The 57671-nt window shown below is 53.3% G+C and carries 52 protein-coding genes and 1 pseudogene (1 of these 53 running past the window's edge); 3 read left to right on the forward strand and 50 right to left on the reverse strand.

Going from position 1 to position 57671, the window contains the following annotated elements; translation table 11 throughout:
• Window positions 1-97: 97 nt before the first annotated feature.
• The 3 genes from GJ688_RS20670 to GJ688_RS10450 form a co-directional block, all read right to left on the reverse strand.
• Window positions 98-220, reverse strand: coding sequence for a helix-turn-helix domain-containing protein (locus tag GJ688_RS20670; RefSeq protein WP_235910920.1), 123 nt, complete (start codon window positions 218-220; stop codon window positions 98-100).
• 523 nt (window positions 221-743) lie between these two features.
• Window positions 744-875, reverse strand: coding sequence for an MrcB family domain-containing protein (locus tag GJ688_RS21555; protein WP_155476506.1), 132 nt, complete (start codon window positions 873-875; stop codon window positions 744-746).
• Between the two features lie 152 nt (window positions 876-1027).
• A complete protein-coding gene (locus GJ688_RS10450) occupies window positions 1028-2497 on the reverse strand; it encodes a hypothetical protein (protein WP_170291865.1) in 1470 nt (489 codons plus the stop codon).
• 88 nt (window positions 2498-2585) lie between these two features.
• On the opposite strand from GJ688_RS10450, the pseudogene GJ688_RS10455 reads away from it, so the two are divergent.
• Window positions 2586-2723, forward strand: a pseudogene (locus GJ688_RS10455) (DUF4277 domain-containing protein); the annotation flags it as partial.
• 523 nt (window positions 2724-3246) lie between these two features.
• Complete coding sequence (locus GJ688_RS10460) at window positions 3247-3549, forward strand: hypothetical protein (protein ID WP_155476509.1); 303 nt, start codon at window positions 3247-3249, stop codon at window positions 3547-3549.
• A gap of 395 nt (window positions 3550-3944) precedes the next feature.
• On the opposite strand, the gene GJ688_RS10465 is transcribed toward GJ688_RS10460, so the two are convergent.
• From GJ688_RS10465 to groES, 18 genes are all read right to left on the reverse strand, one after another.
• On the reverse strand, window positions 3945-4370 hold the full coding sequence (locus GJ688_RS10465) for a hypothetical protein (RefSeq protein WP_155476510.1): 426 nt from the start codon (window positions 4368-4370) through the stop codon (window positions 3945-3947).
• A 108-nt stretch (window positions 4371-4478) separates the two neighbouring features.
• Complete coding sequence (locus GJ688_RS10470) at window positions 4479-4844, reverse strand: hypothetical protein (RefSeq protein WP_155476511.1); 366 nt, start codon at window positions 4842-4844, stop codon at window positions 4479-4481.
• A gap of 249 nt (window positions 4845-5093) precedes the next feature.
• The gene (locus GJ688_RS10475; RefSeq protein ID WP_207708798.1) at window positions 5094-5510 is read right to left on the reverse strand and encodes a DUF4277 domain-containing protein; all 417 of its coding nucleotides are present in this window, start codon (window positions 5508-5510) and stop codon (window positions 5094-5096) included.
• 228 nt (window positions 5511-5738) lie between these two features.
• A complete protein-coding gene (locus GJ688_RS10480) occupies window positions 5739-6947 on the reverse strand; it encodes an argininosuccinate synthase (protein WP_155476512.1) in 1209 nt (402 codons plus the stop codon).
• 361 nt (window positions 6948-7308) lie between these two features.
• The gene (gene argF, locus GJ688_RS10485; protein WP_155476513.1) at window positions 7309-8268 is read right to left on the reverse strand and encodes an ornithine carbamoyltransferase; all 960 of its coding nucleotides are present in this window, start codon (window positions 8266-8268) and stop codon (window positions 7309-7311) included.
• Between the two features lie 147 nt (window positions 8269-8415).
• Window positions 8416-11667, reverse strand: a complete 3252-nt coding sequence (gene carB, locus GJ688_RS10490; protein ID WP_155476514.1) for a carbamoyl-phosphate synthase (glutamine-hydrolyzing) large subunit — start codon at window positions 11665-11667, stop codon at window positions 8416-8418.
• 20 nt (window positions 11668-11687) lie between these two features.
• Window positions 11688-12923, reverse strand: a complete 1236-nt coding sequence (gene carA, locus GJ688_RS10495; RefSeq protein ID WP_155476515.1) for a glutamine-hydrolyzing carbamoyl-phosphate synthase small subunit — start codon at window positions 12921-12923, stop codon at window positions 11688-11690.
• Window positions 12920-14146, reverse strand: coding sequence for an acetylornithine transaminase (locus GJ688_RS10500; protein ID WP_155476516.1), 1227 nt, complete (start codon window positions 14144-14146; stop codon window positions 12920-12922). Before GJ688_RS10500 ends, carA begins: the two co-directional genes overlap by 4 nt.
• Before the next feature lie 113 nt (window positions 14147-14259).
• Window positions 14260-15147 (reverse strand): acetylglutamate kinase, encoded by an 888-nt coding sequence (gene argB / locus GJ688_RS10505; RefSeq protein WP_155476517.1) that lies wholly within the window; start codon window positions 15145-15147, stop codon window positions 14260-14262.
• Between the two features lie 22 nt (window positions 15148-15169).
• Complete coding sequence (argJ, locus tag GJ688_RS10510; RefSeq protein ID WP_155476518.1) at window positions 15170-16381, reverse strand: bifunctional glutamate N-acetyltransferase/amino-acid acetyltransferase ArgJ; 1212 nt, start codon at window positions 16379-16381, stop codon at window positions 15170-15172.
• Between the two features lie 130 nt (window positions 16382-16511).
• Entirely contained in the window at window positions 16512-17567 is a 1056-nt protein-coding gene (gene argC, locus GJ688_RS10515; RefSeq protein ID WP_155476519.1) for an N-acetyl-gamma-glutamyl-phosphate reductase, read from the reverse strand.
• A 98-nt stretch (window positions 17568-17665) separates the two neighbouring features.
• Window positions 17666-18601, reverse strand: a complete 936-nt coding sequence (locus GJ688_RS10520) for a DMT family transporter (RefSeq protein WP_155476520.1) — start codon at window positions 18599-18601, stop codon at window positions 17666-17668.
• 213 nt (window positions 18602-18814) lie between these two features.
• Window positions 18815-19702, reverse strand: a complete 888-nt coding sequence (amrS, locus tag GJ688_RS10525; RefSeq protein WP_207708799.1) for an AmmeMemoRadiSam system radical SAM enzyme — start codon at window positions 19700-19702, stop codon at window positions 18815-18817.
• Between the two features lie 161 nt (window positions 19703-19863).
• A complete protein-coding gene (gene amrA, locus GJ688_RS10530; RefSeq protein WP_155476521.1) occupies window positions 19864-21267 on the reverse strand; it encodes an AmmeMemoRadiSam system protein A in 1404 nt (467 codons plus the stop codon).
• A gap of 490 nt (window positions 21268-21757) precedes the next feature.
• A complete protein-coding gene (locus tag GJ688_RS10535) occupies window positions 21758-22747 on the reverse strand; it encodes an S-layer homology domain-containing protein (RefSeq protein WP_170291866.1) in 990 nt (329 codons plus the stop codon).
• Between the two features lie 370 nt (window positions 22748-23117).
• Window positions 23118-23957, reverse strand: a complete 840-nt coding sequence (locus tag GJ688_RS10540; protein ID WP_155476523.1) for an N-acetylmuramoyl-L-alanine amidase — start codon at window positions 23955-23957, stop codon at window positions 23118-23120.
• Between the two features lie 119 nt (window positions 23958-24076).
• Window positions 24077-25714, reverse strand: a complete 1638-nt coding sequence (groL, locus tag GJ688_RS10545) for a chaperonin GroEL (RefSeq protein ID WP_155476524.1) — start codon at window positions 25712-25714, stop codon at window positions 24077-24079.
• Between the two features lie 166 nt (window positions 25715-25880).
• Window positions 25881-26165, reverse strand: a complete 285-nt coding sequence (gene groES, locus GJ688_RS10550) for a co-chaperone GroES (protein ID WP_155476525.1) — start codon at window positions 26163-26165, stop codon at window positions 25881-25883.
• Window positions 26166-26576: 411 nt separating this feature from the next.
• Here groES and GJ688_RS10555 point away from each other — a divergent pair, with 411 nt between their 5' ends.
• Window positions 26577-28112: an adenylate/guanylate cyclase domain-containing protein gene (locus GJ688_RS10555; protein ID WP_155476526.1), complete on the forward strand. Its 1536-nt coding sequence runs from the start codon at window positions 26577-26579 to the stop codon at window positions 28110-28112.
• Between the two features lie 29 nt (window positions 28113-28141).
• On the opposite strand, the gene GJ688_RS10560 is transcribed toward GJ688_RS10555, so the two are convergent.
• The 29 genes from GJ688_RS10560 to GJ688_RS10700 all read right to left on the reverse strand — a co-directional run.
• On the reverse strand, window positions 28142-28549 hold the full coding sequence (locus tag GJ688_RS10560) for a DUF192 domain-containing protein (RefSeq protein WP_170291867.1): 408 nt from the start codon (window positions 28547-28549) through the stop codon (window positions 28142-28144).
• A gap of 147 nt (window positions 28550-28696) precedes the next feature.
• Window positions 28697-30295, reverse strand: coding sequence for a methyl-accepting chemotaxis protein (locus tag GJ688_RS10565; protein ID WP_155476528.1), 1599 nt, complete (start codon window positions 30293-30295; stop codon window positions 28697-28699).
• A 32-nt stretch (window positions 30296-30327) separates the two neighbouring features.
• On the reverse strand, window positions 30328-30669 hold the full coding sequence (locus tag GJ688_RS10570) for an STAS domain-containing protein (protein WP_155476529.1): 342 nt from the start codon (window positions 30667-30669) through the stop codon (window positions 30328-30330).
• A 61-nt stretch (window positions 30670-30730) separates the two neighbouring features.
• Window positions 30731-32776 (reverse strand): chemotaxis protein CheA, encoded by a 2046-nt coding sequence (locus tag GJ688_RS10575; protein ID WP_155476530.1) that lies wholly within the window; start codon window positions 32774-32776, stop codon window positions 30731-30733.
• 28 nt (window positions 32777-32804) lie between these two features.
• Entirely contained in the window at window positions 32805-33236 is a 432-nt protein-coding gene (locus GJ688_RS10580) for a chemotaxis protein CheW (RefSeq protein ID WP_170291868.1), read from the reverse strand.
• Between the two features lie 28 nt (window positions 33237-33264).
• The gene (locus GJ688_RS10585; RefSeq protein ID WP_155476532.1) at window positions 33265-33627 is read right to left on the reverse strand and encodes a response regulator; all 363 of its coding nucleotides are present in this window, start codon (window positions 33625-33627) and stop codon (window positions 33265-33267) included.
• An 88-nt stretch (window positions 33628-33715) separates the two neighbouring features.
• Entirely contained in the window at window positions 33716-34171 is a 456-nt protein-coding gene (locus GJ688_RS10590; RefSeq protein WP_155476533.1) for a chemotaxis protein CheX, read from the reverse strand.
• Window positions 34168-34647: a chemotaxis protein CheX gene (locus tag GJ688_RS10595; RefSeq protein WP_155476534.1), complete on the reverse strand. Its 480-nt coding sequence runs from the start codon at window positions 34645-34647 to the stop codon at window positions 34168-34170. Before GJ688_RS10595 ends, GJ688_RS10590 begins: the two co-directional genes overlap by 4 nt.
• 42 nt (window positions 34648-34689) lie before the next feature.
• Window positions 34690-35070, reverse strand: a complete 381-nt coding sequence (locus tag GJ688_RS10600; RefSeq protein ID WP_155476535.1) for a response regulator — start codon at window positions 35068-35070, stop codon at window positions 34690-34692.
• Entirely contained in the window at window positions 35063-37744 is a 2682-nt protein-coding gene (locus tag GJ688_RS10605; protein WP_155476536.1) for a chemotaxis protein CheA, read from the reverse strand. The genes GJ688_RS10600 and GJ688_RS10605 overlap by 8 nt, the downstream gene beginning before the upstream one ends.
• A gap of 3 nt (window positions 37745-37747) precedes the next feature.
• On the reverse strand, window positions 37748-38131 hold the full coding sequence (locus GJ688_RS10610; RefSeq protein WP_155476537.1) for a response regulator: 384 nt from the start codon (window positions 38129-38131) through the stop codon (window positions 37748-37750).
• Between the two features lie 11 nt (window positions 38132-38142).
• Entirely contained in the window at window positions 38143-38970 is an 828-nt protein-coding gene (locus GJ688_RS10615) for a CheR family methyltransferase (protein ID WP_155476538.1), read from the reverse strand.
• The gene (locus GJ688_RS10620) at window positions 38954-40885 is read right to left on the reverse strand and encodes a HEAT repeat domain-containing protein (RefSeq protein WP_170291869.1); all 1932 of its coding nucleotides are present in this window, start codon (window positions 40883-40885) and stop codon (window positions 38954-38956) included. The genes GJ688_RS10615 and GJ688_RS10620 overlap by 17 nt, the downstream gene beginning before the upstream one ends.
• Window positions 40886-40901: 16 nt before the next feature.
• Window positions 40902-41312 (reverse strand): response regulator, encoded by a 411-nt coding sequence (locus GJ688_RS10625; RefSeq protein ID WP_155476540.1) that lies wholly within the window; start codon window positions 41310-41312, stop codon window positions 40902-40904.
• A 20-nt stretch (window positions 41313-41332) separates the two neighbouring features.
• Window positions 41333-42751, reverse strand: coding sequence for an Hpt domain-containing protein (locus tag GJ688_RS10630; RefSeq protein WP_155476541.1), 1419 nt, complete (start codon window positions 42749-42751; stop codon window positions 41333-41335).
• Window positions 42748-44082, reverse strand: coding sequence for a sensor histidine kinase (locus tag GJ688_RS10635; RefSeq protein ID WP_170291870.1), 1335 nt, complete (start codon window positions 44080-44082; stop codon window positions 42748-42750). The genes GJ688_RS10630 and GJ688_RS10635 overlap by 4 nt, the downstream gene beginning before the upstream one ends.
• Window positions 44082-45062, reverse strand: coding sequence for an ATP-binding protein (locus GJ688_RS10640; protein ID WP_155476543.1), 981 nt, complete (start codon window positions 45060-45062; stop codon window positions 44082-44084). Before GJ688_RS10640 ends, GJ688_RS10635 begins: the two co-directional genes overlap by 1 nt.
• 25 nt (window positions 45063-45087) lie before the next feature.
• Window positions 45088-45483: an ATP-binding protein gene (locus GJ688_RS10645; protein WP_155476544.1), complete on the reverse strand. Its 396-nt coding sequence runs from the start codon at window positions 45481-45483 to the stop codon at window positions 45088-45090.
• A complete protein-coding gene (locus tag GJ688_RS10650; protein ID WP_207708800.1) occupies window positions 45483-45866 on the reverse strand; it encodes an STAS domain-containing protein in 384 nt (127 codons plus the stop codon). The genes GJ688_RS10645 and GJ688_RS10650 overlap by 1 nt, the downstream gene beginning before the upstream one ends.
• A gap of 17 nt (window positions 45867-45883) precedes the next feature.
• Entirely contained in the window at window positions 45884-46672 is a 789-nt protein-coding gene (locus tag GJ688_RS10655; protein ID WP_155476545.1) for an STAS domain-containing protein, read from the reverse strand.
• 11 nt (window positions 46673-46683) lie between these two features.
• Window positions 46684-47760 (reverse strand): protein-glutamate methylesterase/protein-glutamine glutaminase, encoded by a 1077-nt coding sequence (locus GJ688_RS10660; protein ID WP_170291872.1) that lies wholly within the window; start codon window positions 47758-47760, stop codon window positions 46684-46686.
• 19 nt (window positions 47761-47779) lie between these two features.
• Window positions 47780-49258 (reverse strand): chemotaxis protein CheW, encoded by a 1479-nt coding sequence (locus GJ688_RS10665; protein WP_155476546.1) that lies wholly within the window; start codon window positions 49256-49258, stop codon window positions 47780-47782.
• Window positions 49259-49281: 23 nt separating this feature from the next.
• On the reverse strand, window positions 49282-51240 hold the full coding sequence (locus GJ688_RS10670) for a methyl-accepting chemotaxis protein (protein ID WP_207708801.1): 1959 nt from the start codon (window positions 51238-51240) through the stop codon (window positions 49282-49284).
• Window positions 51241-51691: 451 nt separating this feature from the next.
• A complete protein-coding gene (locus tag GJ688_RS10675; protein ID WP_235910921.1) occupies window positions 51692-53323 on the reverse strand; it encodes a sigma-54-dependent transcriptional regulator in 1632 nt (543 codons plus the stop codon).
• Window positions 53320-55215, reverse strand: a complete 1896-nt coding sequence (locus GJ688_RS10680; RefSeq protein WP_235910924.1) for a PAS domain-containing sensor histidine kinase — start codon at window positions 55213-55215, stop codon at window positions 53320-53322. Before GJ688_RS10680 ends, GJ688_RS10675 begins: the two co-directional genes overlap by 4 nt.
• Before the next feature lie 252 nt (window positions 55216-55467).
• Window positions 55468-55860: a 30S ribosomal protein S9 gene (gene rpsI, locus GJ688_RS10685; RefSeq protein ID WP_155476548.1), complete on the reverse strand. Its 393-nt coding sequence runs from the start codon at window positions 55858-55860 to the stop codon at window positions 55468-55470.
• Between the two features lie 18 nt (window positions 55861-55878).
• Window positions 55879-56313 (reverse strand): 50S ribosomal protein L13, encoded by a 435-nt coding sequence (gene rplM / locus GJ688_RS10690; protein ID WP_155476549.1) that lies wholly within the window; start codon window positions 56311-56313, stop codon window positions 55879-55881.
• Between the two features lie 227 nt (window positions 56314-56540).
• Window positions 56541-57326 carry a tRNA pseudouridine(38-40) synthase TruA gene (gene truA / locus GJ688_RS10695; RefSeq protein WP_155476550.1) on the reverse strand — a complete coding sequence of 262 codons (786 nt, stop codon included), beginning with the start codon at window positions 57324-57326 and terminating at the stop codon, window positions 56541-56543.
• Between the two features lie 5 nt (window positions 57327-57331).
• A protein-coding gene (locus tag GJ688_RS10700; RefSeq protein WP_155476615.1) for an energy-coupling factor transporter transmembrane component T family protein crosses the window boundary here: on the reverse strand, window positions 57332-57671 show its 3' portion. It continues 452 nt past the right edge of the window; 340 of the gene's 792 nt are visible here — the last part of the coding sequence; its start codon lies beyond the right edge, outside the window — the gene reads right to left on this strand; its stop codon occupies window positions 57332-57334.

The raw sequence follows: 57671 nt of genomic DNA on the forward strand, positions 1-57671 counted from the left end.
GCAACTTGTAAACATTCAACATTAAACCTAAATTCATTTGGGTTTATCTTGAAAATATGGTTAACCGATCACGAATGCTTGAACTTATATTGCGTGCTTACTCTACGGCAGGGAATACCATCATTCTTTTCTTAATCCAGATGTGTATTGTGTCCTTGCTAACACCAAGATTCTCAGCAATCTCCTCAAGATTTGACCATCTTTCTGGTTCGTTCGTCATTTATTGTTCCTCCTGAGCCTGTCGACGAATGTTTTTTGAAGCCAAAAATAGTCCGCATTTAGATGATTGGTTGCTAATGCATTTATATAGGGTTCGGCAAAGCAGAGGTTTGAGTTAATCGTCAGGTTCTACAACGGATCACTTGGTAAAGTTCTGTAAAATGAGCCGTTCTCCTGCTTCAACTGTGATATGTCTCCTCGGCTCAGCACTTTTTATAATTTTGATACGATAGCTTCTTGTTCTTCCTACCTTTATGTTCAGCGATTTACTTTACCCGACACAATAATCCTTGGCTATTCCATCCTTTATATTTTAGCCAGCAAAAGAAAAGCCGTCTCATGCTACTGAATGTAGATAGGAGACGGCTTTTTCCGAGTCTAGCGGTCTAGGGGGAGGGGGCGTACCCGCGAACATTAAATCGCCTGGAACACCTCGTATCCGCTCGCCGCGATCTCCCCATTTGTTTATCATGGGTTCCCTCTCGATGTAAAGGAGATTCCGGAGAGGGTTCTGGAGAAATGCTTTACGTTTCCAGCATGTATTTTGCGTACGCTTGCAAAATGACCTCCATGTCTTTGATAATCTGCTCATCTTTAGGAACGTTCCCATTGCCATATAACTTGTAGGCAATGGTCAAGTCTTCATAATGGAACAATTATCGGAAGTGAGGGAATACGTAGAACAGTGATTCTGCGTATTCGGGTAATTAAAAATAACTGAAATCTTATTGATCTGGTCAATAAAAAAGACCTGGTCGGGGATGAGTCCAGAACCAGGTCAAATATATTTTTTGGAACTTATCCTGCCTTACGAATTTAGCCTTTTTTGAAATAATTGCCTTGCAATTTCCTGAAAAGCTTGAGTATCATTTGTAGCTTGAACGTATCCGATTCGGGTAGCACTTCGCCGGAGGACGCTGATTGATTTTTCATACATCTTATGGCATAAGTACCTTACATTGAAGAAAACAGCATCAGCATGCTCTAAAATGGACACATCGAAATTTGATTGGTCAACGCCGATAAATCGCCAGTGGGAAAGGTGGGTTTTCAATCGTTGTTGCCAGCGGTCATGCCCACCGATGACAATACCGCGAACGGAAGATAAATCGGGACGTTCGTTGCTTTCAGGTTCATCTGCACCTTGCTCCAATCGGAATACAAATTCCCGAAGGGCACGCAGTTCTTTTTGGTTTTTCTCCACAAGTTCTTTCAGTTCATCCCGTTCTTTCTGGAGTTTTTGTAACTCCGAACGGTATTCGCTAACCGCACGATTGTATTCGTTCTTGACCTCTGCCTCCAGTTTCCTCACTGTGATTCGCAGTTTTTCATTTGTTTGGGTTTGCTCGGTAAGCCTTACCTCCAGTTCCTTTACCTTTGTTTGTAGTGTATCCATCTCCAAATACAAGGTTTCTTTATTGTTTTGGAAAAAAGATTCCTTTACCGAGCGATAGGCTTTTAATAGACCCTTGAGCATGATCGCTGAATAGAAAAACTTTGCCGCATCGTCCCTGTTCTGGTTTTTGAATTTTCTTATGTATACTGCAAAAATATCCTCAAAATCATCGACTGTAATTTCTTCTTCAATAATCGACCACGATAATCCTTCGATATTGAACAACTCAACAAAACAAAGAAATATTCCCTTTAAGAACTCATCGTTAGTTCCTACCAATGAGAAGACCGGAAAACCGGTTAGTTTGTATTTGAGAAAAACCCGTTGTTTCAAATCGCAAGCTTTTCGTTGTACATCCTCTGCTTTAAACGAAAAACGTCTTGCAGAGTCGAATTCACATATCGGTGAAAGCATGGCGGTAAAAATCTCTTTATAAAATTCGTTTTCTTCAATTGGTTTTTTTAGTAAATCGGCCGTGAACATGATGATAAAGCACAATCCGAGAAATTCATCGTCCGTCATCTCGGCAGTATCTTTGATATATCTTATGTGCGCCTTGACGATAGCTTCCATATCAATTAATTGCGATGCCGTAGAAACTTTAGAATAAATCAGCGGCCAACCCTGTTTAACCAAACTCGTTATTTCATCATTTTTTCCAGCAATTATAATTCCTAACATTCTTTTTGCGTAGATTTCCTTTTCGAGTTTCTGCCGAACTAACAATGGATGTGTATACGCCTTGTGCTGTGAGGCTTTCTGATAATAAAGGAGTTTGTTTTTTTCATATAATTTATCAATATATGGGTACAGCGATGGATCAGACGCAAAAGCTTCACAGTAAAGCGCAAGAAAAGCATCCCGATATGTATCTCCTATCATTACCCCCACCTTTGCATCTTTTTATAAATTTTACACATTTTACCTTAATTTTGTCTACCCATAATAACTCAAGTTTCATACACCGCTTTATAAAGTGGAAGAGTATTTTGAGAAAATGGACACAGAAGCATTATTTGGTCCCGGTGTCGGTTCTGAAGAGTTTAACGACGATACCCTTGGACGAATGTTGGATTTACCGTATGAGGCGAATCTCGATCATCTGTAAGTGCTGTTATGCTTGCAGCTTGGAAAGTACATTGATTTGATCGAACGGCATTTCATGCCGACACGACGCGCATTCTGTGGCGGGTGATATGCGGAAACTTCCGCAAATTCCTTAGAGATTACGCACGGATATAACGCACAAGGAATTCGAGATGCCAAACAATTTTCCGTCGGTGCCGTCGTGTACCGTGAAGGAGTTCCCGTTATGGGGAGTATCCATGACGGGAATCAAAGTGATACACATGGAACACGAATTTGCTCCACCACTATCTTCAAATGGTTCACGCGCTCGGACAATCAGATGCCATCTATATTGCAGACAGCAAGCTGGTAACGCCAACAAACCTTCACCTCATACGAAAAAGTGCGATTCGTTTTATCAGTCGACTTTCGAATACGTATCAATTCACCAAACGGTTAAAACCGTGGGCCGATGAACGGAATACTTGGGGGGAGCCTGTCGCATTCAGTTCCTGTAACGGGGCATCCGTCTATCGCACACAGGAAATGACGGCACACGTTTTATGGATCATCGGTACCGGTTTAGTATCGTATTCCCGTCCAAAATGTATGAACGTCAGGTCAAAGCATTGGAAAAAGAAGCCCAAGTAGAGAAAAGAGCGATTGAGCAAGCTTGTCATGCCTTGGCAAAGAGAACCTTTGCCTGCGAAGCCGATGCGCAAGCAGAATGCCTCCTCTTTTCCCAGAAGCATCGCGGTCATTCTATCCCATTGACCTTACCATTGTTTCTCAAACAAAAGTGCTTCGAAAGCCTGGTCGCCGAAAACAGGAATGGTCTGTCCCCAAGGAAACAGTCTACCGTGTAGAAACCACGGTCGGTGCCGAGATGTACAGGCTTGGGAAAAAGCCTTTCAAGAAGCATCTTCCTTTGTCTTAACTTCTTCCCTCAAACAAACTGTGGCTCATGAGGCTGCGGATGTACTGCGACTGTATAAGGAGCAAAAAACGGTAGAAATGCGCTTTCGTTTTCTAAAGAATCCCGCTGTACTCGATGGCGTGTTTCTGAAGAAACCAGAGCGTATTAAAGCCCTAGGGTATTTGTTATCCCTTGTTCCGCAAGTTCCCTCATAGCATCCATGAATTAAAAGCACAGTTAACTTAAAGGGAATTAATTACAAATCCCCTTGGTGTAAATATTCTTATCAAAACCAGCCCACCGAATCATTTTAATGGCTTCCTTATCGACGTTATCGGGAATAACTCATTCTCCATTCACAGATACCACAACGATCATTTTCAGATATTCTAAAATGGTGGCGATGGAAGGAACTTGCGTTTTCTTATTTCCGGGAAGAGTCAACGATTCTTGATTCTCGTTTAAGCTTTTACGAACCCTATACTCGAGATAAGACGAGACCATAAGCGCGAGGATAAACACATGACCAAGCGCATGGATTCGCTTTTTGCTCTTTAGAAATACAGGTCCTAGAATCAGTGGGCTTTTCAAGAAGCGAAACCTGTTTTCAATGGAGTATTGTTGCTTATATTCCACCAATATTTCTTCTGCTGTCATGGTTTTGCTGACCTTATGAATGAGTACAAACGTCGATTCCAGGTAATGCAGATAGTATCGGACTTCAGAACGAAAGTCACCCATCGTATGGTACGTTTTTGTTTCAATGGACACATCGCCTTCTTTGGGGCGACCACGGCGAGTCCGTTTTGTTTCCGTTTTTTCTAGAACGGTTCCAGTGGCGATAAAGCCGAGTTTTCCTGTGTTCGCTAAAAACTCATTTCAGGCTTTTTCGGCATCGGCCGCGCAGACAAAGGCTTTTTGGGCCAGTTCTTTCGCATCTTTCGTTAACTTTTTTTCTTGGGTGAAAATGCGTTTATCTACGGTTTTTTCTTTTTTGGCGTCTAACGCAGAGGAATGGACAACCACGAAATCATAGAATCGGCCTTCGATCTCTCCCTGGGTGGCGTAGGTTTTATATATCGTCTTTTCCTTCTTGTCCGAACAAGCCAGTTCACCGTGATGACTCCATTGGTTCGCCTCTAAGGCTTCTTTTTTCAGCGTTTCGGCAAGGTTGAATGTCTCGGGAAGACGGGAAATAAACTGGATCTCTTGTTTGGCCAGTTTTTCTAATCCTTCTGTAGACACAAGCGCACAGTCGGCGACATAGATGACATCTTTTTAGCCTTCGCGGGCAAAAAAATCATGCATTTTTACCGCTGCATCGGGATTCCAGGCTACGTCCAATTTGTTTCCTGAGAGCACTTCCCCGGGAATCAATACGCCGTTTTCTTGTACGGCAGCGCCAATTTTAAATTGCTTCAGATCCGGTCGAAGGTCTTTGCTGAAGCCTCTGTTGATATCAAACCCTTCCGGCCCTTCTCCTTCATAAACGCCTTACACCGCCTTTGACGTTGTGTCAAAGTGAATCGTGCAAATGTCAATGGCATGGGCGCGAAGCAGGGTAAGGCTTACGATGTTTACGATTTGTTCCATTTTAACTTCGGCGAGCTTATCCAGCACATGACCGAACGCATCATCATTCAACGGCTCAAGGGTGACTTCTTCCTCGAAAAGCAATCTCAAATCTTGCTGAGCCCAGAATTGATGGACTTTCCAAAGGGGTCTGCGGCCACAAAGAATCGAGATCACTAACATTTCGATCAAAAGACCTGGTGATATCTTGGCGATGTTTTCTTTCCACGAGACGATATGATTAACGGTTTCTTTTATGGCAGCAATCTGGCAAAGCTTTGTGATGATTGGGACGGCACCGGTTTGGGTAACTTTTAAGTTAAACGACGGTTGAGTCATCGTTTTCATCCTCCAAAAATGGTTTGGAGGCAGAATCCTTTAAATGGATCTCGTTTCCATTTGTATTTTGTTTATTATGCAATTGCATAATTCTTTTGATTTTTTGTCCGACTCGCGGAATGCGGGAAAAAACAACGTGCAGTTAGAATCTCTTACCGACTACACAAACAAAAAATCCCACTGTATCAGCATACTTCTGCACAGTGGGATTTTTTCTGTAAAAAACGATTACTTTAACCCAGACTTCTGCTCCATCAACGCCCGCACCTTCATCGGCAGACCGAACAGGTTGATGAACCCTTCCGCATCCTTCTGATTGTACACTTCATCCCGACCGAAGGTCGAGAACTCTTCATTGTACAAGGAGTAAGGCGACTTCGCACCTGCTGGGGTGACGCTGCCTTTGAACAGCTTCATACGCACCAGGCCGGTGACCGTTTCTTGCGTCACATCCACAAAGGCGTCAATCGCTTTGCGCAGCGGATGGTACCAGACGCCATCGTAAACCAGTTCCGCGTAGCGAAGAGCGACCATCTCTTTATAATGCATGGTGGCCCGATCAAGGCAGAGGTACTCAAGTTCACGGTGAGCCGCGTAGAGGACTGTTCCTGCCGGCGTCTCATAAACACCACGGGACTTCATGCCGACAAGGCGGTTTTCCACCATATCACAGATGCCCACGCCATGAGCAGCGGCGATCGCGTTTAGTTTCTCGATCATTTCGACCGGACCGAGGGCTTCTCCGTTCAGTTTTACGGGGATGCCCTTTTCAAATTCAATCTCCACATACTCCGGCTTATCCGGTGCTTGTTCCGGCGGCGTGCAAATCATAAACAGATCATTTTGCGGCTCATTCCAGGGGCTTTCCAGGTCGGCTCCTTCGTGGCTTAAGTGCCAGAGGTTCCGGTCCATCGAGTATGGACGGTCTTTCTTAACCGGCACAGGAATGTTCCGAGCTTGAGCGTAGTCGATCGCATCTTCCCGGGAGCGGATGTCCCATTCCCGCCAGGGAGCGACGATTTTGAGATCCGGAGCCAGGGCTTTGACAGTCAGTTCAAAGCGAACCTGGTCGTTACCTTTACCGGTGGCACCGTGAGCGATCGCTTCGGCCCCTTCTTTGCGGGCGATTTCGACGAGGCGCTTCGCGATAAGGGGACGAGCGAAGGAAGTACCGAGCAGGTATTTACCTTCATAGACGGCACCCGCTTTCAGCGTCGGCCAGATGAATTCGGTGACGAACTCTTCTTTCACATCTTCAATGTAGATCTTGGTCGCACCCGTGTTAATGGCTTTCTCGTTCAGGGGCTCTAATTCTTCCCCTTGGCCCAAGTCGGCGGCCATCGCGATAACTTCATAGCCGTAGTTTTCTTTCAGCCAGGGAATGATGATGGACGTGTCCAATCCGCCAGAGTAAGCCAGAACAACTTTCTTAGACATTCCAAGTGCTCCTTTCAATTCTGAAACGATACCATCGATTATCTTATTAAAGCCGATTTGCCATTATGGAATCAGCAGATGGACCAATAAAAACGGTCTTAAAATAACGTTATTAAAGAGTCCATTAAGGTTCAAAAAACGTCACGTGCTACACCAAGCTGGGGTGCATTGGCGCAGCGAGCGTTTTGGGCGTAGCGGCGTCGTGAGCGACGGTTGCTAAGCGGAAAAGCGCGCCACGGTTCACATGCAGAAAAGCCCAGAGGTTTGGCGCGCCCGCGAAGCAACCAAGCGAACAGCCGCGGAGCCCTTAGCGAACAGAGCCAATGCACCCCCGCTTTCAGCACAATGTAATGGACAACCGCTACATCACAACCGCCATAATCGCCTTCTGCGCATGGAGCCGGTTCTCCGCTTCGTCAAAGACAACCGAGTTCGGCCCTTCGATCACTTCATCGGTAATCTCCTCGCCCCGGTGCGCCGGCAGGCAATGCAGGACGATCGTATCGGGCTTGGCTACCTTCATGATTGTACCATTGATCTGAAAACCTTGGAAGGCATTGGCCCGTACATTGGCCTCCCCTTCTTGACCCATGGAAGCCCAAACGTCCGTATAGAGCACGTCGGCGTCTTTCGATGCTTCCACAGGGTCGTTCATCAGCGTGATCGAGCCGCCGTTCGCTTTCGCATCTTCCGTCGCCAGGCGAACCACTTCGGCGTCCGGCTCGTAGCCTTCCGGTGTGCAGATGACCACATGCATGCCGGCTTTGGCGCCGCCGTACATGAGCTCATGGGCCATGTTGTTGCCATCACCGATGTAGGTCATCTTCAGGCCGTCCGTCTTGCCTTTATGTTCTACGATCGTCAATAGATCGGCCAGCACCTGGCAGGGGTGCAGCAGGTCCGTCAGGCCGTTGATGACAGGGATATCGGCGTACTTGGCCAGTTCAACCACATCTTCATGGGCAAAGGTACGGATCATAATGCCGTCCACATAGCGCGAGAGCACCCGGGCCGTATCCTTGATCGGTTCACCCCGGCCCAACTGGATGTCAGCGGAGCTCAAAAAGAGCGCCGAGCCTCCGAGCTGGTACATACCCACTTCAAAGGAGACGCGGGTCCGGGTGGAGCTTTTCGTAAAGATCATACCGAGCGTCTTACCTTCGAGCAGGCGGTGCGGCTTACCCGCTTTTTGCAGGGCTTTCAATTCCTTCGCCACGTCGAGCAGGTAAAAGATCTCGTCACGGGTGAAATCGTGGAGGGAAAGAAAATCCCGCCCCCGCATCCGTTCATCCAGTTCAACCAGGTTGGTTTCCGTTGTCATTGGTAAAAAACCCTCTTTCTTTTTTGCAGTGTCGATATGTTCGATGGCAAGGGTTCTAAAAACAGCCGGGGCAATATTGGGGGTATCCCCTGCCCCGGCGATTATGCGGAATCGACGATGATTTTCCCGGTTGGAATACTTCGCCTCTTACCCAGCCAGTTCCTTTAGCTTATCCCACCAGGCCGCTGAATTTCCGTCCTGGTAGCTTCCCATTGCCTGGTAGCTCGGTGGGTTGCCGTCACGAATCATACGGATGGCCTCTAAGAGCGCCCCAGCTGTGTCGAGGGAAGTCAAGCAGGGCACGCGGTATTCCGAAGCGGCCCGGCGGATGCGGAAGCCGGGACGTCCAGCCACCTTGCCCCGGGTCGGCGTGTTGATGACCAGTTGAATGGCGCCGTCTTTGATCTGATCCAGGAGCAGTTGCAGCGAGTGGTCTGCCGTATTGACAGTGGTGACGGTGATGCCCGCCCGTTTCAAGGCTGATGCGGTCTGCTTCGTGGCGACGATCTTGAAGCCGAGATCCGCATAGTCCCGGATGAGGCCGGCCACTTCTTCCTTATCGCGTTCGGCGACGGAGACGAGCAGCGTGCCGCTCGTGGGGATCTTCATGCCGGCACCGGTCATGGCTTTGTACAGGGCCGACGACAGTTCGAAGTCGACGCCCATCACCTCACCGGTGGACTTCATTTCCGGTCCTAAGGAGATATCTACGTCGGTCAGCTTTTCAAAGGAGAAGACCGGTGCTTTGACGATCGTGTAGGCTGTTTCGGGCCAGAGGCCGGTGCTGTAGCCTAGTTCGGCCAGGCTCTTGCCGAGCATGATCTGCACGGCCACTTTGATCATCGGTACGCCGGTGACCTTCGAAAGGATGGGCACCGTCCGGGAAGCCCGGGGGTTTACTTCCAGCACGTACACTTTACCCTGGTTGTCCACGACGTACTGGATGTTTAAGAGGCCCACCACCTGCAAGGCCTTGGCGATGCGCAAGGTGTAGTCGACGATGGTCTCCCGCTCGGCCGTCGTGAGCGTCTGCGGCGGGTAAACAGCCATGGAGTCACCCGAGTGGACGCCGGCCCGCTCGATGTGTTCGAAGATGCCGGGGATGAGGGTGTCCGTGCCGTCGCTGATGGCGTCCACTTCCACCTCTTTGCCCCGGATGTACTTGTCGACTAAGATGGGGTGTTTCGGGCTGATGCGGACAGCCGTCTCCATGTAGGACTCTAAGTCTTTGACGTTTTCCACGACTTCCATGGCCCGGCCGCCGATGACATAGCTCGGGCGGACGAGGACCGGGAAGCCCAGTTCTTCGGCGATGGCTTTCGCTTCAGCGGCGCTCGTCGCCGTTTTTCCTTCCGACTGGGGAATGCCTAGGCTTTTTAAGAGCGCTTCAAACTTCTTGCGGTCTTCGGCCGCGTCGATGCCTTCTAAGGACGTGCCTAGGATCTTCACGCCGTGCTCGCTAAGGCCTGCCGCCAGGTTGATGGCCGTCTGACCGCCGAACTGAACGACAACGCCTTCGGGTTTTTCCTTCTCGACGATGTTCAAGACGTCTTCCAATGCCAGCGGCTCGAAGAAGAGCTTGTCGGCCGTATCGAAGTCGGTCGAGACCGTCTCGGGGTTGTTGTTGATGATGATCGATTCGACACCGCAGTCGCGCAGGGCCCAGGCGGCGTGAACGGAGCAGTAGTCAAACTCGATGCCCTGGCCGATACGGATCGGGCCGGAGCCAAGGACGATGACTTTTTGGCCCTCCGTTTGGCGAACCTCGTCTTCTTCCTCGTAGGTGGAATAGTAATAAGGGGTAGCCGCTTCAAACTCGGCGGCGCAGGTGTCGACCATCTTGTAGGTCGGCAGGATGTCATAGCTCTTCCGGGCTTCCCGGACGACTTGCGTGGAGATGTTGGCGATTTTGGCGATCTGGTAGTCGGAGAAGCCGAGCACCTTCGCCTCGTGGAGCACCTCTTCGTCGACAGGCCACTGTTCGAGCTGCGCTTCGAAGTCGACGAGGCCTTTTATCTTGACCAAGAACCAGGGGTCGATCTGGGAGATCTGGTGAATCTCCCGGACGGACCAGTCCCGGCGGAACGCTTGGGCGACAGCAAAGAGGCGCTCGTCGTCGGCTTTTTTCAGCTTGTTTTCGATCTCGATATCGGTCCAGGTAGCGGCACCGGGCAGGCGCAGGCCGTAGACGCCCGTCTCTAGGGAGCGGACCGCTTTTTGCAGCGCCCCTTCGAAGGTGCGGTCGATAGCCATGACCTCGCCCGTCGCTTTCATCTGGGTCGTCAGCGTCCGGTCGGCCGTGACGAACTTGTCAAAGGGCCAGCGGGGGATTTTGACGACACAGTAGTCCAAGGTGGGCTCAAAGCAGGCCGTCGTCTTGCCGGTGACGGGGTTGGTGATCTCATCGAGGGTGAGGCCGATGGCGATCTTGGCGGCCATCTTGGCGATGGGGTAGCCTGTCGCCTTGGAGGCCAGCGCCGATGAGCGGCTTACCCGGGGGTTGACCTCGATGACGATGTATTCACATTTGAAGGGATGGAGGGCGAACTGGACGTTGCAGCCCCCTTCCACTTTCAGTTCCCGGATGATCTTTAAAGCGGCTGTCCGCAGCATCTGGTACTCTTTGTCGGTGAGTGTCTGTGACGGTGCCACGACGATGGAGTCGCCTGTATGGATGCCGACAGGGTCGAAGTTTTCCATGTTACAGATGGTGATGCAGTTGTTATTAGCGTCACGCATCACTTCGTATTCGATCTCTTTCCAGCCGGCGACGCTCTGCTCTAAGAGAACCTGGCCGATCATGGACTTCTTGAGGCCCATGTCGCAGATGGTGAGCAGTTCTGTTTCGTTGTGGGCGATGCCGCCGCCGGTGCCGCCTAAGGTGTAGGCAGGGCGGATGATCAAGGGATAGCCGGTCTTGTTAGCGAAGGCGACCGCCTGGTCTAAGCTGGAGACGATGTCCGAGAGCGGGATCGGCTCGTTGAGGTCCTGCATCGTCTGCTTGAACAGTTCCCGGTCTTCGGCCTTCTTGATGGCTTCGATGGAGGTGCCCAAGAGGCGCACCTGGTATTTTTCCAAAACGCCCGCTTGGCTTAAGGCCACCGCCAGGTTCAGGCCGGTCTGGCCGCCGAGGGTGGGCAGCAGGCCGTCGGGACGCTCTTGGTCGATGATGCGGGTCAGCGAGGGCACGTTGAGCGGTTCAATATAGACATGATCGGCGATGTTCGCATCGGTCATGATGGTCGCCGGGTTGGAGTTGACGAGAACGACTTCCAGGCCTTCTTCTTTCAAGGCTTTGCAAGCCTGGGTGCCGGCATAGTCGAATTCCGCCGCCTGCCCGATGATGATGGGTCCCGACCCGATGACGAGGACTTTTTTCAGTGTAGGGTCTTTCGGCAAGGGGTGTTCCTCCTCTTTCGTTACGCCAGGGCCTTCTGGGTGCGCTGGGCCATGTTGGCGATAAATTCGTCAAACAAGTAGGCCGAGTCTTCCGGGCCCGGGGCCGCTTCGGGGTGGTACTGCACCGAGTAGACAGGCAGATGGATGTGGCGCAAGCCTTCGACGGTGCCGTCGTTGGCGTTGCGGTGGCTGACGACGAGTTCTTTCGGTAAGGATGCCTCGTCGATGGCATAGCCGTGGTTCTGGGACGTGATGAAGACCCGGCCCGTGCGCAGGTCCTTGACAGGGTGGTTGGCACCCCGGTGGCCGAACTTGAGCTTGTAGGCGTCAGCACCAGCGGCGAGGGCGGTGAGCTGGTGGCCGAGGCAGATGCCGAAGATGGGCAGCGGCGCGGTCGTACCGTTTAAGAAAGCCCGGACAGTTTTGATCGCATCGGGCACGTCTTTCGGGTCTCCCGGGCCGTTGCTTAAAAAGAGGCCCTCCGGAGCGGCGCTGGCGATCTCTTCAGCCGGTGTGTCGGCCGGGAAGACCATCAGGTGGCAGTCGAGCGCTTTGAGCATGCGCAAGATGTTTTCTTTGATGCCGAAGTCGAGGACGGCGACGCGGTAGCCGTCGCCGGGGATGACGTAGGCTTGCGGCGTCGTAACAGAGCGGACCAGGTGGGGACCGGCGACGAGGAGCTTTTGGACCGATTTTAGTTGTTCCATCCAGTACTCCTGGGCAGGCGCTTCCATCTGTTCCTGCAGTTCCAAAAGATTCACCCGGCCGCCGCGGCGGAGCGTTTGCAGGGCTTCCCCTTCCCAGCCTTCCTCGTGGGCGGCTTGGTTGATGATGGCTCCCCGCAAAGTGCCGTACTCACGGATGCGGCGGGTCAAGGACCGGGTATCGATGCCGGCGATGCCGGGGATCCCATACTGGGCTAAGTAATGGTCCAGCGTTTTTTCGGACCGGTAGTTCGACGGGCGGGCGCAAGCTTCCCGGACGATAAAGCCTCGTACTTGCGGGCGGACCGATTCGGCATCGCCCGAGTTGATGCCGTAGTTGCCGATGAGGGGATAGGTCATGGTGACGATCTGTCCGGCGTAGGAGGGGTCCGTGAGGACCTCCTGGTAGCCGGTCATGCCTGTATTGAAGACGACTTCGCCGGAGTTGCTGCCGCCCCGGTAGCCAAAGGGAAGTCCTTTGTACAAGGTGCCGTCTTCGAGCAGTAGGTAGGCGGCGGGACCTTTGCCTTTCGTTCCGACGCCATGGGTCATGCCGGGGTCCCTCCTGCATTGGCCTCAACGGAAGCGAGGACTTCTTCTAAGATGGCCACCGCATGGTCGATATCCTCTTTGGTGATGATCAGCGGTGGCAGGAAGCGCAGCACGTTGACAGCGGTGCAGTTGATGATCAAGCCTTTTTCCAGGCAGGCGGCGACAATGTCGGCACCGGGACGGTCGAGCTCACAGGCTAGGATAAGGCCGAGGCCGCGCACTTCCTGGATGAAGGTGTATTTTTCAGCGAGGCGGTTTAAGTGCCCTCTGAAGTAGGCGCCCATTTCGAGGCAGTGTGCCAGGAGGCCGCCCTGGACGAGCACATCCATCGTGGCTACACCGGCTGCGGTGACGAGGGGGTTGCCGCCAAAGGTGGAGGCGTGGTCTCCCGGCTCGAAGGCGCTGGCTACTTCGTCCGTAGCCAGCAAGGCACCGATGGGGGTGCCGCCGCCGAGGGCTTTGGCCAAGGTCATGATGTGGGGCGTGATGCCGTAGTGTTCGTGGGCGAAGAGTTTGCCCGTCCGGCCGAGGCCTGACTGGACTTCGTCAAAGATGAGGAGCAGGTTCTGCTCTTTCGCTAGTTTGGCGAGTCCTTCCCAGAAGGCTGGTTCGGCTAGGTTAACGCCGCCTTCGCCCTGCACCGGTTCGACCATGATGGCGCAGGTGTGCGGGCCGATCGCTTTTTCCAAGGCTTTCAAATCGCCGAAGGGGACATAGCGGAAGCCTTCCGGCAGGGGGGTAAAGGCTTTTTGGTATTTCGGCTGGGCCGTAGCGGTCACCGTCGCCAAGGTGCGGCCATGGAAGGATTTTTCCATGGTGATGATCTCGTATTTATCGGGGCCCATGTGCAGTTTGGCGTACTTGCGGGCCAGTTTGATGGCGCCTTCGTTCGCTTCGGCGCCGGAGTTGCAGAAGAAGACTTTGTCGGCAAAGCTGTTTTCGACGAGGCTCTGGGCCAATTCGATCTGGGGCTCGATCCAGTAGAGGTTGGACACGTGGATCAGTTGATCGACTTGGGCTTTGACGGCTTCCGTCACTTTGGGATGGCAGTGTCCCAGGGAGTTGACGGCCAGACCAGCCAGGAAGTCCAGGTATTCCCGTCCGTCGGCGTCCCAGACTTTGGCCCCTTCCCCTTTGACCAGGGCGATTGGGAGCCGGCCGTAGGTGTTCATTACATATTTCTTGCCCAGTTTGACCAGTTGGGCGTTGCTTTTTTTGGTCATGGCTCGTTCCTCCCATATGGATTATTTTATCTCTTTCGCAAAAAGGGAATCTGAATTTAGATCGAAATCTAGGGTGGAATAACAGAATGATCGATTTGGGCGAAGTGGCGGAACTACTTAACGACCATAGTCCCAACGCCCTTGTCCGTGAAGACTTCCAAGAGCAGCGAGTGGGGGATGCGCCCGTCGATGATGTGGGTCTGTCCCACACCGCCTTGGAGGGCGTCGACACAGCACTGCACTTTGGGGATCATGCCGCCGGCGATGACGCCCGATTCGACGAGGTTGGGCACTTCGTCGATCTGCAGCGATGAGATGATGCTCGATTTATCGTGAAAATCTTTGAGAATGCCTTCCACATCAGTGAGCAGGACCAGTTTGTCGGCTTCTAAAGCTTGAGCCAGTTCGCCGGCAGCCGTATCGGCGTTGATGTTGTAGGCTTCGCCTTTTTCTCCGGCGCCGATAGGGGCGATGACGGGGATGTAGCCTTGGTCGGACAGCTCCCGCACCAGTTCCGGGTTGATCTTGACGACGTCGCCCACAAAGCCGATGTCGGTGGGAACCCGTTCGCCGGCCTCGTTTTTGACGAGCTCAAAGCGCTTTTTCGCTTGCATAAGGCCGCCGTCTTTGCCGCAGAGGCCGACGGCGCGGCCGCCGAAGCGCTGGATCAGGGCGACGATCTCTTTATTGAGTTTACCGGCGAGAACCATTTCGACGATCTCCATGGTCGCTTCGTCGGTGACACGCAAGCCCTGGATGAAGTGGGACTGGATGCCGAGGCGCTTGAGCATGTTGTTGATCTCCGGTCCGCCGCCGTGAACCAGGACGGGATGGATGCCGACGAATTTCATCAAGATGACATCCATGATGACTGCTTCTTTGAGCTGGTCGTTGACCATGGCGGCGCCGCCGTATTTGATGACAACGGTCTTGCCGTTGAATTTTTTGATGTAGGGCAGGGCTTCGACGAGGATGCCCGCTTTTTCCAGGGCCTTTAGCAAGTGGCTCTCTCCTTTGATTTCTCTAACTCCGGTAGTCGGCGTTGATCTTTACATAATCATAGGTCAGGTCGCAGCCCCAGGCGGCGGCGGAGAAGTCGCCATCGTGCAGTTGGACTGTGACGACCACTTCTTTTTGCTTCAGCGCTTCCGTCGCTTCCGCTTCGGAGAAGTTCAGGGCCATGCCCTGCTTCGCCGTCTGTACGGAACCGAGGTAGACGTCCACTTTGTTCGGGTCGAAATTGGCCCCCGAATAGCCGATGGCGCACATGACCCGGCCCCAGTTGGCATCGTTGCCGAAGACGGCCGACTTAAAGAGGCTCGATTTGACGACAGCCATAGCCGCTTTTTTCGCATCCGCTTCGGTGGCGGCACCTTCGACGCGCACTTCGATGAGCTTCGTCGCCCCTTCGCCGTCCCGGGCGATGGCTTTCGCCAGCTCGATGGAGAGAGCCGTTAAGGCGGCCGTGAAGGCTTCATAGTCGGCGCCTTCGCTGTCGATGGACGGTGCGCCGGCGCAGCCGTTGGCCAGGATGAGGGCCATGTCGTTGGTGGAGGTGTCGCCGTCGACAGAGATCATGTTATAAGAAACCTGGACCGAGCGGGTCAAGGCTTTTTGCAGCAGTTCCGGAGCGATGGCGGCGTCGGTCGTGTAGAAGGCCAGCATGGTGGCCATGTTGGGATGGATCATGCCGGAGCCTTTGGCCATGCCGCCGATGGTGACGGTTTTGCCGCCGATGACCACTTCCACCTTCCCTGTCTTCGGAACGAGGTCTGTCGTCATGATGGCCCGGGAGGCCACTTCGCCGCCGTCCGGCGACAGGGCGCAGCCGAGGCTGTCGATGCCGGCCAGAATCTTTTCCATAGGCATGGGCTGGCCGATGACACCGGTCGAGGCGACGGCGACGGCTTGAGCATCGATGCCGAGGACTTCGGCCGTCTTGACGGTCATCTGGCGGGCGTCGACGAGGCCCCGCTCGCCGTTACAGGCGTTGGCGTTGCCAGCGTTGACGACGACCGCTTTTAATGGGCCGGCGGCGATATGTTCTTTCGTCACTTGCAGCGGCGCCGCCTGGACTTTGTTCGTCGTATAGACGGCCGCGGCGGCGGCAGGCACTTCGCTGACGATGAGGGCCATATCGAGGATGCCGGGCTTTTTGATGCCGGCGGCGATGCCGGCCCCTTGAAATCCCGCAGGGGATGTGACGTTGCCTTGCACTACAGGCGGAAGTTGCATCGGGGTTCGCTCCTATCTATCGGTTCAATGAAGTTGGTTGCATGGCTGAATGGGTAACGGAGTGACTCGGTTTCTTGTTTTCTGACTGCCTTTTCGGGAAGGGAAGTTCCCTGTCGCGGAACTTCCCGCCTTAGGGGAACATCCCGGGAGCTTCAATGGCCGTCTTTTCAGGCAGTCCGAAGAGGATGTTCATATTCTGAATGGCCTGGCCGGAGGCGCCTTTAACCAGGTTGTCGATGGCGGTGGAGACGATGATGCGGCCCGTGCGCTCTTCGACGGTGACGCCGATAAAGGCGTGGTTCGAGCCGTAGCTCCATTTGGTGTGGGGCCAGACGCCTTCCTTCATCACGTGGACGAAGAATTCGCCGGCGTAAAATTCCTGGTACATTTGCCGCAGTTCGTCGGTGGTGATCTTGACCCCTGCTTGGATATCGGCATAGACCGTGGCCAAGATGCCCCGGGTCATGGGGGTCAGGTGCGGTGTGAAGGAGATAGCCATTTGGTCGGCCTGCAGGCCGGCCCGCTCAGCGATCTCTTGCTCGATCTCGGGGATGTGGCGGTGTTTGCCCACGTTGTAGGCGTTGATATTTTCATTCGCTTCAGCGTAAAGGGAAGGCGTGTTCAATTTCCGTCCCGCCCCCGATACGCCCGATTTGGCGTCGATGATGAGGCGGCGTTCGTTGATGATGCCTTTGCCAAGGATCGGCGCTACACTCAGGACGGACGCCGTCGGGTAACACCCGGGGTTGGCGACGACGCGGGCTTTCGCCACGGCTTCCCGTTTCAGCTCCGGTAAGCCGTAGACGGCTTCGACCAACAGTTCCGGTGCGTCATGGTGCGTGCTGTACCACTTTTCATAGACATCGGCCCGGCGGAAGCGGAAGTCGGCACCTAAATCGATCACCTTTTTGCCTTGGCGCAGGCTTTCGACGACCCAGGGAACAGACAAGCCGTGCGGGACGGCTAAAAAGAGCACATCGGCGTCAGCGACGATTTCCTCGATATGTTGAGGGCTGCAATGTAAATCGACCTGATCGGCAAAGTGATGAAAGACGCTTTCATAGGGTTGACCGGCATATTGCTGGGAGGTCAAGCCGACAAGCTTTACTTCCGGATGCCGGGAGAGCAGGCGGACCAGTTCGGCCCCTGTATACCCGGTCGCGCCAACGATGGCTGCACGTATCATATCTGCTAGACCTCCTCATACTTCTGTATAACGATAGAATAATTATACGTTATACTGTATATTCATTCAATCATTTTTTAGTTCCATTCCGCTTTTTCCTAAAGCCCCTGTTCTCCTTCGAAAAGGGCTTCTCTTTCGGCTGGCTCCGCCTTTTCCTCCTGGCTTCCGACGAGTTCGGCCGTGACGATACCGGCCAGCACGAGGAAGCAGCCGATGCCGCCGCGAATCGTCAGCATTTCACCAGCCAAGATGATGGCAAAGATGAGTGAAAAGACGGGCTCGGTGGCAAAAATCAGGGCTGTTCGCGTCGCCGTCGTGTACTTTTGCAGATGCATCTGCGCTAAGAAGGCCAGCGACGTAGCCGGGATGGCCGTCAGCGCCAGGGCCAGCCAGACATCATATTGGAAGTTTCCCGCCGCCAGGGGTGGCTCCCAGACGGAGGAAAAGACAGAACAGGCGATGGCGACGACGACGAGCTGGCTTACAGTGAGCAAGATCGGATCATGGCGGCGGGTCACTTGGCCTGCCAGGTAAATATGTAGTCCAAAACAGACGGAACAGCCCAGGACGAGCAAGTCGCCGGGGTTGATCTGCAGGGTATCGGTGAGGGTGAGAAAACCGAGTCCGGCGATGGATAGGGCCACCCCGGCGAGCACCCCGCTCCGCGGTCTTTCTTTTAAGATCACCCAGGTGATGAGCGGGACCATGACCACAGACAAGCCGGTGATAAAACCGGCGTTAGAAGAGGTCGTGTACTGTAAGCCGATCGTCTGCAGGGCATAGCCGCCAAAGAGGCAACCGCCTAAGAGAAATCCGTCCCGGCCGGTAGCCCGGGTCATCCGGGACCACCGGCCAGCCGTAAAGACTGCGAGAAAGAGGGCGGCGATGAAAAAGCGAATGGCTAAAAAAGCGTAGGGCGGGATGACGGCGATAGCATTTTTCACAGCCACGAAAGTTCCGCCCCAGATCGCCGCCACGGAGAGTAATACAACGTCAGCGGCAAGGGGAGAGATTCGCCAAGATTTCTGGTGCATTTAGATTTTCTGTCCTTTCAACGGGTCCTGGTTCAGTTACTGGTTCGATTCATGATTTACTGTTCTATTTCGAGTTCGTGTTTACATTTGCTTGGTTCGAGTTCATGGCTGCTGTCCGTCCTGGTATCTATGGATTAGTCAGCCCTAGATAATATTCCTAGTCTACGGTAAAGGGCAATTGAAGTTCAAGGGAAAAGCTCAAGTGTATGCTCTTTAGATATTGCCCAAGTAGACATGGTCCAGCCGTTCCCGTGCCAGCTCCCCGGCCCGCAGCATCGTCTCGCGCGGTGTCGGCTGTTCCTTGAATTTGTACTGTGGGAAATAGCGGCTCAGGTGAATCGGTGTGTCCCTACCCAGTTCCCGGGCAACCCAGTCGAAGAGTTCCACCAGTTCTTCTTCCCGGTCGTTGTGTCCGGGTACGACGAGGGTCGTCACTTCCAGGTGGCAAGCTGACTTGTATAGCTTGGCCGCCGTCAGCACTGGTTCTAGGCGGCCTTTGCACACGCCATGGTAGTAGTCCTCGGTGAAGCCTTTAATATCCAAGTTGACAGCATCGATATAGGGAAGCATGTCCTTGATCGGTTCGGCCTCCAGGTAACCGTTCGTCACGAGGACGTTCTTCATCCCCGCCTCGTGAATGAGGGGAGCCGTATCGATGATGTATTCATACCATACACTCGGTTCCGAATAGGTGTAGGCGATACCGATATTCCCGTAGACTTTCGTCTCCTCGGCGAGCCGAAGGGCTTCCTCCGGTGGAATTAGCCGAAACTCGGCGTCATCGCGGTGGGCGATATGATAGTTCTGGCAGAATCCGCAGTCGAAGTTACAGCCGAGGCTGCCGAAAGAGAGGATCTGGCTGCCTGGATGAAAACGCCGGAGCGGTTTTTTCTCGATCGGATCGATACTGAGGCCGGTCACTTTGCCGTAGTTCAGGCTGAAGAGGGTCCCCTTCTCGTTCATCCGTACCCGGCAGACGCCCACCTTCCCTTCCGGGATATGGCAGTGCCAGGGACAGAGACGACAGTGCACCTTCGGCGGATCGGGGTCATAGAACAGGGCTTCCCGTAAGGGACCCGCTTCCTCCATGACCAAACTCATTCCCCCTTTGGACGTATTTCGACAGTTCTGTGTCGACGGCATTCGACACCTCTATCCTATTGATACCTTTTCCATCTAAAATATGCAACCTTTTTGGCAAAAAAAGAACCCGGTTTTGACCGGGCACTATGGAATGTCTGTTGAACTTATGAGCAAGGGCCTTAGTGATGGCGAATCACTTCAAAGCGAGACAGTTTAATCGGAGCACCCTCGGCGATACCGGCCTTCTGCCGGGCGATGTCCACCTGCTCTTCCACCGTGTCGACGCCATCGAGCATAGGGAGTAGCAATCCTTGGCGTCCCTGGAACCGGACGATGACCCCATAGCGCTGCGGATCGAGGGCATCCATGCTGTCGATCGGTTCTTCCGGCGAGAGCACATCGACCGAGTAGACCAGATCGTCGAGCTCTTCCGCCTCGACCGGGAAGAAACGGGGATCGTTGGCACCGGCGCTGATGGCGTTGTGGCGGATCTCTTCGCCTACATTATCCTGCGTCGGAGCGATCGTACCGATGCAGCCCCGCAGTTGGCCTTTTTTCTTGATGGAGACAAAGGCGCCGGCCGGGGCCGATGCGCTCAGTTCAGCCGGGATGGGCGGCAGCTCTTCCTCTCGGACGTAGGCTTCTAAAGTCTGCCGAGCGAACCGGACATAGATCGATTCGTTCTGACGGACTTGTTCGAGCTGACTCTGCAACTGGCGGCGGTATTTGGTCAACCGGTCTTCCGACGGGGGCTGTTTCTCCCCCTCGCCGGTGATGGAGGCGACCATGTACCCGACACCGAAGGGGCCTTCATAGCTGTATACACGGCTTTTTACACCAGCGTTGTCAAAGGCACCGGCGAGCATGAGCAGCGGCCGAAAGCCGCATTCTCCTGCCGTTTCACAGAGGTTCTCATCCATGTTCAACATGGCTTCGATATCCCACTGGGCAAAGGCCTGCTCCACAGCCGCGTCAAATTCCCGTCCTAAAGGATTGTATCCTGCCGGCGCATCGGGGCTCAGCCGGTGAGACAAATCTCCCGACGCCACCAGCGCGACAGCCTGTTCCACTTTCGCCATGGCATCGCGAAGAGCCATGCCAAAGGCGTAGAGCTGTTCGCGAGGGAGGAGACCCATGGCGATGGGCAGCACTTTTCCTTGAAAGCCAGCTTCGCTGAGAAAGTACAGCGGTACCATGGTGCCGTGATCGAGGGTCAGGGGAATATCGAACTCTTTCGCCAGTTCCTTGTCGAGAACGCCGATGCTGATGTCCCGCCGCCGGGCCTCGTCGGCGATCGCCTGGACGAGGGACAGGTCGTTTTCCCTATCGATACGGACATCGGGTGCGCCGAAACTGCTCAAGCTTCCCGAAATGCGCGGAAAAGCGGTGATCATGATGGCATCCTGAAAGACTGGTCCGTGCGGACTGATGATGACGATGGTATCGGGCTTATTGGCCAGGCACTCCTGGGCCCAGGCCCGCATCCCTTCTACGGTGTTCTTCGCTTTAGCCAGGTTGTTTTTGCCGACAGCCGGCACGATAATCGGGGGATGGGGAACGAATCCACCAAATACGACGCCCATAGACGACCTCCAACCATTCGAAACTATATTCCATCGAGTTCCTTTATATTTTCAGCCGTGATCATAGAGTTCGATGCACTTCGCTAACGGGAGTTATTTCCGCTTTCCCCTTGTCTCCATTTTAAAGGCAGCGAATGGTCCAAACAACTGGATTTAGTGCGGAAAACCAGGGGTACTGGGAAAAATACCACTACATACCGTTCAAGATGAATTACACTAAAAAAAATCGCTAGTTGCTTTCATTTATCTTATCACCTATCCCCGTGATTTAAGTACTACCTGGCAAATAAAGACCTTAACTATCCCTCATTTAAAGCAAAAATCTGGATGTAATGACCTGGTGAGCCCTTCGCGAGCGGAGTCATTACATCCAGATTTGAGACCAAGATACCTATCAAGTTATGCTACATCCTATTACGTCCTATATTTCTAGCCGCGGCTTAATCACTCGGCTCCATCACCCGGCTCCGTCAGGAGGTACTACTGCAGACTACTGCGGACTCTCCGACTCGATCTTATAGATCTTCCACTCCCCTCCCTGCATCCGAAGAGAGTATAGGAGGGTGCCGTCGACAAGGTTCTTTTTCTCCACGTTCGGGGCCGTCACTGTGATTTCATAGGTGAAGGTATAGCGCACTTGAGCCGTTCGCTGTCGTTTTTGTAACGCAAGGGCCTTCTGTGTTTTCGGAACGATGTTCAATCGGGCGCCGCTCGCTCCATAGGCCGCCAGATCGTCGGCTTGGCTGATGGTCATCGCCCGGGCTTGACCGATCGTGTACTGCAACGATTTCGTCATGCTGTAGTCTTGATGGTTCATCTCGTCGATCCCGGCCCCTTCCGAGGCGATCACTTGGCCGGTCAACTGTTGATCATCGGGCTGCTTTTCGGGAACCTGCATGGCATCTAAGGCGCGCAGCATGACGACAGCCGCTTCCGCCCGGTTTGCCTGTTTATCCGGATAAAAACGCCCGTCGGCATATCCACCGACGATGCCGGACTGAAGGGCCAGTCGTACCGGTTCGGTCATCCATCCGTCAGGCACATCAGGGAAAGTGGAGCCCGCCTGTAGTGGAGACAAATCCTGCCGGGCCGCTCGAACGACCATGGCTACCATTTCGGCCCGGCTGACACCCTTAGTAGGGCGAAAGGTGCCATCGGGATATCCTCCGGCAATCCCCGCCTTTTGCGCCGCCTCTAGTTCCGGCAAGAACCAGTCTCCCTTTTTCACGTCGGGAAAGGTCACTTCCTCTGTCCCCGCTGGGATGTCAAACGCACGGACCACCAGTGCCAGGAATTCGGCGCGGCTGATGGTCGCATTTGGCCGGTAGGTGCCGTCGGGATTTCCCCGGACGATAGCCATATCGACACACTCCTGAATGGACGGTTCGGCCCAGTGACCTTGGATGTCGGTCATCGGTACATACGGTGTCTCTGCGGCCATGACTTGTCCGGCAAAGAGGAAGAAAGAAATCAAACACAAGGCAGGCAGGAACCTCAGCCATAGAGGGCTCTTTTTCTTTCGGAGTCCAGTTGGGACTTTCCTCTTTGTGAAGTTAGCTTGAGGTTCCCAGTCTTTCCGTGGGGCGTTATTTTTATGCGGGTCATTATTTATACGTGAATGACTATTTTTACGTGAGTCGTTATCTTTACTCGGAAAATTCTCTTCCTGTGGAAACTGATTATGTCGAAAAGAACTATATTCCTCTATAGTCAATGACGGCTGTGAAAGACGTCCTTGCAAAGGGTTGCTGCGAAAAAAGCTGCGTTTTAGTGGCATGTCGATAGGACACTCCCCCGCGTTTTCTTTCTATCGTACCAGAAAGTGCAAAAGAGCGTCTATCGACAATATTTTACTCGACCCTCTGCGGAGCATCCGCCTTCTCCTCTGTCGTTTCAGCAGGGTTCATGCCGGGAACTTTTCCATTTTGTTGCGGCGCTGCTTCCGGCTTTGTTTTCCCCTTGTCACCGGGTGCCGGTTCTCCGGCCATGTAACGGACGAGCCCGACGTAGATCCCATCGGCCACTTTCTCCTGATAGTCTTCCGTCTTCAGCAGCGCTTCTTCGGCGGCGTTAGAGAGAAATCCGACTTCCACCATCACTGCCGGACAGGCTGTCGTGCGCATGACAAAATAATCTTCCGCCTTCGCCTGCCGCCCGTCTCGATTCCCAAGCCGCGTGTCCAACTCATGCTGAATATGGAGGGCCATCCGCTTTCCTTCCTCAGAACTGTACTGGTAAAAGGTTTGATGCCCTACTGACGGTGCGTAGGGGAAACTGTTGGCGTGAATCGATACGTAAGCCTGGGCCTTCGCCTCTTTCGCCAGTTCAACCCGTTTCGACAGTTCCGCTCGCTGGCTCCATTCGCCTTCATAGATGTTTTGGTCTGTCTCCCGGGTGAGCACCACTTTGGCACCCACTCTTCGCAGGCGTTCCGTCACTTTTTTGGCGATCTGCAGGTTGATCTCTTTCTCTAGGGTCCCCCGGACACCGACAGCGCCGCCGTCTTCTCCGCCATGGCCCGGATCGATGGCGATCACTTTTTCATGCATCGTCGATGCGGCCATGGATAAGACAGCTCTTTCCTCCAAAAGGTCTTGTACACCGGTGTAGATCAATCCCAACGTGGCCAGGACGAACATACTCATCCAGATCCGATGCTGTTTGCCGAAGACAAAAACAAATGAACGCAAACCCTATCCCCCCTCCTGCCAAATCCTATGCAGGAAGGGTGAAAAAAAGAGGCTGCTGACGTCGATATGTCAGCAGCCTCTTTTCACTTTTTGCTTGAAGCGTTCTAGGGGCAGTGGGCTTACATGCCCATGTCCATGCCGCCCATGCCAGGCATTCCGCCGGGCATTCCGGGAGCTTCTTTTTTCTCGGGCTTGTCGGCCACGATCGCTTCGGTCGTCAACAGCATCGCTGCGATGGAAGCCGCGTTTTGCAGCGCCGAACGAGTCACTTTCGCAGGGTCGACGATACCGGCAGCTATCATGTCTTCGTAGACTTCGGTGGCAGCGTTGAAGCCTTGGCCTTTCGGCAGGTTCTTCACTTTTTCTACGACGACAGAGCCTTCGTAGCCGGCGTTGTTGGCGATTTGACGTAGCGGCTCTTCCAGGGACCGTTTGATGATAGCCACACCGGTGGCTTCGTCACCAGCAGGAACTTCCACTTCGTCGAGGGCTTTCTGAATGCTGACGAGAGCGGTGCCGCCGCCAGGAACGATACCTTCTTCCACAGCAGCGCGGGTAGCGTTCAGAGCGTCTTCGATGCGCAGTTTCTTCTCTTTGAGTTCGGTTTCGGTGGCAGCACCGACTTGAATAACGGCTACACCGCCAGCCAGTTTGGCCAGGCGCTCTTGCAGTTTTTCTTTGTCGAACTCAGAGGTGGATTCTTCGTATTGACGACGGATTTGAGCGATCCGTGCTTTGATGTCATCTTGGGAACCAGCACCGTCGACGATGATGGTTTCTTCTTTGCTGATGCGGACTTGACGGGCACGGCCCAGCATATCCATGGTGGCGTTTTCGAGCTTGAGGCCCACTTCTTCGGAGACGACACGGCCGCCGGTGAGGATGGCGATGTCTTCCAGCATGGCTTTGCGACGGTCGCCGAAGCCAGGAGCTTTTACGCCGACGCAAGTGAAGGTGCCGCGCAGCTTGTTGACAACGAGGGTCGCCAGAGCTTCGCCTTCGATGTCTTCGGAGATGATCATCAGCTGCTTGCCGCTTTGCACGATGCGCTCGAGGACAGGCAGGATGTCTTTGATGGCGGAGATTTTCTTATCGGTGATCAAGATGTAAGGATCGTTGAGGACGGCTTCCATCTTGTCAGGGTCGGTGATCATGTAGGGGGAGATGTAACCACGGTCGAAGTTCATACCTTCGACAACTTCCAGGTCGGTGGAGAAGCCTTTGGACTCTTCGACGGTGATGACGCCGTCTTTGCCGACTTTCTCCATTGCTTCGGCAATCAGGCTGCCGATGGTGGCATCAGCGGCAGAGATGGAAGCGACTTGAGCGATCGCTTCTTTGCTTTCGACAGGCTTGGAGAGGTTTTTGATTTCCTCAACGCAAGTGGCGACAGCTTTTTCGATACCGCGCTTGATCACCATGGGGTTGGCGCCGGCAGCGACGTTTTTCATGCCTTCGCGGATGATCGCTTGAGCCAGGATGGTGGCGGTGGTGGTACCGTCGCCAGCGACATCGTTGGTCTTGGTCGCGACTTCTTTGACGAGTTGGGCGCCCATGTTTTCAATGGGGTTTTCCAGCTCGATTTCTTTGGCGATGGTGACACCGTCGTTGGTGATCAGGGGAGAACCGAATTTCTTTTCCAGAACAACGTTACGGCCTTTGGGGCCTAAGGTCACACGAACGGCTTCCGCCAGGGTGTTAACGCCTTTTTCCAGGGCACGGCGGGCTTCTTCGTTAAACACGGTCATTTTAGCCATAAGGTATGGAATACCTCCTTACATCTTCCTAAGGTCAACTTCCTAAGGTTCCTTCCCTCTCGAAACCGTTATGTTTGAAGCCGAAAGGATTCACATCACAGTCCGGGAAGGATTGATATATAAGTAGGGATGCTATCTAGGGATAAATCTTGCCGACGGGTTCGGCTTAGAGTTTCGCCAGGATGTCCCGTTCGTTCAGGATCAGGTATTCGCTTCCATCCAGTTTGATCTCGGTGCCGGAGTATTTGCTGTAGATGATTTTGTCACCGACAGCGACTTCCATGGCAGCGCGCTCGCCGTTGTCGAGCAGGCGGCCAATGCCGACAGCAACGACTTCACCTTGTTGGGGTTTTTCTTTGGCGGTATCCGGTACGATGATACCGCTAGCGGTTTTGGCTTCCGCTTCGATGGGCTTCACGACGATCCGATCAGCTAGAGGTTTGATGTTCATACGAAACGGTACCCTCCTTAAAGTATTTTGTTTTTTACTTATATTCGCTTGGATGTTTGTTAGCACTCACTATGATTGAGTGCTAACACCCAAGTAATATAATAGGGAGCGGCCCAATAGGATGCAACCGCCTTCTCGGTCGTTCTCGGCCGATTATCTCCCGAAAATAAATATTTCCCGTATTTCTTGCCAATATACACCTTTAAACATTTTTTTTGGGCGCAATTCCATCCTTGTCACCCGAGAAATTTGAAATTGCCTCCGTCGATGAGTATACGAATTCAAGAACTGCTTTTTACTATCCAGGAACTGTTTTTAACTTGCTCTTCTATTTCTGAAGGATTCGACGTACAAGGGAAGAAATTAGAAGATAAAGTACAGAGGATCCTTTGACCAATCGGAGGGAACGGGATGGAGACAGAACTTTTTCCACAGTTTGATTCGGTAAAAAACTGCCAGCCTTACTGCAACGTGTTCTTTGATCTCGTCGACTCGGCACTGCTGAAAAAACAGCTAGGGGCGATGGAAGGTGTGTCAGTCGCCTTACGTCACAATGAACTCTGTGCACGTGTCGTTCAGAAATACGGCGGCCAGGTGGTAAAGCATATCGGCGATGCCATCTACGCGGTCTTTCCCAACCCGCTTCCTGGAGCCTTAGCTGCGTTGGAAGTCAAGCACATGATCCACAAACAAAAATTGTCCTACCGGACAAAAATCGGCATCTGTTTTGGCCTCGTCATTCCGGTCTGGACGCCGGCGGCAGACTATTTAGGTGCGTCGGTGGACTTGGCGGCACGGCTTTGCGGTTATGCCGGCCCCTCCCAGATCGTGCTGGATGAAGCCACCTTTTCGATCCTAAAACCCCTGTTTAAAAGCTTTGATAATATCATCTACCAGTTTCTCGGACTCCGAGAACTAAAAGGCTTTTCGACGATGGCTCTTTACGAGCTTTCTCTCAGCGCTCTCGGTTTCGCTGACGAGTTGCCTTCTGAATCGCCGCAGAAATCGCCGTCCCCTTCGCTCCCTTCGATCTCTCCCATCGCCCTGTCACCGTTGGTCAAGACTTATCTCGAACCGATGCAGTCGTCAGATGAACTCTTTGAGCGCTTTCTCCGCCGTATCGCCTTAAAGTCCGAAGAAGTAGAGAAAAACTACGCCACGCTGCAGAACGTCTCCAATGCGTTGCAAGATACCTATGATTTCCCCTTTAAACGGGTTACCTTTAGCGGTTCTTTCGCCCGTGGGACCATGATCCGCCCACAAAAGGCCATCGATATTCTGCTCTTCATCCCAGGAGAAGAGCCCAAAGTCCCTCCGGTGACCGATTTGCTGTTAAAGGTGCAAAACGCGCTGGCGGAAACGGGCTTTAAGGAACTGCAGATGCACCGTTTGTACCTCTCCATCGGTGCGGAAGAAGAGTACCGGATCCACCCTGTGTTGATATCGACAGTCGACGATCGCGACAGCTATTACGTTCCCATTGGACCGGATATGTGGGTGCCGCGAGATCCGACCGCCCCCGATAAGTGGATGGAAGGGGCGTTGCAGCGGAACGGCAGCAGCTTTTTGGCCCTGATCCGGCTCTTAAAGTCTTGGCAGCGAACGAACTGCCGGATCCTTCACGCCCCCCACCTGGAAATGCTGACCGATCTGCTGCTGCGAAAAGTCCAGTTGGAGCCGACCCCGGAAGGGGTGTATACCTGGTTTCGGTATGTCCATCAGATCTTCAGTCAGCATAAAAAACCTTTTATTCCCGATCCGGGCGATCCCGTCTCCTACTTAGACGGCTACCTCTGGACGAATCCGACCTCCTTCAATCAGTTCGGACGGTTGCTCACATCATCGCTGCAAACAGCCACCGAGGCGGTGACGCTAGCCCAGCAAAGCCAGCCCTTTCAGGCTAAAGCTAAATGGCGGGCTCTGCTCGGTACGAGTTTTGGCAACTAGTTTTCTTCTGTCTATCTATCCTGAAAGCGTCATTTTATTGCCCTGTGCCGTTTTAGCGGCATGGGAGTCCGTATCGGTGAAAATCCTAATCTCATTCCCGGTAAAAGCCCCAGTCTTCTCGCTCGGCCCGCCGACAGTTCAAGACAGTGCTCGCAACCATCCCGTGGGAGGCCCCATTTACCCGGTTCCACGGGGGTGTCCATGTCGAGAATGTAGCCTTCCGAGCTAAGATAGATGACATCGATGGGAAAGGCCATACCAACGGTGTGGATCTGACTGCAGGGGGTAAGCAACAGTCCCCGTTCCGGAGGAAGAACAGAATCTCCCAACAGCCCCTTTTGCCGCTCCCCTAATGAAGTGGCGTGAGTGACCCACAGATCGAGTTCTCCGTAGCCGTTGTTCCCGAGTAGGACGGCGGCACGGTAGGTTAGTCCCATAAGGATTCCCCCCAATTTATTAGTGAAGGTTGTTTTGAGGACCATAGCAATGTTAAGAACACATGCGTAACTGCATCCAATCTACGTTTTCAATCGCTCAATTGTATAAGAAAAAAGCATGCCCCTCGGCATGCTTTTTTCTTATGCTTAGACCCTGTATTTTGCTGCTGCAGACTGCAAATCGGTAGCCAACTGGGCCATCGACTGAATCGCGCTGGCCGTCTCCTGGGCACCGGCCGAGGACTGCTCGGCGATGGCGGCCACATTTTGGACAGCCCGGGAGGCCTGGTCTGTCGTCGCCGCTTGTTCTTCGGAGGCGGCAGCGATTTCGCCGACTTCCACGGCCGTCCGTTTGACCTGATCCTCAATTCGCTGGAACGCCTCTCCGGCGGCACCGGTCAATTCCCGGCCGCTGTTGGCCGCATCGACGGCTTTCGTGGTGACAGCCTGGATCGTCTTGATCAACGCGGCAATCTCTTTGGTCGCCGTGCCGGATCGTTCGGCCAATTTGCGCACTTCATCGGCGACGACGGCGAACCCTTTGCCGGCGTCACCGGCCCGGGCCGCTTCGATCGCTGCGTTGAGGGCTAAGAGATTCGTCTGGGCGGCGATATCATCGATCATCTCAACGATTTCGCCGATCTTTTCGGAGTTTTGACCGAGCAGCAAGACGTTATCAGAGATCTGATCCATTCCTTTTACGGTCTGTTCGATGATCTTACCACCGTCTAAGGTGGCCTGGGCAGCTCCTTCCGACGACTGGGCCGCTTTTTGCGCCGAATTAGCCACCTGTGTGGCCGCTCCAGACATGTCGTTCATCATGGCGGTCAGAGACTGGGCTTCCTGGGCTTGGGCCTGAGCGCCGCTGGCCACTTCCTGAGACGATGCGGAGATCTGCTGGCTGGAAGCGGCGACCGTTTCGGCACCCTGTTGTACATGGCGGACGAAAGCCCGCAGGTTTTCAGCCATCTGTTGGATCGACCGGGACAGGGAGGAGATCTCGTCGGAACCGTCTCGTTTTGCTACCTCGTTCGTCAGATCGCCTTTGGCAATTTGACTGGCCACATGCTCCAATTCACCGAGGGGACGCGATAAGCTGCGAGACAGAAGGACTCCGATTCCCAGGGAGAGGGCGAAGGCGGCCAGAATGACTACAATCGTTGTCGTTCGTGCCGACGCATATTGTTCTTCCGTTGCTTTTTTTGTCTTGTCAGCGAGTTTTATTTGAAAGTCGACGAGTTGTTCCACTTTTTCATCTAAGGCGAGTGCTTTCATTCGTCCTTCGTTACGGGCTAAGGAGAGCGCCTGAGCGTTAGCTTCAGATGTACCGACAAAACTGATCTGAAATATGCGTTCTGTAACTTCTATGTAGGACGCCCAAGTGCTGTTCACCTCATTGAGCATCCGCTTTTCGTCATCAGTCAAATCGGTCTTACCGTAAGCAGCCAGGTTAGTTTCCACGTTTTTGGAGTACTGTTTCGAGCGGGCATACCAATCGTCCATGTCCCGCTTGTCAGTGGAGATGATGTGGTTGTAGACGGATACACGGAACTGCTGGATGCTGGATTTCGCTTCCCCTAAATATCGAACCGGCAACAGGGAGTTGGCATACATATCATTGAGTTCATCGTTGATTTTCCCGAGATTTGAAAGTCCATAGGCGCCGACAGCCATCGTAATGAAACAGACAAAAACGATGACACTGAGAATCCGCGTTCCTACCTTCATGCGTGAAAGGGCGTTCATACGCTTACCCCCCCTGATGATTTGTTCCGGTACTATGCTTTTTCGACTAACCTCGCCGTTGCCTCTTCCTCCGAATCGACGAGGGGAAGCAATTTATCGAGTCGGGTGATCTCCAACACTTGGCGTACCGATTGGGAAAGGTTGCAGAGTACCATCTTCCCCCCTTTTTCTCGATAGCGCTTATAGATGTATATGAGATGACCAATCGCCTCACTGGTGATAAAGCTGACACCCAGATTGATCACCAATTGTGTATTTCCCACCGGAAGCTGAAAGAGCGCTTCTTTAATCCGGTGAGCATCACCGACACCGATACTGCCAAAAAACCGGATAACCTGCACAGAACCGCGTTCTTTGATCTCATACTCTAACATTCATCAATCACCCCGATCATTTCGTACGTCCTGACTATATTCAACTCGTACTGCTGATCTTTCAACGAAATAGGCTGCCGATATTCAAAATCAGACTCACCCGTCCATCTCCAAGAATCGTCGCTCCGGCGAACTTATCGAGATTGAGCCAAGGGGCATGAATGGCCTTGATGACGATTTCTTTTTTCCCTAGCAATGCGTCCACTTCTAGCCCGAGGCGCCGTTCCGCCAAGCCGACCATGACGACCGACCGGTATTTTCGCCGCATTTTCTCACTATCGCGCGGTATCTGCATAGCCGACTGGAGGCGAAGGAGCGGCACTACGCGGCCTCGAACCGTAAAGACCTCCTTACCGCCGATCGACTCCACTTCGCCTTCACGCAATTGAAAGCTTTCCAGCACATTGTCGAGAGGGATAATCATCGTCTCCCCTTCCACTTTCACCAGTAAGCCTTGGATGATGGCTAAGGTGATTGGAAGTTGCAGGGAGAAGGTCGTCCCTTGCCCTATTTCCGATTGGGTCTCAATGATGCCGTTCAGCCCCGATATGGCCCGCTTGACCACATCCATGCCGACACCGCGGCCCGATACATCGGTCACTTTTTCGGCCGTGCTAAAACCGGGTGCGAAGAGCAGATCGAAGATCTCTTGGCGGGAAAGCGATTGGTCCTCCCGGACCAGTCCCAGCTTGCGCGCTTTGGCCAGAACTTTTTGTTCATCAATCCCTTTGCCGTCGTCGGCGACTTGGATCACGATGCGGCTTCCTTCATGGGTGGCTCGCAGCCGGACGGTACCTTCCTCCGGCTTTCCGACCTGAATGCGCTCCTCCGGTGTTTCAATCCCATGATCGACAGCGTTGCGGATGAGGTGCATCAGGGGATCACCGATCAGGTCGAGGACCGACTTGTCCATCTCCGTATCTTGACCTTCCATGACCAGGGTGATCTTTTTGTTCTCCTTTTTCGCCAGATCTCGAACGATGCGCGGATAGCGGCTGAAGACGCCGCCGATGGGCATCATGCGGGCTTTCATCAAGCCGTCCTGAAGCTGTGTCGTCACCCGGCTAAGTTGGTGCGTCTCTTCGGCCATTTCAATCGCAAAAGGCGTGTGCCCATGCTCCTCAACATAAGTCTCCTGCAGGCGAGAAAAGCGGGCCTGGCTGATGAGCAGTTCTCCGATGAGGTTCATCAGAAGGTCTAATCGCTTGGCCTCGATCTTTATGTACTCAGCGCCCTTCGCTTCGGCCGTCTCTGGGTGATGTGCCTGAACCGGAGTAGACTCCGGGCGATGGGCCTGCTGTCGTTCTGTCTGAGGCTGTCGTTCTTGGGCATGGTCCTGTTCTTGGGCGGGTTGCCCTTCTGAATGGGACTCTTCGGGAACTGACTGTGATACTGCTTTTTGAATGGTCACCGTTTGGATATCGGTGATGTTGAGGGCTCGTTCCAGTTCGTCCCGGCTGCCCCGCTGCCATTCGAAAAAGATGATGACCTCGCCGTAGGCGGCTTCATTCTGTTCAAGCTCTTGCCACGTCGGCACCGTTTCAAGAACTTCCCCAAATTCTTTGAGGTTGTTCGTAACGAGAAAAGCCCGCACTGATTTCATAAAGCAGTCCGGCGTAAAAACCGCTCGGATTTCTGTCACGTTTTGTGAAAGCGAGCTTATCCGTTGACGAGCTTCCTTGATCCGCTCCGTCGTATCGGGAACGACCGGTTGTTCTGCGGGCTGCTTCATCGCTGTTTCCAGCGCTGCCGACAGCTCCGCCATTTTGGCCGGATCAATTCCGTCGGGCTCGAAGATGGATGTTTGAATGAAATCGAGGGCGCTAAAAATCGTATCGATGTCTTTTGCGCCGAGAACTCGCTCCCCTTCTCGGACTTTCCCCAGCAGATCCTCTACTTTGTGGGTGATCTCCGTGACGTTGTTCAAACCCACCATCGCGCTGGCACCTTTTAAGGTATGGGCGGCTCGAAACATCTCGTGGATCATTTCCTGGTTCGATGATCCCGATTCGATCGACAAGAGATCTCTCGATAGAATATCCAATTGTTCCTTAGCTTCGGTATAGAACAAGTCCATGTACTCGTTCATAAAGTTATCGCCGCTCAACAGATCCTCCCCCCCAACAACGGTCAACTTATCCGGCTTTTGGATAGACCATGGCCTGTAGATTGAGAAGCACAGTCAAGCGCTGATCCGTTTTTATGACCCTATTGATAAATCCATCATCGGTTTCACAGAGCATATCGGGAGTGTCTGTCAACATATCCTCCTGGACCGTCATCACAGAGGAGACCGAATCAACCATCATGCCGACGACTACCCCCTCGATCTCGACGACGATGATCCGGTTGTTTTTCGCCTCTCCTTCCGGCGTGATATGGAGTCGAAGACGAAGGTCGATAACCGGTATGACATTGCCCCGCAAGTTTAGCAGGCCTAGCACATATGGGGGAGTATGTGGGATGAGCGTGATCGGCGTAGGGCGAATGATTTCGCGAACTCGTTCGATCGGTATGCCGTAGGATTCCCTACCGAGAGAAAAAGTGACGATTTGAAAGGGATCCAATGGGTTTCCTCCTTCCAACAGGCGTTTTTTATCCGACCAGTCGCTGGAGTACGGCTTTGACTCTTTCTTCTTCAAATGGTTTGATCACATAATCTTTCGCTCCAGCTCGGATCGCATCCATCACATAGGCCTCTTGCCCCATGGCCGTAACCATCACCACGGAAGCGGTCGAATCGGAGGTGCGTATGGTTTTTAATGCCGCGATACCATCCATGTCCGGCATAGTAATGTCCATTAGGACGAGGTCGGGGCGGAGGTTCAGATACTGCTCCACCGCATCCCGACCGTTGGCTGCCTCTCCAACGACCTGGTATCCTAATCCTTCTACAATCCTTTTTAGCTTCATTCGCATGAATAAGGCATCATCGGCAATGAGCACACGCTTAGCCAAAGTGTACTCCCCCTATGTCAAAGATATCGTTAATTCCAAGAAACAACAAGATCTAACTGTTCAGCTTTTTTCTTGTACTTTTTTCTATCTACTCTTCTAAACCGAGGCGAACTTCAACTGTTCCAAAAGAGGTCGCAATTTCCGTCATAAGCACGTTGTCCGATCCGGCCATGATGGCCAGCTTGCTGCCCGTGATCAGCGTCGGCGGTGTAATGTCGGCGGTGAGTCCGGGCAGGTTGCAGACGGAGGAACCGGCACACATGTTACCCAATTCACAGACAGCGCTTTTCACCATCTCGTCGAGACCGGGAAGGGACATTCCTCCCATCATCTGACCGGCTAGGGCCAGCGCCGTCTCGGTATCCATGCTGTAGACGACAGATCCGCGCAGATCCCGCGCCAACCCGACGATGATCGCCAGGTCATAGCGGCTAAAAAAGGAATCGGGCGGCGCTAAGGGAGCCTGATGGACCGCCTGCACGCCTAAACTCGCGAAGACATCGCTCGATGCTTTGGCAAACACTTGCAGGTGTTCTCGGATCATAGAGCGGCGCCTCCTTCCAGGCTCAGGTGTATGTAGATAAGGCCGCCTTCCCAGAAGACAGAGGCCGTCTCCAGATGGGCTCGTTCCCCGAATATCTCCAAGCCTTCGCCGACGAGAATGTTGGGCGGTGTGAGTCGGAGACCGGGACGACGAGGGCCGTTGTTGATCTGCGTGATCGCAGCACCGCAGAAGATATTGCTCAACTCCGATAGCGCATAAAAAATCATCTTGTCGAAGGGCCCTAGCTCCTCTTGGTTTAAGGCCTCCCCAATTTTTTGCGCTGTTTCAATATCCATCTCCATGACGACGCGACCCTTCTCTGCACCGGTGAAACCGAGCAGAGATACGACGGTGACCCCTTCGGTGATCGCCGGCAGTTGAGGCGCCTTTTCACTCCATTCACAGGTCAAACCGGCCATTTTATCCATCACGGTCACCAAGCTGTCCGCCAGATTGGCTAGGTATTCCCCTCCCATGATTCCGTTCCCCCTTGTGATATTGTTGTTTTACGTTGTGGTTTACTTGGTTAAATAATCGCTCACCGCAGCTAAGAGCTCATCGTTGGCAAAAGGTTTTGTCATGAAGCCGAGGGCCCCTGCTTCTTTCGCCTCTGCAAGGATGTCTTCATCGCCCATGGCGCTCAACATGGCGATTTTCGCGCCGGGGTAGCGCGCCGTGATTTCCCGGGCCGCTTGGACTCCGTCCATGACCGGCATGGTGATATCCATGATCAACAGATCGGGAAGCAGATTTCCGTACGCCTCTACCGCCTGCAGGCCGTTGCGGAAGGTCCCACAGATTTCGTATCCCGCCGGAACTAAGGCCTTGGAGAGCGCTTTATGGATGAATGGGGAATCGTCCACCAGCATGATCCGTTTTTGTGTTTGATTTTCAGCCATCATTTTCGTCACCTTTCAGTATGTTTTTATGGATGGTTCCGGTCGCCATCTTGATCAGCTCGATGGGATTCATGACCAAAGCGACTCGGCCGTCACCCATGATGGTGCCACCGCCCATGCCGGGGAGCGACGACAGGTAATCGGGGAGAGGCTTGACCAGCACATCTTGTTCGCCGATCAACCGGTTCACGATCAATCCCACTTTCATATGTCCGTCGGTCACGATGACAACGGGCGTCCGTTCGGTCAACTCTTCCTGCCCCATCCCGATAACCTCGGCTAAAGAAACGACGCCAAGGACTTCTCCCCGGTGATGAAGCAATTTACGACCTCGATACATCAGTAGGCGTTCGCCGGGCACTTTTAAGGTTTCCAGTACATTGTCTAAAGGCAAAATGAGCATTTGACTGGCGACTTCCACCATGAGGCCTCGCGATACGACCAATGTCAAAGGAAGCTGCATGACCAATTTCGTCCCTTTTCCCAGTTGGCTCGATATGGAGATGGTTCCCCGTAGTGCGGTGATGTTGTTGCGGACGACATCCATACCGACGCCGCGGCCCGAAATCTCTGAAACGGCCTTGGCAGTGCTGAACCCGGGAAGGAAAATGAGCTGATAGGCTTGGGTCTCGTTCATGTCCTCAGCTTGTGCTGCCGTGATGAATCCCTTTTCGACGGCTTTTTCTTTTAAGGCCTGCGGATTCAGTCCTTTGCCGTCGTCTTCGATCTCAATAAAGACGTATTTTCCACGGCTGTAGGCTCGCAACCAGACCCGCCCTTGCGGGTCTTTGCCCTTGGCGATGCGCTCTGCCTCGGGCTCAATGCCATGGTCGGCAGCGTTCCGGACCAGATGCATGAGAGGGTCGCCGATCTGATCGATGATGGTCTTATCGAGCTCCGTGTCTTCCCCTTCCATCATCAGGCTGATGCGCTTGCCTGTCTGTAAGGCGATATCCCTGATCACGCGGGGGAACTTCTGAAAGACGGTGCGAACTTCTGTCATCCGCATCGCCATGATCGCGTCTTCCAGTTCGGCCGATATGCGGCTCACCCATTGACCAGCGTCTTTGACTTCCCGGGAAATGACGGGCAGGTTATGCTCCATCATCAGCTTGCGCGCGATCTGGCTGAAGGCGTTCTTGGTGACGGCCAGTTCGGCGATGGCGTTCATGAGGCGATTGATTTTTTCTTCACTCACCCGGATGGAATGACCGGTCGTGCCGTGGATGCTATCGGAACCAGTCCGTTTTGAAGGACAGCTCAAAGAACCGCCCTTGGCATTGTTTCTGTCGCTGCTGTCCCCTTGCGTTTTTTCTGCAGCACGATTGCTCTTATCTCCACCGAAATTGCTGTTTAGGTCCTTATCACGATGCTTTTGTGCGGATGCTTCTTCCGATGTGGATTCGTCCTTTTTCGGCTCCCTTATGTTCGTCCTTGCCAGCGATGGGTCTTCCTGACCCTTCTGACTCGAGGTGATAGGCTCTCCCGCTGTCGCCGACACGGACGAATTCGGCAACGGGACTGTCGACGTTTCTGCGTCAAGACGATCTCGGGCAGCCACCAGTTCTTTTAGCAAGGGCGGGTTAGCCGGGTCTTTTTCCATCTGACCGCTTCGCATCATCGTCATCAACCGTTGTAACGCATCCATACAGGCAAAGCAGATGTCGGTGACCCAAACCGGGACAGGGAGACGGAGGGTGCGAATCTTCTCTAGCAATTCTTCCATGCGTTGGAACACTTCCATTGTTTCTTTTGCTGCCGCCCGCAAGGGAGCATCGGGCCCTTGAAAACTGAGCAATAAGCCTAAGTTTCCCTTGAGGGTATGTACTCGTCGGAATAGATCGGCCAGGGCCGCCATGTCACCAGGGTTACCGTCTAAGTCGATCAGCAGCTTGCCGCAAATGATCTCCGAATGTTCGTCGGCATCGGTGAGAAAGTTCTCTGCTGCCGCTGCGCTCGCCTGGCCCTTCACCAGCGCCATGAGTTCCCGATCTATATGGGTGTCTTGGTTCACGGTCACGTGGTTCCTATCGGAAGCGACTGGAAGATCTGATCCTTCTTGTACCACCGCTACATTCGGAGCATTGGGAGCATTGGGAGCATTAAATGCTTGTCCCACTGACGCTTCCGTTTCCGTCCCTTTATCTTCGCTCTCACAATCAGAGGGCGTTCCCCCCACAGGTTCTAGGGAATCCTGAACCGTTGTGGAGGCCATTGTTCCACCGGAGGCGGAAGGTTTCGGCGGTATGATCGACTCTAAATCTTGGATCAGCTTCTCCACGTCTTGACTGCAGGTCAATTCGATCTCCAAGACGGTGCCGGCATTCCATTTTTCGCAGGATTCCTGCAGCAAGCGGATCATTTCTCCTAAAGCATCGCCGGCGTTCAGCAGTAGTTCCACGATGGAACTGTTCAGTTGAATCCGGTCTGACCGCAATGCGTCGAGTACATATTCGGCCTGGTGGCTGAGTCGAGTGATCTCGGCAAAACCAAAAAAGGATGCCAGCCCTTTGAGCGTATGAATCTGGCGGAATATATCGTTAAGTACCCCCGGTGTCCCATCGGACACTTCCAATTTCAGCAGTTCTTCTTCCACACGCTGCAGGTATTCGCCCGCTTCTTCGATAAAGGCTTGCAGCATTTCTACGTCATCCGCGCTAAAGCGATACTGCATCGTCTAGGCCTCCTTTCCGGACTTCCCATCCAGCAGGCGTCGAACCGAATCGACCAACTTTTCCGGTTCTGTCGGTTTGATGAAATAGACGTTTGCTCCCACTTTTACCCCACGATCGGCATCTTCTTGATGGTCTTGGGTGGTCACAATGATGACGGGTGTTTCCCGGTAAGCGGGCATGCTCCGGATCTCTGCGATAAACTGAAACCCGTCCATACGGGGCATGTTGATGTCTGTGATGATCAGGTCTAAGGACTCTTTCAACATCGTTTCCAGAGCCAAACAGCCGTCTTCCGACTGGAAAACCTCGAATCCTAAAGAAGTGAGGACAAAAGCATGGTATTTTCTGACCATCGCTGAATCGTCCACCACAAGTATTCGCGCCACATCGTCACCCCCTACGGTTTGTAGTAAACGATGTTCCCATCGATACGCCGCATCTTAAAGGCTTCTGTGATTCGACCAACAGACTCCGAATGTCCTAAGTAGACATATCCCCCGCTGCGAAGGGAGCGGTAATAACTCTCCAGCACTTTCAGCCGTGATTCATTGCTGAAGTAGATGAGGACATTGCGGCAAAATATAAAATCAAACCCCACCTGGTCCTTCATCTCCTTTTGGTCCATGAGATTCAGGTATTTGAAGTTCACCATGCTCCGCACATTGAGGTTGAGCAGATACATGTCCAGGCGACGGGTGAAATATCGTTCCAGGTATTCCGGTGGCACATCTTTGACAGAACGGGAATTGTAGTAGCCTCGCCTTGCTGCCGCGAGGACCCGCGTATTGATATCGGTCGCTTGGATCTCAATCTTCCATTCATTCGGTTCTGGCAGCATCTCCAGCAAAATGATGGCCAGTGTGTACGGTTCTTCTCCGGTGGAGCAACCGGCGCTCCAGATCTTCAGCTTTTTTTCACCGGAGGCAAGTTTTTCTCTTACCATCAGGGGCAGCACCGCTTCGGCAAATCCAGCCAGTTGGGGAAAGTCACGAAAAAAGTAGGTTTCGTTGACGGTGATCCGGTTGATCAGCAGTTCCATCTCCGCCGGGTCGTTCGAGAACTTAAGAAATTGATAGTAATCGCGGTAACAGGTCATATTCAATTCTTCCATCCGCTCGCTGAGCCGCTTTTCGACATAATAGAGCTTATGGTTTTCAAACCACATTCCCGTCTTTTTGTAGATTAACTCTACATAGCGCCCATAAAGCTCAGCTGTTAGCGTCAAGGGTATAACCCCCGTTTCTATCCAATTCCTGTCCGATGATTTGTTTCAATTCCTCATCATCATTCGGCAGTGAATCAAGGAACGCTTCTAAATAGTCCCGTCCTGCTGCCCCCATTTTCGTCATGCCGCGGACGGCAGCCAGTTGCAGCAATCGATCCGGTTGTTCCAGATTCTCTACCAGCCAGTCGAAGGTCTCTCGATGACGGTAGATCTCGGAACAGGTGAAGATGTAGTAGCGGTGGCTGGTACAAGGATCGTGTTCGTAGAGGTAGGCCAAGATCCGGTAGACCCCGTCACCGCTCCGGGCGGCCAGACTGGTGATGGCCATGCGGCGCACTTCTGGCTCGGGATCATTGGCCAGGGTCTCCATGACCGATAAAAAGGCATCGTCCCTGCGGATGAGCCGGCAAATGCGGGCGACCTGGGAGCGGATTTCCCGGTCTGCAACCAAAGAGGCCCGTAAAAAGGCTTCCGCCAGGGGCGCTTCTTCTTGCGCCGTCATCACTTCCAAGATGTCCGGCCAGAACTTTTCGGGGCAATGATCCATTCGTCGCTTCAGTTCGTGATGTAAACCCGGCGTCCCGATCATCGTCAGCGTATCGATGGCTTGGCGCCGGATCCGGCTGTCGGAGTGTTCCAAAGCTTTCAGCAACAAGGGGTTCGATTTTTCACCGCCGAGCAAGCCCAGACCGGATAAGGCTGATAAAACCGTTTCGGGATCCCGATGGTGCGTCATTTCAGCCAGAAATTCCTCAGCTTCGCTGCCGCAGCGCCAAGCCTGCGCGACCGCTAACCGGACGATGGACAAGTCGGAATCTCCCGCATAGGCTCTGAGCCGTTCTAGAGGAAGAATCAGCATCGACCTCTCCGCCACAGACAGGAGCAGTCGTTTCATCGACGAGTCTGCTCCGTCGAGCAGGGCCGTCACCCGGGATGCCGAAGGTCCTGCCTTCAACAGCGGAACAATCAGCTCATTGAGACCCTCTTCTTCTTTCCCGATACGCTCGCTTAACAGGGGTAAGTGTATGTACAACAGATGGGGGAGGTTCTGCGCAGCCAAGTGAGCCGCTGCGAGGCTTTCCTCTCGCCCGCCTTGTTCCAACTGCTGGGCGATAAGCGTCTCCATAGGCCCGTGGGACGGTCCCACATCGATCCCTCGCTGTTGCCATTGAGACATCAGCATGATCATCTCCCGGGAGGTCAATTCCCCGCTGAGATACAACTCCCAGGCTTGCGGCAATTGCTCCCGAAAGCCCAATTTTCCGGCAGCAACCGCCCAAATCCCCGCTAAGGCGGCCCGCTCACGACTCGTACCGCCGCTCTGCCGCAGATAGCGATCGATATCTTCCATGGCTGCTGCGTCCCCTAACTGGGTCAGCGCTTCAATGACAGCAAAGGCCAGCCAGGCACTGATGCTTCTTTGGAGCAACGCTCGCAGGTATGGAACGGCTCGTCCATCGCCATGGCGTCCCAAAGACTCAACAGCGCCAGCCGCTACATTCGGATCGTCATCGCGCAGGGCCGTCACCAGCAACGGAAAGGCTTCTTCGCAGGCAATCGCCCCTAAGGCCTCGACAGCCATCTTCCGTAGATCCCGCGATTCCTCTGTCATCAATTCCGCCAGGACCGGCAGTGCCACCTTTTGCAAGGAACAGAGAATTTCTAATGCGCCGTTGCGTACCGCCGCTTCCGATGAGGACAGTAAACGACTCACCATCAACGCCGTCCGGTGGTTTCGCATTTCTCCCAGGATGCGAATGATTCTGCGGCGCACATAGGCCGATGTTTCCCGCTCTAGCTGCTGCGCCAGCAGTTCAGTCCCGCTGACATGTCCGATTTGAGACAGCAGTTCTACGGCTTCACAGCGTTCCGATTCCCGCTCACTCTTGAGCCGCCGTTTCGCTTCTCGGATCACATGAACCACCCCATCCCTAGGCAAAGTTTCCCCGCATGCTTTCCCACCAGCGCCGCAGCTTCGCTTCGGACAACCGAACCGCTTCCATCACCCGGTCTAAGTCGGGGAAGGGTTTAAGCAGGTAATCATTCGCCCCTTTTTCAAGGCAGCGAACAGTCTTATCCATGGTGGAATAGCCCGTCATCATGATGACCTGAACAAGCGGATCATAGGCCTTCAGGGCCGCCAGCAATTCAATTCCGTCCATCTCCGGCATGACGATATCGGCCAATACGATGTGGTATTTTTTTTCTTTAATCTTCTCAATCGCGGTCAAGGGCGAGGTGGTGTAATCTGCCGAATAGCCTTCCAATTGGAGTATCCGTTGCAAACTCAGGACTAACTCTTCTTCATCGTCCACCAATAGGATTTGAATCTCTGGATACATTCTGAACCCTCCTTACCGTTTCACCGTCTTTCCGGGCTGCAGCAAGCTTCATAGGGATGTTTGAACAGTCGCAGTCCCTCAGCCAGTTCACCGGCAGCATCGAGAATGTTGTTATGGCGAGAGGAATACAGGCCTTGGGAAAGAAGGACCATTTGCCCGCCTCGTTCGACAATCTGCCCCTGAAGCTGACGGAGCCAGTGAATATCCTTTCCTTCCAGGACTTCCTTCTCACTGATGTCTACGATGACCCGGCGCATCGTCCCCTCGTCGATCTGCCGGCAGACGTCATCGGCGATACCCTCTACGAGGGTCCCCGTCTCCACCGGCAGGCTGTAGAAATACCTTTGATTACAAAGTGCACCATATAGGCCGTCCCATAGGGTCTTTAAGTTGTTCCGGGCCATTCGGCAAAAACGCTCCCGGTTTTTATCGGTCAATTCCACGGGGATCGTGTCCATCAACAGGTAAAGGCGAATTTTCCACTGCCGTTCCCCGCCTGGGTACCACTCATCGCCCTGAGAAAATCCATCCCACTGAGAAAGCCGGCCTATATCCTCCCGAAACCGGCTGGCCGTTCCATCCGTCCGGGTAAGTTCTCGCCCCGCTTCCATCATCCAATGAACGAGTTGATCGATATGCTCCAGCGATGGGTAGGGGGTGACCGCAGCAAGTTGTTCATTGAGTTCGGTCAAATAAATTTCCAGCACATCTCCCACATCACAGGCTTTGCGGATGTCATCGCGATGAGCCTTCGTTTGGATGAGGACCGACAAGGGGATCTCCCCATGGAAGCCCTCTTCCGAGTGTTTGGGATCGGGATGGCAGTGCAAGATGGCACCTAATTCCTTCAACCGTTCCACGATCAGGTAGTGGCGAACCTGTGGCATCGGTGTCTCTGTATCCACTTTCACCTGCAGGTAGAATAAAGGACCGCCGTCTACGATGCCTTCCGGGAGTTTACTTGGCGGTATTTCCTCTCCTCGGCTCAAAATGGCCACATCGACCGTCACCTTATGGGTGCCCCATGCCCTTGTCGGCTTGACCGCTTCCAGCCGTGGCAGTCCCGATAAGAATTGCCTCTGTCGTTCCGCTACTGTGTCCCAGGAGCCACCGTGCTGATAGATATCCAGGTACGATTCCATTAAATCAGTTGCTTGTAAGACCCCGTTGACCATGGTGGTATCGGCATCGCCGATTCCCTGCCGGACCGGTTCCAGCCAATCTTCCATGCGATGAGCCAGTTCGGCCATTTGGGTCATCTCCAGCGATTGGGCACCGCCTTTGATGCTGTGAAAAGCTCGAAACAAGGCCGGTACGGCCTGAACAGGAGCCCCTGTTTTTTCGGCAGCCAACAGTTGATCGACCGCATCGACCAACATCTCACGGGTCTCGGCAAAAAATACTTCGATGAACTCCGCTTCTCCTGGAGGCAAGTTCACGGTGAATCCCCCTCAGCCAGTCTTCCTGCTGGCAATTGAATCGTAAAGGTCGTACCGCTGTCCCCATCGCTGGAGACGGTGATCGTCCCCCCATGTTCCGTGATAATGCCCTGCACGATGGACAGCCCTAAGCCGGTTCCTTTATTGTCGTTGGTGTAAAAGGGCTCAAACACTTTCGACAGTTCGGCTGCACTGATACCGCAGCCGTTATCGCAGACTTCTATGATTACCCGGTCCTTCCGGTCTTGGTCATAACCGGCTCTTACGGTCAGTTCTCCCGATCTTTGTTCTCCCCGCTGAATCGCTTTCAGGCTGTTATGCATCAGATTGATCAGCACTTGCTCTAACTGCTGGGCGTTTCCCCGAACGATGAGATCATCGGGGATATCCCCAAACAGTCGAGCATGCTTGGAAAGGGAACTATCACTGGATACAAGCATCCACGCATCCTGTAAGCACGAGACCAATCGGACAGGCCCTTTTTCGCCTCGCTCTTGGCGGGAAAAATATTTTAAGCCGCTCACGATAGCGGCGATGCGATCTACACCTCGAAAGATGGCCTGGTTGGCCCGAAGAATTTCCTCTTCCAAGGGATCTCCTGTGCGTTGTTTGGCTAGATACCGACGCAGTAATTCCGAGTTGACCTTGATGAAGGTCAGGGGATTGTTGATCTCATGAGCTACACCGGCCACCAGGCGACCGATCGTGGCGAGACGGTCGGCCTGCTGTAAGGCCTTTTCTTTTTCCTGGAGCCGTCGCACCAGTTCCTTATTCGCTTTTACTCGCTCTTCTAAAGTAGAACCGTCGGGGTTGCACTGCATCTCTTGCACCAGTGCGATCACTCCCTGGCTGGTGAGCAACAGTTCTTGCGTTAAGTCGGCCACTTCTTTTTGCATCTGGTTCATGCGGCCGATCATCTGCTGCAGCACATCGACGATAATCGGCCACCCTTCCGATTCGCTTTTTTCTTCCCTGATCAGATTCCGGCTGTCCTCAGTCCCTAGGGAGATCTGCAGCTCCCAACTCCCTGTTTCGACGATGGAAGTGACTCCATTGGGACAACATCTGTCGAATATCGGCGCTGACAGAGGCGGAAGGGAGCCCCTTTCCATATCGACGCGGCTCGTTAACAACAGCCGGTGATGATCTTTGCTGATTCTTCCTTGCCATGGCTCTTGCTTTTTTACCCCGGCCATGCTGAGTTGCCACAATACGATGACCGAACAGCGAAAGATCACCTCTGCCTCTATGCCGGAGTGCTGCAGCTGTTTCACCAGTTCGGGCATCACATCGCCGGCCTGGGCAGGCATTTTCAGATCCATACTGGTCATCATCGTTCATCCCGGGCGATCAATATGGTCGCCTCATCATCATCTCGGCCCCACCGTTCCACCCATTGACGGCATAGCTGCCCTGGCTTGCCCCCTTTGATCGACCTATAGTGAAGCTGCTCCCAATCGACCACCGCCCCTGCTGTGGTAACAGCCAAAATGGACTCAGCCGTCCACCTTTCCTGGTCGAGAGTCAGCGAGGACACATCCAGTCCCTTCCATCTTGCCGTTCGCTTCAGGGGTACGTACCCTTCTGGGATCAGCAATTGCGCCTGGATCGGCCCCACCCCCACATAATTCAGGGTTTCCTGCCTGTAATCCACCTGGGCGAGGAAGAGTGCCCTCTCCGCTTCCCCCGTCATTTGCCGGTGCGTCTCCCCCATGATCTCCAGCAAGGAAAGGCCTTGCAGGTCCCACAGGGTTCGTTCCATCCGCAGCCTGTTCTGGTAAGCAATCGTGCCGCGACCGCTCGCATCAAAAAGGGCTATCGTCGGCCGGTGGGCATCTTGCCGGACGAAAAATCCCTCCCCGCTGACGCCGTACTCCGGGTGGGGTCGAGAATAGACACCTACAGTCAGCCGCTGCGTGGGGATTGCTTCGACCCACTTTTTCACCGTGACCACCGTTCCCGATGGTTCGCTTTGGAGTGAAAAGAAGTCTGACAGACGGCGCATAGCGCCCAGGCCGCCGCCTAAACTAGCGGTTGACGGTGTCCCATCGAGAAGGGCCAGCGAAACATCAGGAATTCCCGGTCCCTGATCGATCGATTGCAGGATCAACCCTTTTCGATCGCCGATCGTTTCTACGCGAATGACCCCGCCGCCAGAGGCATGTTTGGCTAAGTTGGTCGCTAATTCGGTCACGATGATGGCGAGTTGCCCGAGTTCCTGCATGGTAAAGGGTAAAGAGCGGCAGTACTCGAGCAATTGGCGCCGGGCTGTGCCGACATCATCGGCACCGTGAACCCTAATCTCCGGCATCGTCCCCTCACCCCAGTTCGTTGTTTTACCCCAGCCATTTGACGATCCGAATGGTCGTTCCCTCGCCCAGGCGGGATTGAATCTCGAATTCGTTCATGAGACGTTGGCTGCCGCTCAGTCCCATGCCCAACCCGCCGCCGCTGGTGTAGCCCACCGTCATGGCCAGATCGATGTCAGCGATGCCAGGACCTTCATCTTGAAAAAGAAACTCCAGTCCTTTCCGATCGCTGCGAGCGACATGCCGGTACTCCATCCAACCACGCCCGGCATAGAGAAAGATATTGCGGGCGAGTTCACTAACGGCGGTGGTAATCCGGGTCTGATCGACCAGCGAGTAGCCCATTTCGATCGCCGCTCGCCGGGCCGCTTGGCGAGCCAGGACCACATCTGGCTCCCTCTGAATATCTACCCGGTTGGTCATCAACCATCCCTCCCCAAGGATGGAGCAGCGGCTCGTCCCCCCTTGAGTACCTCCAGCGCATCCTCCAGATTGAGTGCTGTTTTGACCCCTTCTATACTTAAACCCATCTCGACGATGGTGATCGCCACCATCGGGCGGAGTCCCGCCAACAAGGTTTCCGCTCCCATCAGCCGGATCATCCGGGCCGTGTCCGACAGGATTCGTCCCATATATGAATCGACAAGCTCTAATTGAGAGACTTCGATGACGACTCCACTCACTTGGTGGTGAATGACCGATTGAAGGATTTCCTGCTGTAATTCCTGTGCGGAGTGATCGTCAATATCTCCTTGCAGGGTCACGATGAGCACGTTTTGAATTTTTACAATCGATGTTTTTTCCACGTTACCCTCCTGCCGGCTCACCCCGCTGTGCTGTGGCTTTTCAGAACGATTTCCTTATCCAGCATGTCGAGCGCTAGGGCAATCCCGTCTTGCATTATCGACCGAGTGATGACGGAGCTTAAATCGACCCCCATATAGACCATCGTCTGGGCGATGGCAGGACTGATGCCGGTGATGATCAGGCTTCCGCCGAGCAGGCGTACCGCTGCCGCTGTTTTCAAAATGTGATTGGCTACCATGGTATCTACGGTCGGTACACCGGTGATATCGAGGATGGTGACACGGGCACTTGTATCGACAATCATATTAAGAAGTTTTTCCATGATCTGCTGGGTCCGCTTGCTGTCCATGGTGCCGATGAGGGGAACGGCCAAAATCCCATCCCAGAGGCGGATGACCGGTGTGGAAAGTTCCAGTAGGTCTTGGCGCTGGTTGAGGATGACTTCTTCCCGGCTCTTTAAATACACTTCAAAAACGTACACGCCGGCTTCGTCGAGCAGGGTCATTAACAGGTTGTCGCCTTGACCACGAACCATATCCTTGACATAGGGGCGCATGGAAAAAACGAACTGGGCGGTTTCTGTGGGCGTCAAATGATTGCGGCTTCCCATCACCGAGATTTCTTGCAGCGTTTTTTGCAGCACTTCTGGGAGACAGCCTGTGGAGGCGGCCAGGAACATCCCTTCCCAAAGAGCGCGACCCAACCGTTCCGTCTCTTCAATAGAGACCACACCCCGGGTGACCCAAGGGGTTTTTTGGACTGTCGATAACCAAGGGGTAAAGGCTTCTTGGCCTTTTACGCTCATCAATTTGCCTCCTAAATTCGGTTTACAGCTTTGACAATCTCTTTGGCGATGTTGTAGGAAGGGGCGACGATTTCCGCTCCTCCCCGCTCAATCGCTTCGCGGGGCATACCAAAGACGACAGCCGTAGAACGATCCTCGGCGATGGTAATCCCACCGGCCTGCCGGATCCGAACCATCGCCTCGGCGCCGTCGGAGCCCATGCCAGTCAGCAGCACGCCGACGGTGCGCCGGCCAAAGAGATCCAAGACAGAGTTCATGGTCACATCGACCGACGGGATAAAGAGGCTCTTTTCTGGCTGAGATGTGAGCCGGACCATGACATCATCGCGCAAGGCATTTTTTTTGAGGACGAGATGGTAGCCCCCCGGGGCTACCATCCCCTCTCCTCGCGCTAGCTTGTCCCCCGCCTTGGCCTCCCGAAAGGACAAGGGGCAGTAATCATCAAGTCGTTTGGCGAAGGAAGCCGTAAAGGTGGGCGGCATATGCTGGACGACGATGAGGGCGGCGTCTAAGTTCGCCGGAAGCTGTGGCAGGATTTCCATCAACGTACCCGGTCCCCCCGTCGAAACGCCGATGACGACGACTTTCCGAAAGGATGTTTCCCGATTTTCGCCGATAGGTACCGATTTTTTCACTGCCGGAGCAGGTCGGGTCGATCCTGGAGCCGTTCGCCGCCGTCTGCGCTTCTGTTGCGCTGCTCCCTTTACCTTGGCGATTAGTTCCCGGCCTACTACGTGAAGGTTCGATGATACGGTGCCGGACGGTTTGGCCACGTAATCGAATGCCCCCAGTTCCATCGCTTCAAAGGTCGTGATCGCCCCCTCTTGGGTCAGAGAACTGACCATGACCACTTGCACCTCGGGGTGCTGTTCGAGAAGAAGCGTTAACGAGGTGAGTCCGTCCATGACAGGCATGTTGATATCTAAGGTGATTACATCGGGGTGCAGTTCCTGGTCCTTGCGCAGGGCGTCCTCCCCGTCCCGGGCCGTTCCGATCACTTCAATATCGGGATCTGTCTCTAAGATTTGCCGGACTGCTTTGCGCATCATGGCTGAGTCGTCTACTACGAGAACTTTTATTCTATTCACTGTTCATCCCTGCCGCTGATCAATTCTCCAGTTGCAGCACCCGATCCAGTTCCAGAATCATGACCATGCGCTTGCCGTCATTGAGTTTCGCCACGCCGCGGATATACTCTGTATCAATCGCTTCGGAAAGGATGCGAGGCGTTGTCTCTACAAGGCTTCGATCAAAGCGCAGCACTTCTGAAACGGAATCGACGATGATCCCTGTTTTCCGGTTGTTGACGTCGACGATGACGATCCGTGAAGCGTCATCGCGGGTTCGCTCTTCCATATGGAATCGACGCCGAAGATTGAGGGCGGGAATGATGTTTCCCCGCAGATTGACGAGACCTTCGATATAGTGAGGAGCTCCCGGCATTTGGGTCACCTGGGTCATCCGGTTGATCTCTTGAACGTCTGTAATTTGAATCGCAAACTCTTCGTTTCCCAGGCGAAACGCCACCAACTGCTCTTCTTCAATCGCTCTGGCGAGGTTGCCCGCTTCGACGACTTCCCTGGCTTCTTCGCTGTCTTCCATCAGTTCTCTGACCATATCTGTCGATAAAAGGTTTGACGCGTTAAGGCACATCAACAGGCGAGTCCCCTTGTTCAGCTTGGCCACACCGCGAATTTGTTCGGCTTCTCCGCTGAGGAAGATCGGCGGCGGCGGTTCGATGATGCTCCGGGGAACGCGAATGACTTCTTGCACCCGGTCCACCCGAAAGCCTGCCGTCAGGTGACCTAGATCGACGATGATGACCCTCGATTGATCCGTCAGCGCTTTATCCTGCATATGAAAAAAGCTCCGCATGTTGACGATGGGCAGGAGTTGGTTGCGAATCGATACGACTCCTTCCAGGTAAGGGGTCACATTCGGCACTGCCGTGATCTCAGGCACACGGATGATCTCCTTGACATGCATGATGTCAAAGGCGTACTCTTCCCGACCGAGCAGGAATGTGACCAGTTGGTCTTCTTCCAGTTCGGCTTTGATTCCAGTGCCACCGACCGCTTCGGCCGAGGCCGCAGCATGAGCTTCTTCAATGAGCTCGTCGGCTTGTTCCACCGTGAGCACTTGTTCTAAGTTCAAAGCCATGATCAGCCGTTTACCTTGATTGAGTTTGACGACACCGTCTAAGTATTTTACGGCTTCACTGCGAATCACCGGCGGAGGCGGTTCAATATCGGAAGCGGCTACCCGAAGAACTTCTGATACTCGATCGACGACGATCCCTGTGACGCGACCGCTCACATCGACAACGAGTACTCGTGTGTTTTCGTCGCGCTGCCGCTTGTCCATGCCAAAGCGGCAACGCCCGTCAATGATGGGAAGAATGGTGCCCCGTAAGTTGCAGACGCCTTCCACGTAATCAGGGGCTTGCGGGATTTTCGTCACTTCGGTGAAGCGGATGATCTCCCGGACATTCATGATGTCGGCCCCGAATTCTTCATGGCCTAGATGGAAGGTGACTAACTGCCGCTCCGATAGGCCTCCTGCCCTCGTGGTATCGGCGATGGTCATTGCTTTGTGCTCCTTCCCTCCAGTTACATCGTTTGCAATTCGTCGGCGAGACCGGAGATCTCTTCGATGGCTTCGGCCAGTTCTTGCATGCCTTTGGCTTGTTCCTGGGCGGCTAGAGACGCTTCCCCGCTCGCCTTCTCTGCTTCTTGCGCAGCCGCGGCGATTTGCTCGACACCTTTTCTCGCTTGTTCCAAGGCGATAAGCGATTCTTCCGCACCCTTGAGTACTTCGCGAACACCGCCGAGGATAACGAGCATAGCTTCTTCCATCTCATTTAAGTTGTGAGTGGACTTTTTCGCTTTTTCCACCTCTTGCGTTGCTTTTTTGGCAGACAGTTCGATATCCTCGGTGACTTTTTGGATTTGTCCTTGAATATTACGAACAAGGTCTTTAATTTTGTCGGCATTTTCGGCGGACTCATTGGCCAGGGTACGAATGTCACCGGCAACCACTGAGAAGCCTCGACCATACTCACCGGCCCGTGCTGCTTCGATAGAGCCGTTCACAGCCAGCATGTTGGTCTGAATGGTGACGTTGACGATAGCGTCGACGATCTTGTCGATTTTTCGGGTCGTCTCTTCGAGAATTTTAATATTTCGGGCTGATGTTAAGCTAGCTTCCGAAGCGTTGGCGATCCCTATGATCAGGCCATCGATGCCTTTTTTGTTCCCATCGAGCACTTTGCGCAGCTCGTCAACTTTTTCATCCGATTCAGAACTGCGTCTACGCATCTGATTGGCGGCGACAACAAGTTGCTCAGCGACGGCGGCGCCCTTCTGAGTTAACTCTCCCTGCGCCCGGGACCCTTGAGACAATTGTTCCATGGCCGTCATGATTTGGCGGGAAGCGCTGTTCGCTTCTTCTACGTTTGCCGACAGCTCTTCTGCTGCAGAAGCTAGTTCTTCTGACGATTTCTGGGCATCGGTAGATACTTTCAAGGTTTCGGCCAATTGGGCCAGTTCATTGGCGGCCATGCCCATTTCATTGAAGGCTTTGTTTTGTTCCGCTACAGCCCGATTCACTTCTTCGGCAGCGCTGCTTTGTTCTTCAGCGGCTGCGGCAATCTGTTCCGCCATGGTGAGAAACTCACCGGCCCCTTTATTGGATTCCCGGGCACTTTGTGAGACCTCTGTAACGCCTGCTTGTACGGAGACCATATCCCGTTCGATCCTTAATAAGTCCTCCGTGATTTTTTTGGCTTTATCGACTTCTGCATTGGCGGCTACACCAGCTTCTTCCACGTCTTTGACGACGACCTTGACGTTTTCTTGAATTTCAGAGACAAGGTTGCGGATGTCTCGGGCCGACTTTTCTGAGATTTCCGCCAGATTGCGAACTTCGTCGGCCACTACGGCAAACCCGCGTCCATGTTCTCCTGCCCGGGCCGCTTCAATGGCTGCGTTTAAGGCCAGTAAGTTGGTCTGGTCGGCGATGCGAACGACGGCTTCGACGATATTACCGATCTCGATAGACTGCGTTTCCAACTCGTTGACTAGCTTGCTTGATTCCATATTGGTATTAGCCGTTTCCTTGATTCCGTCTATCAACTGGTCAATATCTGCAGTCGTAGTCCGGACTAATATTTGAGTGGCATTAACTTTCTCCAGGGATTCCTTGGCCCGGCTCTCTGCGATGACTGATGCTTTATCAATTTGGTTGATGGCGGCTCTGGACTGCTCGGCGGCAGAAGCAGCCTCGTCAGCGCCGGTAGCGATTTGAGCCATCGTCGATCCCAGCTCTATGGCGGCGTTGCTGGCTTGTTCAATACCGGAGGCAAGTTGTTCCGTTGCGGTGGCGATCCGTTCGGCCAGTTGTTGCTGTTTGGCCAGGGTGCGAGCACGGACTTTCTCCATCGCTTTTCGTTTGGCTAAGTCCCGTTTCTGAGCGATATCTTCGGCCGTACCGGAATGATCATATTTGCTGTTGGCAACAGCGGCGCCGTTTTTCGGTTCGGCAGAGGGCCGAGCCAGCTTCTTTTCCAAAGTAGTCTCCTCCTTTAATCTTCACGCAGGTGAGTTCCGCTTTTGACCGACGAGGACTTTGGTCCTACGCCAGGTAACTAATGCAATATCCATGCCAACAGGCTCTGCTCAATGTGGTTATGCAAAGGTTAAGCATCGATTTTCATATTTTTCAACAGTACTTGCAAGTGTGGATACCCTGTACTTCTGCGTACAGGGCGATTTGGGGAGACTGGATATGTGTACGTTTCCGTACACGAAGAGGTACAAGGTGCGTTTTAGAGTTATAGGTAGCAAAATGTAACACGTGGTAGTAAGTGGTAGCGAGTAGTAGTGGGTGGAATCAAGTTGTAGTCAAGATACGGACATGTTTGGCTACACAAAGCCTGCTGTGATGAGCTTTGTGTAAAAAAAATAAAGCAGAGCGTACCAAGGGCGGTACACTCCGCTTTTTAAAATACTTGAGATGGCTTTATTTCGTTTCGTCCTTCCCTCGGATACGTTCCAAGCGGCAGTAGAGTGAGCGGCGGGAAATGCCCAGATAGCGGGCTGTTTCTGTCTTATTGCCCTTATGCATCGTCAATGCCTGTAACACAATATTGTCTACGTATTCTTCCAGCATGATGCCTTTTTCCGGTAAGGTGAAGTGTTCTGGGCTGATCAGATTGACGGAACTTGGAGCGGTATGACTGGAATCAACGGAACTGCCGAGATCGCTGACAATGGTAGGATTGTTGGGAGTGCTGGGATTAACGAGATCGACGGGATTGCCGTGATTACTGAATTTGCTGATATTGCCGGGCTTTCGAGGCTGACTTGTTCTGACGGTTGTGATGGTCTTTTCGAGATGATCGGTTTTTTCAGGAATGGAGATATGCAACAGATGCTCTGGCTGCAGCTCTGCATCGTCATACATGAAAGCCACCCATTCCATGGTGTTCTGCAGTTCCCGTACGTTGCCTGGCCAGGCGTATTGTATTAAGATCCGAGCCGCTTCTTCTGTAATGCCTTGGAATCGCTTTTTCTTCTGTTTGGCTGCCCGTTGCAGCAGCATCCGGGCGAGGGGAACGACATCTTCGGTTCGCTGTCGCAACGGAGGCAACAATAAGCTTCCGACTTTCAAGCGGTAGTATAGATCTTTGCGAAACTTTCCCGCGACCACCCGTTCGTCCAAGTTCACGTTTGTCGCACCGATGATGCGAATGTCCGTGTGAATTTTTTTTAATCCGCCTACACGGTAATATTCCTTCTCTTGCAGCACCCGCAGAAGTTTACTTTGAAGTTCCAGAGGAAGTTCGCCCACTTCATCTAAAAACAGCGTCCCGCCTTGAGCCAGATCTAATTTCCCCTTCTGTCCTTTGGTCAAGCCGCCCGTAAAGGCTCCACCTTCATAACCAAAAAGTTCACTTTCGAAAAGACTCGGCGTCAGTGCGGCACAGTTGATATCAATAAAGGGCGCCGACTCTTCGATGCTTCCGAAGTGAATAAGCCGTGCAAGCATCTCTTTTCCGGTGCCTGTCTCTCCTTCGATCAGCACAGGAATAGTCCGGTCCGTATGGAATTTGAGGGCCGACTGAACGATTGTGCGCATGCTCTCGGAGAAAACACCGATGCCGCTGATCGCTGCAGAATGAACGGTCATGCGGTGATTCGTGGAGTGATCGCTCCCCGTCTCGATGGCTTCCTTAACGGTTTGATCGGAGTCGTCCTCGAAAGCCCGCCTTCCCTTCGGATTGCCTCGTTTTGAGGCAATCCGTTCTGTAATGGCAGCTAGTTGTTCTATATCGATCGGTTTTAACAAGTAATCGCTGGCTCCGGCTCGCAGTGCGGCTATGGCTGTTTCCATGTCACCGTTTCCGGTGAAGAGGATGATATCGGTATTTCTGCGAACATCGGACTGGGACATGATCGACTGGAGGAGATCGATTCCCGATAATTTGGGCATACAGATATCCGATAATACCATCGAATAGTTCCCTCGAAAAAAGAGTGTGATGGCGTCCTGCCCATTACCACATTCGTCGACTTCGTGTCCCAATTCCCGTAAAAACTCTCCGACACAAGTTCGGCTGTCGCTGTCATCGTCGACGAGCAGAATGTTCATCGGTCAAGCACCACCGTTTCCTCCATAGACGGAAATATCACCGTAAAGGTAGCTCCGTTCTCATCGTTCGTTTTCACCTGAATATGTCCCTGGAAAGAAGTGACGATGGAATGAGCTATAGACAGGCCAAGCCCCATACCCTCACCGGCAGGTTTTGTCGTAAAAAAGGGTTCAAAAACTCTCCCATGGAGTTCCTCGGGGATACCGCTGCCGTTATCACTGATCTCTAGTTCGACCGTATTCCTTTTCGTTTCGCCGTCTCTCAACGTCGCCCCAGCACGCGTAGAGATCCGGACCATCTTGCTTTTTTGGTCGCTCACATCTAGGGCATGCATGGCATTGACCAGCAGGTTGATGATCAGTTCCTCCAGGCGGTTCGCTACCGCCTGGAGGGGCGGAAGTTGCGGGGCGGACACAATCTGCACATCGATGCCGTGAGAAGAGAGTTGACTGCCCAGAAGGCTCAAGGCTCCCTCGACGGCCCCGTTGAGATCGCAAGCAACGAGTTGTTCTTTTTGCTCTGAATGTACGAAGGAACGGATGTGGGTGATAATTTCATTAATCCGTCCTGCTTGCGAAGATATCTTTTGAATGTTATCGATCAGTTTGCTGACTTCAACTGTTTTCCCTTTCTTGTGCCAATAAAGCATGCTGTCAGCGGTCACTTTTAAAGAGTTGAGCGGCTGGTTGATCTCATGGGCGATCCCTGCTGCCATCGTTCCCAGAGAAGCCATTCGTTCGGCCCGGCTGGCTCGTTCCCGTGCTTCGACCATTCGAGCGTCCGCCTGTTTTCGCTCGGTCAGATCTCGAACGACACTAAAGACCATCTTTTCCTCACCGATGATGGCGCTGACTGTATTCACTTCCACCGGAAACAGGCTGCCATCTTTTCGGCGGTGAATGGTCTCGAATAAGCATCCCTTTGCCATGGCCTCTTCTAATTGTCTCTGAATCAGTTCATGCTCACCGGGTTGCCGCAGTTGATGTATGTACAGTTCTAAAAATTCACTTCTATCGTATCCGTAGGCTTTTTCGGCGGCACGGTTTACGTCAATGATTTTCCCGTCACTGTTCACAAACAACAGGATATCCCTTGCCCGTTCTGATAGTAGTTGATATCGCTGTAACACGACTTCGGCCTCTTTGCGCTCCGTGATATCAAAACAATACCCGATGTACCCGGCAAATTGACCATCAAAATCGCAGAAGGGCCTTCCAATATCAACGATCCATCGATACTGACCGTCATGGCCGCGAAGGCGGTATTCCATCTGAAAAGCTTCACGGCGCTCAAAGGCGGAGAGGTACGTTTGTATGCACCGATCCCGGTCTTCCGAATAAATCCCTTCGGACCACCCGTCCCCTTTTTCTTGTTCCACGGTCCGGCCGGTAAACTGCAGCCACCCCCGATTGAAGTAATCGCTTTTCCCATCGGTGCCGGAACGCCAGATCATAGCCGGGAACTCATCAAAGAGGCGGATGCAAAAATCAAAAGCTTGATCGAGAACTCCCCGGAGCCATTTCCGTTCTGACACATCACGAATCGTACAGATGAAATGGTTCTTTTCTTCCGGAAGGACAGCGAGAGTGAATTCAATCGCTATCTCTGACTCATCGCCACGTCTCCCCATCGCTTCGATAGTGTTACCGAAATACTCGGAATCGCCCATTTTCAAAAGATAATCTATGTATTTCTTTAATTGCTGTTGATAAGGTTCACTTAAAAGACAAGATACATCTTTTCCGCAGAGTACTTCCGGATTATGTTGGAACATCTTTCCCGCAGCCCTGTTCACCGATAAGATTCGTCCTCCTTCGTCGAAGAGAACTATCCCATCGGGCGAATACTCAAAAACCTTCCCCCCCAATGAAGTGTTGTCGCTTGGCTTCATCCTCTTGCTGTCCACGCTATTTCTGTCCCCCAACACAACAAGTTTCTTATGTCATTGGCGATTTTATCTGTCCCTTAAAGAATAATTCATCCATGTGGTAGTCTCATCAAGTACTTATTTATTCGTCATTTATCTATCCAATTCCTTTTCTCCCTTCCACCGTACCCACGAAACACCTTTTTCCAAAAGGTGTCGCAGAAAAGAAAAGGACGATCCTTGAACCCAAGGATCGTCCTTTTGCATGTGCAAATATTAGCGTTTGGAGAACTGAGGTGCGCGACGGGCGGCTTTGAGGCCGTACTTTTTCCGTTCCTTCATCCGCGGATCGCGGGTCAGGAAGCCGGCACGCTTGAGTACGGGACGCAGGCCGATGTCAGCTTTCAGCAGAGCCCGGGCGATGCCCAGACGGATAGCTCCGGCTTGTCCAGTGGTACCGCCGCCATGAACGTTGCAGATCACGTCGAAACGGCCTTCACTCTTGGTCAGGTCCATAGGCTGGCGGACGATCATTTCGAGGGTCCGCTTACCGAAGTATTCCATCAACGAACGGTTGTTCACCAGGAATTTACCTTCACCGGGTACGAGACGAACGCGGGCGACAGACTTTTTCCGACGGCCGGTTCCCCAATATTGTACTTGAGCCATTGGTTACTACCTCCTTCCCTATTCGCCGAAGTTCCAAACTTCCGGTTGTTGTGCTTGATGAGGATGTTCGGAACCTTGATATACTTTCAGTTTGCGATACATTTGAGCGCCCAGACGGTTTTTGGGCAACATGCCTTTGATGGCTTTTTCCATCGCCCGCTCCGGATTGGTCCGCAGCAAGGTGGCATAGTTGACGAGCTTCATGCCGCCGGGATACCGGGAATGATGGTAGTAGAGTTTTTGGGTCATTTTTTTACCGGTCAACACGATTTTCTCCGCGTTGAGAATGATGACATGGTCACCGGTGTCCACGTGGGGGGTAAAAATGGGTTTATGCTTTCCGCGCAGCAAGCGGGCCGCTTCCGAGGCTACCCGACCCAGGGGCTTGCCGGCCGCATCGATGATGTACCATTTGCGGTCGACTTCATTGGCCTTAGCCATAAAGGTGCTCATCGAATTCCCTCCTCAGGTGATTTCGTTCGTTCTATTCCTATTTCGAGGCGGTCCCGTCATCTTTGGTCTGGTCGTAACCTCCGATGCCGATTCCTGCCCATCCACTCCGCCTGGCGTATCCCTTTAAAAGAACGGCCTCACGGGGGTTTTTGTTCATATTCTCAAGTTCTTCATTCGCATACCTTCGGGGCTAGGGAAGGTTTATGCAAAAAACTCACTGTACTATTTTATGGGAGATTGAAAGGAAAGTCAAGCGGATTATACCAGACTTCTAGCAAAGCGAGTCCCTGCGGGGGAGCTGTCGTCCCTGCTTGGGTACGATCGCGGGAAGCGATGATTTGGGGGATACTTTCGGGGGCGATTTTTCCTTTTCCCACATCGACCAGCGTGCCTGTGATGATACGAACCATGTTGTAGAGAAAGCCGTCACCCATCACGTCCATGAGCAGCAGATTCTCCTCGGTCACGGTCAACGTACAATGCCAGATCGTGCGGACGAAGTCTTTCACAGGACTTCCGGTCGCGCAAAATCCACGAAAGTCGTGGGTTCCCACGAAGTACCCTGCCGCTTCCTGCATGGCTGCCACATGGAGGGGCGGATAGACTTGATAGGAGTAGCGATGGTGAAAGGGAGAATGGATGCGGTGATTATAGATGCTGTAGCGGTAATGCTTGCCTAAAGCGCCAAAACGGGAGTGAAAATCTTCGGCCACCGTCTCTGCCTTTACAACGGCAATGTCTTTCGGCAGCAGCGAGTTCATCGCCAAGGGAAACTTCTCGTCGGGGATGCGGGAAGTCGTCAAAAAGTCGACCACCTGACCTCGCGCATGGACACCAGCATCGGTGCGACCGGCACAGGTGATCTTTACTTCCTCACCAGTAAGCACCTGAATGGCCCGCATCAGTTCATCTTGAATAGTGGGCAAGTTTGTTGGGTCTTCTTGCGTCTGAAAACCATGGTAGCTCGTGCCGTCATAGGACACGATAAATTTGACCCGTCGCTTCTCGGTCATATTCCCTATCTCCAAACCAATAGAAGTATAAAGGCGAGCCCAGCAACCCCTAATAGGGCATAGTCGCTTTGCCTCATCACCAAAGGCCGAAAGCGAGTGCGACCCTCGCCGCCACGGTAGCAGCGGGCTTCCATGGCCATGGCCAGTTCATCAGCTCGACGAAAAGCGGAGAGTAGCAAAGGAACCATCAGCGGAACCATGCTCTTCGCCCGGCGGAAGATGTTGCCGCTGTCAAAGTCAGCGCCACGGGACGATTGGGCTTTCATGATCTTTTCCGTCTCTTCAATCAGTGTCGGAATAAAGCGAAGGGCGATGGAGGTCATCATGGCAAACTCATGGGCCGGC

Source organism: Heliobacterium mobile, assembly GCF_009720735.1.
Classification (GTDB): domain Bacteria; phylum Bacillota; class Desulfitobacteriia; order Heliobacteriales; family Heliobacteriaceae; genus Heliobacterium; species Heliobacterium mobile.

What these genes read in the sequence shown, in the direction of transcription:
- GJ688_RS10635 (WP_170291870.1), bottom strand. Translation starts at nt 44,082, where the DNA reads ATGACCAGTATGGATCTGAAAATGCCTGCCCAGGCCGGCGATGTGATG.
- rpsI (WP_155476548.1), bottom strand. Translation starts at nt 55,860, where the DNA reads ATGGCTCAAGTACAATATTGGGGAACCGGCCGTCGGAAAAAGTCTGTC.
- truA (WP_155476550.1), bottom strand. Translation starts at nt 57,326, where the DNA reads ATGACCGAGAAGCGACGGGTCAAATTTATCGTGTCCTATGACGGCACG.
- GJ688_RS10625 (WP_155476540.1), bottom strand. Translation starts at nt 41,312, where the DNA reads ATGTATCCAGAGATTCAAATCCTATTGGTGGACGATGAAGAAGAGTTA.
- GJ688_RS10480 (WP_155476512.1), bottom strand. Translation starts at nt 6,947, where the DNA reads ATGTCTAAGAAAGTTGTTCTGGCTTACTCTGGCGGATTGGACACGTCC.
- carA (WP_155476515.1), bottom strand. Translation starts at nt 12,923, where the DNA reads ATGACCCATGGCGTCGGAACGAAAGGCAAAGGTCCCGCCGCCTACCTA.
- GJ688_RS10590 (WP_155476533.1), bottom strand. Translation starts at nt 34,171, where the DNA reads ATGATCCGAGAACACCTGCAAGTGTTTGCCAAAGCATCGAGCGATGTC.
- GJ688_RS20670 (WP_235910920.1), bottom strand. Translation starts at nt 220, where the DNA reads ATGACGAACGAACCAGAAAGATGGTCAAATCTTGAGGAGATTGCTGAG.
- argC (WP_155476519.1), bottom strand. Translation starts at nt 17,567, where the DNA reads ATGATACGTGCAGCCATCGTTGGCGCGACCGGGTATACAGGGGCCGAA.
- GJ688_RS10645 (WP_155476544.1), bottom strand. Translation starts at nt 45,483, where the DNA reads ATGACCAACCGGGTAGATATTCAGAGGGAGCCAGATGTGGTCCTGGCT.
- GJ688_RS10675 (WP_235910921.1), bottom strand. Translation starts at nt 53,323, where the DNA reads ATGAACATTCTGCTCGTCGACGATGACAGCGACAGCCGAACTTGTGTC.
- GJ688_RS10605 (WP_155476536.1), bottom strand. Translation starts at nt 37,744, where the DNA reads ATGCAGTATCGCTTTAGCGCGGATGACGTAGAAATGCTGCAAGCCTTT.
- GJ688_RS10565 (WP_155476528.1), bottom strand. Translation starts at nt 30,295, where the DNA reads ATGAACGCCCTTTCACGCATGAAGGTAGGAACGCGGATTCTCAGTGTC.
- GJ688_RS10475 (WP_207708798.1), bottom strand. Translation starts at nt 5,510, where the DNA reads ATGACTCAACCGTCGTTTAACTTAAAAGTTACCCAAACCGGTGCCGTC.
- GJ688_RS10595 (WP_155476534.1), bottom strand. Translation starts at nt 34,647, where the DNA reads ATGGGAGGGGAATACCTAGCCAATCTGGCGGACAGCTTGGTGACCGTG.
- GJ688_RS10520 (WP_155476520.1), bottom strand. Translation starts at nt 18,601, where the DNA reads ATGCACCAGAAATCTTGGCGAATCTCTCCCCTTGCCGCTGACGTTGTA.
- GJ688_RS10450 (WP_170291865.1), bottom strand. Translation starts at nt 2,497, where the DNA reads ATGATAGGAGATACATATCGGGATGCTTTTCTTGCGCTTTACTGTGAA.
- GJ688_RS10555 (WP_155476526.1), top strand. Translation starts at nt 26,577, where the DNA reads ATGGAGACAGAACTTTTTCCACAGTTTGATTCGGTAAAAAACTGCCAG.
- amrA (WP_155476521.1), bottom strand. Translation starts at nt 21,267, where the DNA reads ATGGGCGTCGTATTTGGTGGATTCGTTCCCCATCCCCCGATTATCGTG.
- groES (WP_155476525.1), bottom strand. Translation starts at nt 26,165, where the DNA reads ATGAACATCAAACCTCTAGCTGATCGGATCGTCGTGAAGCCCATCGAA.
- GJ688_RS10560 (WP_170291867.1), bottom strand. Translation starts at nt 28,549, where the DNA reads ATGGGACTAACCTACCGTGCCGCCGTCCTACTCGGGAACAACGGCTAC.
- GJ688_RS10640 (WP_155476543.1), bottom strand. Translation starts at nt 45,062, where the DNA reads ATGCCGGAGATTAGGGTTCACGGTGCCGATGATGTCGGCACAGCCCGG.
- GJ688_RS10600 (WP_155476535.1), bottom strand. Translation starts at nt 35,070, where the DNA reads ATGGCTGAAAATCAAACACAAAAACGGATCATGCTGGTGGACGATTCC.
- argJ (WP_155476518.1), bottom strand. Translation starts at nt 16,381, where the DNA reads ATGCAACTTCCGCCTGTAGTGCAAGGCAACGTCACATCCCCTGCGGGA.
- GJ688_RS10570 (WP_155476529.1), bottom strand. Translation starts at nt 30,669, where the DNA reads ATGTTAGAGTATGAGATCAAAGAACGCGGTTCTGTGCAGGTTATCCGG.
- GJ688_RS10680 (WP_235910924.1), bottom strand. Translation starts at nt 55,215, where the DNA reads ATGAAGCCAAGCGACAACACTTCATTGGGGGGGAAGGTTTTTGAGTAT.
- groL (WP_155476524.1), bottom strand. Translation starts at nt 25,714, where the DNA reads ATGGCTAAAATGACCGTGTTTAACGAAGAAGCCCGCCGTGCCCTGGAA.
- GJ688_RS10500 (WP_155476516.1), bottom strand. Translation starts at nt 14,146, where the DNA reads ATGACCAAAAAAAGCAACGCCCAACTGGTCAAACTGGGCAAGAAATAT.
- rplM (WP_155476549.1), bottom strand. Translation starts at nt 56,313, where the DNA reads ATGAGCACCTTTATGGCTAAGGCCAATGAAGTCGACCGCAAATGGTAC.
- GJ688_RS10655 (WP_155476545.1), bottom strand. Translation starts at nt 46,672, where the DNA reads ATGAGCGTAAAAGGCCAAGAAGCCTTTACCCCTTGGTTATCGACAGTC.
- amrS (WP_207708799.1), bottom strand. Translation starts at nt 19,702, where the DNA reads ATGAGTTTGGTCATGGAGGAAGCGGGTCCCTTACGGGAAGCCCTGTTC.
- GJ688_RS10460 (WP_155476509.1), top strand. Translation starts at nt 3,247, where the DNA reads ATGGATCATCGGTACCGGTTTAGTATCGTATTCCCGTCCAAAATGTAT.
- GJ688_RS10665 (WP_155476546.1), bottom strand. Translation starts at nt 49,258, where the DNA reads ATGACCATCGCCGATACCACGAGGGCAGGAGGCCTATCGGAGCGGCAG.
- argF (WP_155476513.1), bottom strand. Translation starts at nt 8,268, where the DNA reads ATGACAACGGAAACCAACCTGGTTGAACTGGATGAACGGATGCGGGGG.